Source organism: Staphylococcus saccharolyticus, assembly GCF_900458815.1.
GTDB classification, from domain to species: Bacteria; Bacillota; Bacilli; order Staphylococcales; family Staphylococcaceae; genus Staphylococcus; species Staphylococcus saccharolyticus.
Genome location: NZ_UHDZ01000001.1, coordinates 980,412 through 1,038,082 on the forward strand (window position 1 = coordinate 980,412; position 57,671 = coordinate 1,038,082).

Consider the following 57,671-nt stretch of genomic DNA (forward strand, 5'->3'; position numbering starts at 1 on the left):
TACTTAATAACGAATTAAAACAACTACAAACTCGTCTAAAAGAAAATAATCATATTATTAATGAATTGTTTAATTATATTGATGTAGATAACGAAGAAAGTTTTTACACACATCATCAAAATTATGTAACATATCAAAATAATATGAATCGTTTCAATGATTTATCAAAATATCTTGAAAATCAAAATTATTCATATGAAATGAGTTCTAAATTAAGCGGAAAGACTTCTGCACAGTTAGATAAAGAAGACAGTACTTTAGCAAGACAAGTTGATGATTATAATGATCAATATTTAGAAATGCAAGCTGAAGTTAGTGATTTAAGTGCTAAAATTAGCCATATGGAAACAGATGCGACTTTAGCACAATTAAGACATGAGTACTTTGGCTTGAAGAATAGACTCAATGATATAGCTAAAGATTGGGCTAGTTTAAGTTATTTACAAACATTAGTTGAAGAACATATCAAGCAAATTAAAGATAAGCGTTTACCTCAAGTGATAAATGAAGCGGTATCTATTTTCAAATCTTTAACTAATGATGCATATACAATGATAAATTATTCAGAGGATAATAAGATACGAGTTAAACATTCAAATGGCCAAATATTTGAACCAGTAGAATTAAGTCAATCTACTAAAGAATTATTATATGTTTCGCTTCGTATCAGTTTAATAAAGGTATTAAAACCATACTATCCATTCCCAATTATTGTTGATGATGCATTTGTTCATTTTGATAAAAATAGAAAAGAACGCATGTTAAATTACTTAAGAGAGCTATCTAAAGATTATCAAGTTTTATATTTCACATGTACTAAAGATAACTTGATTCCATCTAAAGAAATGCTCCTTTTAAATAAAATAGAGGAAGGCGGGAAAAAATGAGAAATGTAGAAAATTTAAATCCCGGCGATTCAGTAGATCACTTTTTCTTAATACATCGTGCTACACAAGGTGTTACTGCACAAGGAAAGGATTATATGACGCTTTTCCTTCAAGATAAAAGTGGGGATATTGAAGCAAAACTGTGGACTGTGACAAAAGAAGATATGCAAACGTTAAAACCTGAAGAAATTGTTCACGTTAAAGGTGATGTGATTAATTATCGTGGTCGAAAACAAATGAAAGTGCATCAAGTACGTTTAGCTAAACCTGAAGATAACGTAGCTACGAAAGATTTTGTAGATGGTGCACCTATGACACCTTCTGAAATTCAAGAAGAATTATCTCACTTCATGTTGGAAATCGAAAATGCAAGTTTACAACGCATAACGCGTCATTTAATAAAGAAGTATCAAGAAAGTTTCTTTACTTATCCAGCTGCTAGTTCTCATCATCACAACTTTGCTAGTGGGTTAAGTTATCATGTTCTAACAATGTTGCGCATAGCCAAATCAATTTGTGATATTTATCCATTACTTAATAGAAGTTTGTTATATAGCGCAATTATTTTACATGACTTAGGCAAAGTGAGAGAGTTAAGCGGTACAGTTGCAACGACTTATACGATAGAAGGAAATCTATTAGGGCACATTTCTATTGCAAGTGATGAAGTTGCTGAAACTGCAAAAGAATTAGGCATTGAAGGAGGAGAAGAAGTGATGTTATTAAGGCACATGATTTTAGCACATCACGGTAAGATGGAATATGGTTCACCCAAATTACCACATCTAAAAGAAGCGGAAATCCTGTTCTTTATAGATAATATTGATGCTAAAATGAATATGTTTGAAAAAGCATTCAAAAAAACTGAGAAAGGTCAGTTTACTGACAGAATATTTGGATTAGATAACAGACAGTTTTATAATCCAACAAGTTTAGATTGATAGTATGACATTATACAGAGCCTCTTTAAAAGGAATTATTACTTTGAACGTAATATAATACTTACAAAGAGGTTTTCTATTTTTTATTGTTAACTTTTAATGTAAACAATTTTCAATGTTATAATATTTAAGTCGCCTTACTTTTCTTCTCAGGCGTCATTAGATGAGGAGAAGGGGGTGCATATATGTTATTTGATATCTTTGTACACATCATGACCACAGCAGCAAGTGGTTGTATCGTTGCTTTGTTTACGCATTGGCTACGTTCATCGCAATGATAAAAGTAAATAGGCGACACTCATCACTATAGCCACACCAAAAAATCCCCTTACTACTGCCATAGTAAGGGGATTTGGTGCATATATGTTTGATATCCTTGTTAAGTTAATTATAGCACTTTTAGTTTAAAAAGCAAAATTTTTATTATTTTTACGTTTAAGAGCCAGTACTAGTTAAACCTGATGACCCGCCTTGGGATTGTTGTTGTTTGATCTTATCTGGATCTAGAATAGAATCTTCGATAGCTTTTTTGATATCTCTATCTTTATAATCAACTTTATATTCATCTAATAAGTCTTTATAAGCATCTGTCAGAAGTTTAGGTTTCTTTTGAACTTTTTGTTCTATGATTTTTTGTTTAATACTAAATTTCTCACTATTAAAGTCAGTTTCTTTGTCTGCTTTGATAATATGATAACCATAATCTGTTTTGACAACGTCAGATATTTTTCCTTCTTTAAGTTTAAATAGTGCTTTTTCGAAGCTATCCACCATTTGACCTTTAATAACATAACCTAATGAACCGTCTTTTTTAGCTGAAGAACTATCCATAGATTCTTTCTTCGCTATTTTACCAAATTTGCTTGGATCTTTTTCGACTTCTTTTTGGAGTTTTTCAGCTTTTTCTTTAGCTTTCTTATCTGATAAACCTTCTTTATCTTTATCATTAGATTTAGATTTTACTTTTATTAAGATGTGAGATGCTTTTTTAGAATTATCTTTGATTTCTTTATCTGAAACTTTAACTTTATCAACAAGTAATTGCTTTTGGTAAGCAGAAAGTTTTTTCTGTTCTTTATAGTCATCAAGTGACATACCTTGTTGTTTTAACATTTTTTCAAATTGATCTTTACCACCATATTGCATTTCTTCTTTTTTGATATCTTCATCAATATCTTTAGTATCTATTTTATCTTTATACTTATCGGCTAAAATTTTATTTAATACAATACTAAAAGAAGTATTAGCAACTTGTTCATTACCAATCTTTTTCATTACATCAGCAACTTTAACATCTCCAGCTTTTGATGAAATCAGTGTATTATCTTTTGATTCTGTAGCATTTGAACCACAAGCACTTAGTAAAAGAGCACTAGCAGTTACGGGTACGATGATTTTGTTCATTAATTTCATATTGTTGATAGCTCCTTTATGTATTAATTACCATAAATATAACATATTATTTGAATACTACCAATTAGAACCCCCTTTCCTAAGACTATAGTATGATTGGGAAAGGGGGAAGTTCTATCTTATTTGTTGCTATTTAATATTGCATATTTTATTTATAATTATGAAAAAATCAAGTTAAAGAATTGAAAGTTTTCAAACTTATAGTGATGAACGATTAGCGTTAGGATTGTCTACCTTTTTTAGAATATGAAGGCCAGATTGGTGTTCTTCTACATAATGACCATCATTTGAAAATAAAAGAATCTTTAGATAGAGAATATCCATCATAGAACATCCAATATTTAATGATAATAAGAACATGAAATAATGTCCATATTGAGGTAGATAGATACTTAATAAAACAAAAATACCTGATAAAAAGAAAATTGGTAATATTAAATTAATACAAAAATATATTTTATGAACAGGCGTATTTAGGTAAGTATTAAAATAAGGCACCCATTTCTTATTTGATAGCTTATGCACTTTAAAGGATTTATAATAAGGCAAAAAGAAAAGTAAGTGCACAACTTTATGAATAGGATACATTAATAAGATAAATATTATTAAAATGAAAAAATGTTTATCTGATAAGGGTGTATCTAGAAAATAATACATAACTTCATAACTTACTAAAAAAGTGATAATAGTAGCTACGATACTTAAAAATGCTATTCTTTGTATGCCAAATCTAGCATAAATATCGATTTGCCGAGTACATAAAAACATAATATATGCCTCTTCTCTATGTTAATGTTCGATACGTATTATCTATGTCTTTACAATATTAGTCAATAGGTTTAATGAAGATTAAAAGATGATTTATGCAATTTTAAATAAGATAAAATAACTACCTTTCTGAGTTTATTTAAAAACAAAAAAGCTATGACAATAGCGTCATAACTTTGATAGATTACTTATCTTTAGAAAAGGCGTTGCTCATTTCTTCGCCACGGTTCTGTAAATTTTCAATGTGGGATTGTAATTTTTCAATGTTAGGATTGATATCAGATTTAAAATTACCAATTAATCCTTTAAATTCGTCATCAATTGAACTTCCAAACTCAATACTTTCGTTTTTAATTTGAGAACCATAGTTAAGAATATCATTAAAAGTTTGTTTCATTGTTTCAATTTCACGTTCTAATTCTGATTGAGCGCCAGTAGGTTGGCTTGCATCTATTGTGTTGTGTTTAACGCTATGGTCGTCACGGTTTCTTAAAGCAACTGCAAATCCAGCTGCAGCACCTACACCTAGGCCAAATAAAATTCTTGTGACTTTCATTATTATTCTCCTCACTTCATATGTCGGATAAATGTATTAGTTAACTTATACCCAGTATAACAAGAAATGTGCATGTTTATTTAAATTGTGCTTGAATTTTTTTCGCAATTTCTTTTTTTGTATCATCGTCTAGAGTATCAGTATGTGTTTCCCACTTATATCCAAAGCCATCGATATCGTTTTCATATCTTGGAATTAAATGGAAATGTAAATGAAATACTGATTGATCTGCAAACTCACCATTATTTTGAATAATGTTTAATCCATCTGGGTTAAAGGCAGCTTTAATAGCGTTGGCTACTTTTGGTAAAGCCACGCCCATATGTTTCATTGTTTCTTCATCAGTTTCAAAAATATTTGCTGAAGCTTTTTTTGGTATTAGTAGTGTATGACCTTTTGTAACTTGTGAGATATCAAGAAAAGCATAAACATAGTCATTTTCGTATACTTTAAAGCTTGGGATATCGCCTGAGATAATTTTACTGAAAATAGTTTCTGACATAGCAATGACACTCCTCTTTAAGTTATGTTAGTGAATATTATAGCATTCATTGAATTAAAACAACATTGATGCATGGATTATTTTAGGTCTAAGACATCATTTTTTGATACAATAAGAACGATGGAGGTGCCTTATGACAGTAAAAGTTGAACATCTGACAGGTGGATATGGAAAAAAACCTGTGATTAAAGATATTAATTTTGAATTAAAACAAGGCGAAATTGTTGGTTTAATTGGACTTAACGGTGCAGGAAAAAGCACAACGATTAAACATATGTTAGGACTTATTAATCCTATGGAAGGTTCATTAACCATTTCAGATACAAACATTAATGGTGATATAGAAGTTTATCGAAGAAAGTTATCTTATATACCAGAATCTCCGGTCATTTATGAAGAGCTTACCTTAGAGGAACACATTGAAATGACTGCAATGGCTTTTCAATTAAGTAAAGAAGAAGCCATGTGTCGAGCGGAGCCTTTACTAAAGGTATTTCGTTTAGAGAAAGAACTTCAAGTATTTCCAAGTCACTTCTCAAAAGGTATGAAACAAAAAGTGATGATTATTTGTGCATTTATCGTTGACCCAGAACTATATATTATTGATGAGCCGTTCCTAGGACTCGATCCATTAGGTATTCAATCAATGTTAGATTTAATGGTAGAGAAGAAAAATGAAAATCGTACTGTTCTGATGAGTACACACATCCTAGCAACCGCTGAACGTTACTGTGATAGATTTATCATTCTTGATAAAGGCGAAATTGTTGCCTTTGGTAATTTAGATGAATTACGTGAGCAAACTGGATTAAAAGATAAGACTTTGGATGATATTTATATTCACGTTACACAAGGTGGCAATGCTTATGAATGATGAAGCATTATCTTTATTTAAAAGTAGACAACAGGCGATTCGTAAGGAAAAGAATTACTATAACAAATTTATTTTTAATGGCCATTTCACTGTATTTTTACTCATTTTGTTAGGGGCATTTATCTTTGGTTACGGACAATGGTTACAACACATACCACAACATATTGATTATGCATTATTTGCTAGTCTAGTTGTGGCAATAGTTTCATTATTCCCGATTAGAACATTACTTAAAGATGCAGATAGACTATTTCTGCTTCCATTTGAAAAGCATATGGAACATTATATGAAAGTAAGCTTGATATATAGCTATGGTTCACGAATTGTGTTACAAGTCATATTAATAATTGTTTTTTTTCCTATATTTAATAAATTAAATCATAACCAATTTGGTTTTTATATTGCTTTTGCTGCATGTGCATTAATTTATCCGTACATCGGTTTATTAATAAGATGGGATTGGTTAAAGCTAAATTATAATAAATGGATTATTAATTTATTGTTATTTTTATTTATAGCGTTAACTTACTATTTAATTTTAAAGTTTCACAATTATGTTGCTTTAGTTATCGTACTTTTACTAATAGGTGGAATTATTCTCTTAAAATCGAAAGCTAGACTTCGATTGTTTCCTTGGGAAAAGATGATAGCGATTGAACACCAACACCATACAAATTACTATAAATTTGTAAACATGTTCACGGATGTTAAACATCTTAGAGAATCAGCAGTAAGACGTAGTTATTTAGATTTCCTATTACCTGTGCCTAGAGGGAAAAAATTTAATGAAAATAGAATGTATCTTTTCTTGTTTATACGTAGTTTTGTTAGGGGCAGAGATGTATTTACTATCATATTGAGATTAGTTGTCATAGCTCTAATTTTAATGATTTGGCTCTCAAATCCATTTGTTTCTTTAATTATTGGTTGTTTATTTATGTATATCATATTACTTCAAATGTCTCAGTTTTATACACAACAAGCTTATGGCTTGTGGCCTCAAGTTTGGCCAGTCTCAGATACAAAGGTGATTAAAGGATATGAGCAGTTTTTATATCGTCTTATGCTAATAATAGGAATTATATTTACGTTAGCTTTTACTATAAAGTATCCAACAATGTTCTTTTTTTCATTTTTCTTCTTTTTAGTTGGCTTGCTAACAAAAAGAAGTGCTATTAAAAAATTAAAATATCAAGAAACTCTATTAAGAGACTAATTCAGATTTAATATATTTATTTTTTCAAAATTTGATTTTAAGAGTAACAAAATAGAGGGATAATATGTTTGAAACAATCATCACGTCTGCTGTTCTTTATATTACTATCACAGTAGATTTACTAGTGATTTTATTAATTTACTTTGCTAGAGCTACAAGTTCTAACCATTATAAAGACATTTATGTAGGACAATATTTAGGATCTTATAAGTTTATTTTTTGCTTACGTCTTACATTATGTTCCAGAAAAATGGATTTTAGGTCTCTTAGGTTTTATACCTATTTATCTCGGGCTGAAAGTAGCTATTTACGACGATTGTGAAGATGAAAAGAAAGCTAAAGCAGAATTAGATAAAAAGGGACTTTCACAATTAACGAAAACCGTTGTACTTGTAACGATTGCAAGTTGTGGCGCTGATAATATTGGATTATTTGTTCCTTACTTTACAACTTTAAATGGTTTAGAATTAATTGTGACATTAATTACTTTTATAATCCTTATTTTCATTTTAGTTTTTACAGCTCAGAAACTTGCAAATATACCAGGTGTAGGAGAAGTGATAGAAAAATTTAGTCGCTGGATAATGGCTATCATATATATCGGCTTGGGTCTATTTATAATCATTGAAAATGATACTATTCAGACACTCATTAGCTTTATACATTAATGGTAAAACCCTTCAATGATTGATTTAAGTTCATTGAAGGGTTATTAAATGTAGAACTCATGATTCTTTATGACAATTAATGTTCTTCTATAGGATATAAATATCTTTCAAAATAGCTAGAATGTTGTCCGCTTGATCCAAAATATTGACTTAATGCTTCTTTTGAATAGTTATTCTGAAATATATCTGATGCTTTAAAATCCTCATAGGCTAATCTATTTGCAAATCCAAAATAAATTTTATACGTATTACCTTCTAAAGGTTTTAATAAACGGTAGCTTTTAAATCCACCAAATGAACTAAAAGGGGCACCTAAATGTAATAACTTTTTCTCTAGATGATTGCTATGGTCTTCAGATGATGGAACAAAGACAGCGCTATAGAAATGATTTTCATCAAATTCTCCAATACTATCAATGACTTGATAAGCACTAGGATGTTTTAAAACTGTTTTTTCATCAGTTTCTTCTAATATAACAGATGAATCATCAGCTGAAAATTGAAACAAATGATGCTCTGAATTGTTGCGTTTGATTTGGTTTAAAAAGCCATATGTACCATAAGATGTGTATAGTTTCATGACACATACCTCCTTTATTTTAATTTATTATACGATTATAGAATTTCTTTTGCACAATAAAAGATTAATATATCTAATAAAAAGTGGAAAATAGCATAATAATATGTAATATAATACTAAATGTATCATTTGAAAATAGTTCAATTAATGATTGCTTAATTATAAATCATTTACCCATATCTCTAGAATTTAAAAGTAAAGAATCAATAATAGATAAAAGGAAATTGCTAGTTAGAAGTACTATGTCATTTTTATGACATTTAAGCATATTAAAATACTAAAATATATACAGTATGCTATCATTGATAAGAATGATTTTAATGTGGGAGGACTTAAGGGTGCACAGCAAAAACGATACAATTTTAAAAACAGTTAAAGGTGAAGAAACGTCACACACACCTGTATGGTTTATGCGACAAGCAGGACGTTCGCAACCTGAGTATCGAAAATTAAAAGAAAAATATTCACTTTTTGAAATTACACATCAACCGGAATTGTGTGCTTACGTCACTCATTTACCTGTAGATAATTACCAAACTGACGCAGCTGTTTTGTATAAAGATATCATGACACCATTAAAGCCAATTGGTGTTGATGTAGATATTGAATCTGGAATAGGACCAGTTATCTCAAATCCAATCAAATCGGTACAAGATGTGGAGAAATTATCTCAAATTGATCCTAAAAGAGATGTGCCATATGTGTTAGATACAATTAAACTATTGACACAAGAAAAGTTGAATGTTCCTTTAATAGGGTTTATAGGTGCGCCATTTACTTTAGCTTCTTATATGATAGAAGGTGGGCCTTCTAAAAATTATAATTTTACAAAAGCGATGATGTGTAGAGATGAAGAAACTTGGTTCGCACTTATGAATCATCTTGTTGAAATCTCTATAAATTATGTAGTGGCACAAATAGAAGCTGGCGCGGAATTGATTCAAATTTTCGATTCATGGGTAGGCGCACTTAATATACAAGATTATAATTATTATATTAAGCCAGCTATGAACAAATTAGTCAGTGGGATTAAAGCTCAGTATGATGTGCCTGTCATATTATTTGGTGTAGGTGCAAGTCATTTAATCAATGAGTGGAATGATTTACCTATAGATGTTCTAGGGCTAGATTGGAGAACATCAATTAAACATGCTGATGATCTAGGAGTCAACAAAACGTTACAAGGTAACCTTGATCCTTCGCTATTATTAGCTCCGTGGGACGTCATTGAATCACGGTTAAAATCAATACTAGATCAAGGTATGGAACGCGGTAAACATATTTTCAATTTAGGTCACGGTGTTTTTCCTGAAGTAAAGCCGGAAACATTAAGAAAAGTAACAGAATTTGTTCATCAATATACTTCAAAATAGTTCTTTAAAAGATTTGGTTTTAATCCAAACCTTACTTAAATAACAATAATTAATATTAAAAGGAAGGTATTATTAATGACTAAAACAATCGGATTATTAGTAATGGCATATGGAACACCATACAAAGAGAATGATATCGAGCCTTATTATACTGATATTAGACGAGGTAAAAAACCAACTGAAGAAGAACTACAAGATTTAAAAAACCGCTATGAATTTATAGGAGGTCTTTCTCCTCTAGCAAGTACAACAGATAGACAAGCTGAAGCATTAACTCAAGCATTAAATGAAGCATATAAAGATGTAGAATTTAAATTATATTTAGGCTTAAAACATATTTCACCATATATTGAAGAAGCGGTTGAAAAAATGCATAATGATGGTATTGAAGAGGCAGTAACAGTAGTGCTTGCGCCACATTATTCAAGTTTTTCTGTCGGTTCATATGATGATAGAGCACAAGAAGAAGCAGACAAATATGGTATTAAGTTAACTCATATTAAACATTACTGTCATCAATCTAAATTTATTAAATATTGGGCAAACAAAATTAACGAAACTTTAGAACGAATTCCACGCGAAGAACATAATCAAACAGTTCTAGTCGTTTCTGCACACAGTTTACCTAAAGCTCTATTAGAAAGCAATAATGATTCTTATCCAAAAGAATTACATGAAACCGCTGAGATTTTAAAACAAGATTCAAACATTATTCATGTAGCAGAAGGATGGCAATCAGAGGGGAATACAGGTACACCTTGGTTAGGACCTGATGTCCAAGATCTTACTCGTGACTTATATCATCAACATCAATATAAAAACTTTATATATACACCAGTAGGCTTTGTTTGTGAGCATTTAGAAGTACTTTATGATAATGACTATGAATGTAAAGTAGTTTGTGATGATATTGGTGCTAACTATTATCGTCCTGATATGCCTAATACAGATCCATTATTTATTGGAGCAATTGTTGACGAAGTTAAAGCACATTTTTAAAATGTATAAATAAAGTAAAGTTTTAATTCCTCCATTAAATCGGGGGAATTCCTTTTGTAAAAAATGTCTTTAATTATAAATTTTAAACACGATTTCAGTGTGGATTTGAGCAAATCTGAAAGGAAGCGTGAAAGATTTGAGTAAAAAAGTAGCAATTATTGGAGCTGGAATTACAGGTTTAGCGAGTGCGTATTTTATTAAAAATGAAGATCCATCCATTGAAGTAACCATTTTTGAAGCTTTCAATAGACCTGGAGGGAAAATTCAAACGTATCGTAAAGATGGTTACACCATTGAATTAGGACCAGAATCTTATTTAGTACGCAAAAAAATTATGACTGATGTTGCTAAGGATATTGGTTTAGAGAATGATTTAATTACAAGCACTACAGGACAATCGTATATTTTTGCTAAAAATAAATTGTATCCTATTCCTGGTGGTTCTATTATGGGAATTCCAACAGATATTAAACCTTTTATAACCACTAGACTCATTTCACCAATAGGCAAATTAAGAGCGGGTCTCGATTTATTTAAAAAACCTATAGAGATGAATGGTGATATTTCAGTTGGGGACTTTTTTAGACAACGTTTAGGTAATGAAGTACTTGAGAATTTAATTGAACCTCTAATGGGAGGGATTTACGGTAGTGATATTGATCAATTAAGCTTGATGAGTACATTTCCTAGTTTTAAAGAAAAAGAAGAAAAATTTGGTAGTTTAATTAAAGGTATGAAACATGAAAAAGAGCAACACATAAAAAAACGTCAGCTCTATCCTGGAGCACCAAAAGGACAATTCAAACAATTTAGACATGGATTAAGTTCGTTTATAGAGGCGCTTGAAATAGATGTTCAAAAAAAAGGCGTAAGTATTTGTTACAATACACCTGTTGATGATATTGTTGTATCTCAAAAAGATTATGAAATTATTTTAGAAGATAACAAAGAAAAGTTTGATGGTGTATTAGTTACTACCCCTCATCAAGTATTTATGAAGTGGTTTAGCCATGATCCAGCATTTGATTATTTCAATAAGATGGATTCAACTACTGTTGCGACAGTCGTTATGGCGTTTGATGAAAAGAACATTAAAAACACATATGATGGTACTGGTTTTGTTATTGCTAGAACTAGTCAAACTGATATTACTGCTTGTACTTGGACTTCAAAAAAATGGCCATTTACCACTCCTGAAGGAAAAGTTTTGATTAGAGCTTACATTGGTAAACCAGGAGACACTGTGGTTGATAATCATACAGATGATGAAATTGTTTCGATTGTTAGAAAAGATTTAAGTCAAATGATGACTATAACAGGTGATCCAGATTTTACAATAGTCAATCGTTTGCCGAAAAGTATGCCACAATATCATGTAGGACATATTAATCGTATTAAAGCTATTCAGCACCATATTGAGACAACATATCCTCGTTTAAGAGTAACAGGAGCATCTTTTGAAGCGGTAGGATTACCAGATTGTATTCAACAAGGTAAAAATGCTATTGAAGAAATAATAGCAGAATTATAATGCATATGAACACTTTAATTGGTATGATTTTGTTTAGGTTATATAACAGTCAGTAATGTTTAATTACACAGATGTCATTTCTTTTTAAAGTGTTTTTAATTTAAGATAAACTTAATTTTAAATACAAGAGGTGAGGGTCATGACAGACGTAATAATTGTACATTCAAAATATGGTAACTCTAAAAACCATTGGTATGAGTGGTTAAAACATAATTTAACTTTAGAAGGGTATCGTGTGACACTATTTAATTTAGAAGCTGATGTGCATGCTCAAATTGATGAATGGGTTAATCAAATGAAAGACCAAATTCATATTCGTAAGCATGATACGTATTTTGTTACCCATGGCTTTGGTTCAATTACTGCATTAAAATTTTTGGAAGAGACTGCACATCATATAGAAGGTTTTTTCAGTATTGCCGGATTTAAAGAGGATGCTCAAGATATAGATGAAAATGTTGATTTGAGAGGTGTAACTATCGATTACGATAAAGTAAAATCTCAAGTTGATCATTTTTATGGTTTAACGTCTAAAGATGATAAATATGTATCTTATAAAGAAACCGAAAGATTAATGGACACATTGAACGGTCATATTCGGGTAGTTGAAAATGGAGGACACTTTTTAGAAGATGAGGGATTTGTAACCTTTACTTCACTACAGGCAAGAATGCAAGATTATATGACAAAATAAGATGCAACGGGGTGTCTTATTTTGTTTTTATAAATATATAACTCAAAAGTGACAAATGTGTTAACCATCATTTAGTAATAAATATTATAAAATGATATATGAAGTAATTTTTTACACAAATAAATTGTAAAACGTTATTGACTATCTTTAGCGAAATTAATATACTGAGTAAAGTACTTCTTCGAGACAACAATTACTACAAAGTAATTTAAAGTCTAAATGAATGAAATGTTAAATTTAATTAAAAATGTGTTGACATTGTAAAGGTGATGATGGTATGATTGTCAGGCAGTCAAAAATAATATTATCGCGGGATGGAGCAGTTCGGTAGCTCGTCGGGCTCATAACCCGAAGGTCGGTGGTTCAAATCCGCCTCCCGCAATACATAATTTAGTAGGTCTCGTAGTGTAGCGGTTAACACGCCTGCCTGTCACGCAGGAGATCGCGGGTTCGAGTCCCGTCGAGACCGCCATTACAATTGTGGTTCAGTAGCTCAGTTGGTAGAGCAATGGATTGAAGCTCCATGTGTCGGCAGTTCGATTCTGTCCTGAACCATTCGCTATTTTTGGAGGTTGTGGTGAAGTGGTTAACGCATCGGATTGTGGTTTCGACATTCGAGGATTCGATTCCCATCACCCGCTCCATTTGTTTTTATTATTCCACAGTAGCTCAGTGGTAGAGCTATCGGCTGTTAACCGATCGGTCGTAGGTTCGAATCCTACCTGTGGAGCCATGGCTCCTTGGTCAAGCGGTTAAGACACCGCCCTTTCACGGCGGTAACACGGGTTCGAGTCCCGTAGGAGTCATACAAACAGAAGTGAAATATCGCTTCTGTTTTTTTATATCTTTAATATATGGTTATGGAGAGTTGTCCGAGTTGGCCGAAGGAGCACGCCTGGAAAGTGTGTAGGCGCCATAAGCGTCTCGAGGGTTCGAATCCTTCACTCTCCGTATCGGCGCTTAAAATGGTTTAAATCCGTTTTAAGCGCTATTTTTATGTTTAGTCTTAAATCCTTGATAGATAAAGGTTTAAAACAGGTACGTAGAATTTTAACTTCTTATTCATTAATATCCATCTAAAATTTTTAGTTAAATTGTGATTAGAAGTATGAATAGTTGGATCCATTTTAGTTAAAGTAATTTTTAATACGGTCACAATAATTTCGGATACAACTAAATTAGATTGATAAGAAATTTTAACTTCTTATCAGTCCATACGATAGAATGCAGTGAACATTGTGACGTTTAAGTAGATACATCACAACTAAGCTTAGAATTATATTTCCAATCTTTTTTGAATATAAAGGTAAACATTATGAAATTTAGAGAAATTCATAATAACTAAAAATTTATTTATTATGAAAATACAAAATTATGATAATAATTAAATAGACAAATAAAAATGTTATAATGAATTGAATCATAATCATTTTTTCTCAACAATTATACTTTAAATTTATCTTCTTTAAAACTAAACTACTGATATTTATTAAGTAAGTAGTTATAATTAATATTGTATATAATTTGGAGGAATGTTGTGTGGACTTTTGGTTAAAAGATCAAGCTGAATTAAAAAAAGATAAATTGGCAATTGTGACTGATAAGTCTTCTCTTACATTTAAGGAATTATACGAGAGTGCTTATCACTTGGCGAGACATATTTCAGCACTTAAACAACCTAGGATAGGGCTGTATATAAATAATGATATTGAGTCGGTCATTCTGATTCACGCTTGTTGGCTAGCGAATGTTGAAGTGGCGATGATTAATACACGATTGACAAGCCAAGAAATAATCAATCAGTTAAAGTCAATCAATGTGAATACGATTATTTATACATTACCTATAGAATTAGATGATTTTAAGTTATACTCCTTTAATTCTTTAAAACAGTTGACGCCCCTAGATATTTCAACTAACGAATTTAAATTAGAAAATATCGCGTCAATTATGTTTACGTCAGGTACAACTGGTCCACAGAAAGCTGTACCTCAAACATTTAATAATCATTTAGCAAGTGCTAAAGGATGTGAACAAAGCTTAGGATATGATCAAGAAACGATTTGGCTTTCTGTTTTGCCTATTTATCATATTTCAGGTCTTACCGTGATTTTAAGAGCAGTGATTAAAGGATTTACAGTAAGATTAGTAAAAAAATTTAATTCTAATACTATGTTAGATATTATCAAAACCAATCATGTTACACACGTATCACTTGTTCCCCAGACATTAAAGTGGTTAATGGATGCTGGATTAACACAACCATATACTTTAGAAAAAATTCTACTTGGTGGGGCGAAGTTATCGTCTCATTTAATAGAGCAAGCTTTAAATAATCATTTACCGATTTATAACTCGTTTGGTATGACAGAAACATGCTCACAATTTTTAACAGCTTCACCAGATATGCTTGCAATATGTCATGATACAGTAGGAAAACCAAGTGATAACGTTCAAGTAAAAATTAAAAATCCAAATCATCAAGGACATGGTGAGCTGCTTATTAAAGGAAACAATGTCATGAATGGTTATTTATATCCTGAAAATTTACCAGATACTTTTGAGGATGGCTTTTTTAATACCGGAGATATAGCTGAAGTTGACAATGAAGGTTATGTTATGGTTTATGATCGACGTAAAGATTTAATTATTAGTGGTGGCGAGAACATTTATCCCTATCAAGTTGAGACAATAGCCAAGCGCTATAAAAGTATCTCAGATGCGGTTTGTGTGGGTAGAGATGATGATACATGGGGACAAGTTCCGGTCTTATATTATTTAGCTGAGGAAAAGATTAATCAAAATGATTTAGCTCAATATTTTCAAGAAAATTTGGCAAAATATAAATTGCCAAAAGCATATTATCACGTGACAGACTTACCTTATACATCCACTGGTAAATTACAGCGCAGTAAAGTTATGAATGAAGGTTTGGTATATGAAAATTAAATCAATTAATCTTTATAAATATAAGGAAGCTTTTAAATCCCCAATTATCACTCCCAAAATAGAACTTACTGAACGCGAAAGTTTATTCATAGAAATAGTCACACATGATGATCAAACATTTTATGGTGAATGTAATGCATTTGATACAACTTGGTATGCTGATGAAACAATTTTAACTGTTCAAAGGCAATTAAAAAAATGGATTCCACAAGTGATTGACAAAAATTTTGCTACATTTGAATCTTGGTTACCTTTTCTAAAGCAATTAGAGCCAACACCAGCCACAAGAGCAACTGTAGTCATGGCTATATACCAAATGTACCATCAATTATTTTCATTTGAGGTTGAATATGGAGCGACTGTTAATGGATTAACGCCAATGCAACTAGATACGTTAAAAAAGACTAAACCTAAACGTGTTAAACTCAAATGGTCTCCTAATTTAAATCATAATTTAAATGTTATTCGTGCTCTTAATCTAAATAATCACATCGCTATTGATGCGAATGAATCACTTTCTATTGATAATTTTTCAAAGATTAAGCAGTTAAATACAGGAGATATTATTTACATTGAAGAACCATTTAAATTAATGACAGAATTAGATTTAATTGATTTAACAAATTACCCAGCTATTGCTATTGATGAAAAAGCATCTTCAATTAGAAATATTTTATCAATCATTAATGAATATCCTATCGAAGTCGTTGTATTAAAACCCTTTAGACTTGGTGGAATTGATAAAATGTTAGAAATCATCGAAATATTAAAGAAACGAGGAATTCAATTTGTAGTAGGTGGTATGTATGAATTTGGTTTAAGTAGATATTTTACTGCGATGCTTGCCAAAGAAGGAGATTGTCCAGGTGATGTAACGCCTCAAGGCTACTACTTTTATGAAGATATTGTGAATGATTCTGGTATTTTAAAAGAGGGATTGATTTACTTCAATCCCCCTCAAGTGAATCAGTCAAAACTTAAAAGACTTTAGTGTTTATGTTTAGCAGTAGAATGTTTATCTTTTTTTAATGGTACTGGATCAAATCCACCTTTATGAAATGGATGACATTTAAGAATACGACGTATACCAAGGTAGAGTCCCTTAAATGCGCCGTGGTATTCTATTGCTTCTCTTATATATTCAGAGCATGTAGGGTAAAAACGACATGTAGGTGGTGTGAGTGGTGATATATAACGTTGATAAAACACTACCAATGATAGAAATATCTTTTTCAATATCGCATTTAAACCTCCTACGAAGAATTTAATAATTACATTTTAACACAGGATGAGGGGAAGTGAGGAACGTGAACTTTTGTGATAAAGATGGGAGAGAAGTTGTGCTTAATTATAAGGATGATGTCGACATACCGAACGGTAATCACGTTCTTGCAGTTCCAGTATTTAATGACAAATTATTGTTTACGAAACATAAACATCGAGGTATAGAACTTCCTGGTGGTAAAGTCGAAAAGAATGAAAAAAGTATAGATGCAATTTTAAGAGAACTACATGAGGAAACAGGTGCTATTCCAAAAAAGACACACTATATTGCGCAATATCAAATCAAAACGAAGGATAAATCACTATTTTTAAAAGATGTTTTCTTTATAGAAGTAAGTCACATTGAAAATTCATCTAGCTATTATGAAACAAATGGTCCATGTCTTTATGTCAAAATTGATGATATTCCATACGAACAGCGGAGTTTTTTAATTGAAGACGCTGCAATCTTACATTGTTTGGAAAGGGTGAGGGAACTTGGATTTTATTAAAGTTAAAAAGATGCCAATTGACTCTCATACACATAATTTTGAAGAAGCTACCTATCAAGTTGATGCGTTAAAAGTTAAAGCGCTCATGATGATGCCAAAATTTAAAAAAGATGTTAAAAGAATTGTCGTATATTTACGCGGTGGAAAAGGACAAGTTGGCAAGGATAGAGCAGCAAGACTTATGCAATTTGCAGATGCACATACTTTAGTCATAGGTCCGTACTATAGAGGAAATAACAGATGTGAAGGTAAGGATGAATTTTATCATGGAGACTTAAATGATGTCATTCAATTGATTCGACTGTTACACCACCAATATCCATATGCTTTTATTCATATGGTTGGTTTTTCGCGTGGTGGTTTTCAAGGACTGCTTACTTTTCAAGACTTACCTGTCAATAGTTATATAATATGGGGTGGGGTATCGGACATTTTTTCAATGTATGAAGAACGTGTTGATTTGAGAGGAATGTTGCGTCGTATGGTTGGGCATCCCAAAAAGAATAAATCTGCCTATCAACAACGAGATGCAGTTAGATATATTCATAAAGACAGTCCACCTATACTTATTATTCATGGTGGAAAGGATGTTCAAGTAGGCATTCACCAAGCTTATGATCTAGAGGGAAAGTTAAAACGCAAAAGCGTTGAATATCAAACGTTCTATCAACTTAAAGAAGGACATGTACCTAGACCAAAAGCTATGAAAGAAACTTTAGGTAAGATTCATGAATGGATGAAGATAATAGAAGAAAATCAAAAGATAAAGCCATTTCCATAAATATAAAAATGTAATATAAAAGTAGTAAAGTCCAACAAAGTGAGATACTCGGTTGGGCTCTTTCCAATTTAAAATGATCAAATGAATCAATTATTTATTAAAGGCGCCTTTCTTGGCAATATGTTCTACTTCTGAACCAAACTTTTTAAAGTTTTCTTCAAAACGATTGATTAAGTTTTGTGCTTGTTCACGATATTTATCTTCATCACTCCAAGCATTCACTGGATCTAGGATTGTTTTCGGAACATCTTCAATTTCTATAGGTATACTTAAGTCGAATGTACTGTCTTTTTTATATTCAATATCTTTGAGTTTTCCTGAGATAGCTTGGTTGATCATTTGACGTGTGTAATGCAAGCTAATTCTTCGCCCAACACCATATTTTCCATCAGTCCAACCTGTGTTAACTAAAATAAACATTGATACCATGTTTATCAATTAAATCACCTAATAAATTTGCATAAACTGTAGGATTTAATAGTAAAAATGGAGCACCAAAACAAGTAGAGAATAAAGGTTCGGGTTCAGTCACTCCACGTTCAGTACCTACAAGTTTAGACGTAAATCCGCTTAAGAAATGATACATTGCTTGATCTTTTGTTAATTTTGAAATTGGAGGGATAACACCAAATGCATCAGCTGTTAAGAAAATAATTGTATTTGAATGAGCAGCTTTTGATGGTAAGACAATATTATCAATATGGTTTATAGGATATGCTGCTCTTGTATTTTCAGTAAATTGATTATCTTCGAAATCTGCGGTGCCATCATCTTTTACGACAGTATTTTCTAAGACTGTACCATATTCAATAGCATTATATATTTGAGTCTCTTTTTCTTTAGAGAGATTAATAGCTTTGGCATAACATCCACCTTCAATGGTTAAATACACCTTTTTTATTCCAACCGTGTTCATCATCACCAATGAGTTTACGGTTAGTATCGGTTGAGAGGGTAGTTTTTCCAGTTCCTGATAAACCGAAGAATAGTGCTACATCGCCTTTTTCTCCGACATTTGCTGAACAATGCATACTCATAATGTCTTACATTGGAAGAAGATAATTCATTACTGAAAAAATTCCTTTTTTCATTTCTCCTGCATATTCAATTCCGCCGATTAATATTAAATGAGATGATGACAAAAGTTTCTGAATGTGTACTATCTATTTCTGGTCTGCTTTAAAATGAGGTGCGGAAACAATTGTAAAGTTAGGTTTGATAGTTTTAGCTTCTTCAATTGAATCAGGTCGAATAAACATATTATGAGCAAATAAATTATGCCATGCTAATTCGTTAATAACCGTTAATTTTAAACGTGTATCTTTATCACTACCTGCATAATCATTAAAGACATATAACTCTTCTTTGTTATCCAAATAATCTAAAACTTTGTTGTAGAGTTTTAAGAATGTTTCTTCATTTATAGGTTGATTAATGTCGCCCCAATCGACATTATCTCTATATGAAGGTTCTGTAACTATAAATTTATCTTTAGGTGAACGTCCAGTATATTTTCCTGTATTAGCATTAATTGCTTCAAGTTCCGTAAGTTGACCTTCATTGTTGTTTAAAATCTTGTTGTATAGTTGTGTTGTTGACAGTTGATGATTTCTTTAATAATTGATTTATTTTGGTTGTTTCTGTGTATGTGTCCATTGACATACTCAATCCCTCCAAGCAATAGTAGCAATGTAAGCCTTTACATTTAGATAGTATAACAACAGTTTGATTAATCCACCTTAAAAATGAATAGCTGAGTAAACGAAAATTGACATTAACCTTTGAATTAGGTAGTATTATTTTTAACGGATTCTCTTATCCTGAGTGGTGGAGGGACATGGACCCAATGAAACCCAGCAACCTCTTTTATGTAAAGAAAGGTGCCAAACCGTTTTGCAGACACATAGCGTCTGAACGATAAGAGCGAATGGACGTTTAAGAGCCTTCTCTCTATCTTTATAGTGAAGAAGGCTCTTTTATTTAGCTCATATATTATAGAGAATTTTCGTAATTAATTTTAAAAGGAGCAAAACATGATTTATAATAAACGATTATTTACATCAGAATCAGTAACTGAAGGTCACCCAGATAAGATAGCTGACCAAGTTTCCGATGCTATTTTAGATGAAATTCTAAAAGATGATCCAAACGCGCGAGTGGCTTGTGAAACAACGGTAACAACTGGAATGGCACTTATTTCTGGAGAGATTTCAACTTCAACATATGTAGACATACCAAAGGTTGTTAGAGAAACAATCAAAAATATAGGGTACACAAGAGCTAAATTTGGTTATGATTTCCAAACGATGGCTGTACTTACTGCTATTGATGAACAATCTCCAGATATTGCACAAGGTGTGGATAAAGCGCTTGAATATCGTAATGATATTTCTGAAGAAGAGATAGAAGCTACAGGTGCAGGTGATCAAGGGTTAATGTTTGGATATGCAACGAATGAAACTGACACCTATATGCCTTTACCAATTTATTTATCTCATCAATTAGCAAAACGTTTATCAGATGTACGTAAGGATGAAATTTTAGATTATCTTCGTCCAGATGGTAAAGTACAAGTAACTGTTGAATATGATAAAGATGACCAACCTAAACGTGTTGATACAATTGTTGTTTCTACACAACATGCTGAGGACGTAGAATTAGAACAAATAGAGAAAGACATTAAAGAACAAGTCATTTATCCAACTGTTGATGAAAACTTATTAGATGAACATACAAAATTCTTTATTAATCCTACTGGACGTTTTGTTATCGGAGGACCACAAGGCGATGCTGGTTTAACAGGGCGTAAAATTATTGTAGATACTTATGGTGGTTATGCTCGACACGGTGGTGGTTGTTTCAGTGGAAAAGATCCTACTAAAGTCGATCGTTCAGCAGCATATGCAGCAAGATATGTCGCTAAAAATATTGTTGCTGCAGAATTAGCTAATCAATGTGAAGTTCAGCTTGCGTATGCGATTGGTGTAGCCGAACCTGTTTCAATATCTATTGATACATTTGGTACTGGAAAGGTTTCAGAAGCTCAATTAGTTGAGGCAGTAAGAGATCATTTTGATTTAAGACCTGCAGGTATCATTAAAATGTTAGATTTAAAACATCCTATTTATAAACAAACCGCTGCATATGGTCATTTTGGACGTACAGATGTTTTACTACCATGGGAGAAACTAGATAAAGTGAATTTACTTCAAGATGCTGTCGAATCAAAATAGCTTTTATTATTAGGGTATAAAGAAAATTAGTTTAAATGTCGAAAAACAGTAATTTTTCTATTATAATAAAAGTTATTGAAATGGTTAAAGGAGAGTTGTTGTGATGAGTTTATCTTCACCAATAGTTATAGGCTTAATTGTTGCGATTATTGTAGCTATTTTATTCTTTATACTTTTTTTATTTGCACATAGTAGTAAGAAAAAAGTTAAAGTACGAACAGAAGCATATTATAAAGAAAAAGAGCAACATATGAAAGAATCCCACGAGGAAGCCTTGGAAAAAGAAAGAGTAGAAAACAAAAAGGCTGTCACGAAACAAAAAGAGGATTATGAAGCGACAGTTAGTACAAAAAATCGCGAAATAGATGCGTTAAAACTTTTCTCAAAAAATCAAAGTGAATATGTCACTGATATGAGATTAATTGGAATTCGTGAAAGACTTGTTAAAGAAAAAAGAATTCGTCCAGAAGATATGTACATCATGGCCAATATTTTCTTGCCAAGTAATGAATTCAATAATATAGAACGTGTGAGCCATCTTGTGCTAACAAGAACGGGTCTATATATTATCGATTCTCAATTACTAAAAGGTCACGTTTATAGTGGAATAAGCGCTACTCAATTCAAAGAATTACCAACTATGTCTCAAGTTTTCCAGACACTTGATTTAGATGAATCAACACCTCAAACATTAGTGCTAGATCAAAATGATGATCAACAATCTTTAACATTTGTGAATTATTCTGAAAAGATTAAGTGTATTGAGCAACTTGCTGGTGATTTACAAAATGAATTAAATACCAAATATACGCCAACTTCCATTTTATATTTTAATCCTAAAAATGAAGGTGATGTTACAATATCTCATTATGCGCAATCATCAAATGTTAAAGTATTAGTAGGATCAGAACAATTAGATGAATTCTTTAATAAGTTTGTATTCCATGGTCGTATTCAATATAATGTTGATGATTTACAACATATTATGGACAAGATTGAGTCATTCAATTAAAAATAGAATTAAATCATAAAGATATTTGTAATTATCAATACTATATACTCTCAAACATTTTCTAATACGTTAATGTTTGAGAGTTTTTATTTTATTAAAAAAGGGGTATTGAATAAGAAAACACATGACTATCAGTTTGAAGTATTTAAGGAGTGAATGAGATGAAAATAGTGATGAATGTAAAAATGCAGTTAAACATGCGATTGAGAATGGATACAGAAGGTATAGACACTGCGAAGGTCTATGGGAATGAGGAGATGGTTGGTCAAGGCATCAAAGAGGCATTAGAATCTACAGGTTTAAAACGAGAAGAGTTATTTATCATTTCAAAGTTATGGCTTGAAGATTATGAACGTAATAATGTTGAAGATGCTTATGAAAATTCTATTCAACGATTAGGATTAGATTATTTAGATTTATATCTTATGCATTGGCCTGGTACAAATGAAGCTGTGATGATTGATACTTGGCAAGCTATGGAAGATTTATATAAACAAAATAAAGTAAAAAATATTGGTGTAAGTAACTTTACTCCTGAACATTTTGAAGCGTTACTCGCTCAAGTTTCAATAAAACCAGTCATTAATCAAGTTGAGTTTCGTCCATATTTGACTCAAAACGAATTACGTAAATACTTAGAGGCACAAAGTATCGTTATGGAATCATGGTCTCCACTAATGAATGGTGAGATTCTTAAAGATGATACAGTTAATGAAATAGCTAAAGAAATAGGACAGTCACCAGCTCAGGTAATTATCAGATGGAATATACAACATAATGTAGTGGTTATTCCTAAGTCTGTAACTCCTAGTCGTATTGAAGATAATCTAAATGTCTTTAATTTTGAATTGACCAAAGAACAGATGGAAAGAATCGATCAATAAAGATAAAAGAATAGGCCCTCATCCATTGGAATTTAATGAAAAATAAATGAGTAAAAAGCCCTGGTAGGTAAAACTGATAGGCACACCAAAAGTTAGACTAAAACTCTAGCTTTATGAGTGACTAACAAAATTTTTCTTACCGTGGCTTTAATACATATATTTAAATTTTAAATATATATAAGTGATTTCGGTGAGTTTTGATTATTACTTTTTAAATATGAAAACCAATATAACAAGCGATAAAACCGATAATAAATTGCAAAATTGAGTATCCTATAAAATGTAAAATTCTAAATTTAGGCGTTAACATTTTTACTAATTCAGATGAGAGAGTAGAAAATGTTGTTAAACCGCCAAGTACACCTGTTATAAAGAGAGGGGACAGCCAATGATTTGAAATTGCAGTTCCCATCGTTAAACCAATTGAAAAACTACCTAATATATTTACGATTGGTGTAGTAATTGGTATAGACGAATTAAAATGACGTTGGCACACATTTGTAACGAAAGCTCTTAATACAGCACCAATCCCTCCTCCTCCCATAACTAGGAGTGCAATAATCATGATAATTTACCTCCTATTGTGACACCGACATAACACAAAAGAACACCCAACAAATAACTTGTTAAACCGTATACTAATAGTACAATAAAATGTTGTTGCTCAAATAGAGTTACGAGCTCGAATTGAAAGGTCGAAAAAGTAGTTAATGCACCTAAAAATCCAGTAGTCAATCCTTTTTTAATAATTGGGTACTTCTTAAAATAAGATATTACAAAACTTCCAATAAATCCCATGAAAAAAGCACCTAATAGATTGGCAATAATAGTACCAAAAGGTATGACTGATCCATGATTAAGTATTGATAAAATATAACGAATGAATGCTCCTATAGCTCCACTTATAAATACATATATGTATTGCATGGTTATTTCACCTCAAATAATTGAATTTAAAATATCTTCTTTTTACTTAAAAAATAAATCCGAAAGTATGTAATGAAGAAAAAATATGAATGATAATCACAATTAAAATGATAATGGGTAAAAGTTTGCTTGCAACTTTAATCCAATCGTTACTTTCTTTAGAATATTTGATTGATTTATCCGCAAAAATAATAGCTATAATCAGAATGATAATATTTACTAAGCTAGTAGCAATCATAACTTTCATAAAAGAGCTAAATATATGACTTAATAACGTATTATTAGTATTAAAGAAAAAACTAACAATTAGAGTTATTAAACTTAGATAGAAATATTTTTTTGAACGTGACATATGTTACCTCCATGCTATACATTATTCCAATATATTATCACATTTTTAGAAAATAAGAATAGCGAAAATAAATTTTAAATAGATGTTTCCATTTTAATATAAATGCAAATTATTCGCTTCCATCACGTTGCCATGATATAAATATTTAATTACAAAGCCGTGTTAACCATAATTCTTACCATTATTTGAATATATATACATAATTTTATAATTACATATGAATTATTGTTGTACATGTGAACTTCAGGAGGAGAAATAACATGACAAAATTAAATATTGAAGTTTTTGCAGATGGTGCAGATATTGAAGAAATGAAAGTAGCATATCAAAATAAACTTGTAGATGGTTTTACGACTAATCCAAGTTTAATGGCTAAAGCTGGTGTAACTGATTACAAAGCTTTTGCTGAAGAAGCAGTGAAAGAGATTCCTGATGCTTCGATTTCATTTGAAGTTTTTGCAGATGATTTAACAACAATGGAAAAGGAAGCTGAGATTTTAAAGCAATATGGAGATAACATATTTGTTAAAATTCCAATTGTGACAACTAAAGGTGAGTCAACATTACCTCTTATTAAACGTTTATCTGAAGATAACGTGAGAATAAATATCACTGTCGTTTATACAATTGAACAAGTTAAAGATATAATAGAAGCAGTGAAAGAGGGAGTTCCTACTTATGTTTCAGTCTTTGCAGGACATATTGCAGATACGGGTGTTGATCCACTACCATTGATGAAAGAGTCAGTTAAAGTGACGCACAGTAAAAAGGGAGTCAAATTACTTTGGGCAAGCTGTCGAGAGGTTATTAATGTAATACAAGCTGATGAAATTGGTGCTGATATCATTACGTGCCCATCTGATGTCGTTAAAAAAGTAAACAACAATTTAGGCCGTGATATTGAAGAACTTTCTGTAGACACTGTTAAAGGATTTGCTAAAGATATTCAAAGTTCAGGTTTATCTATTTTATAAACTAATAAAAATCAAAGAGCAATCTAGCAATGATATATAGTCAAGCTAGATTGCTTTTAATGTTTAAAGATATATAAAAGCTACATTGAAAGGTTACTATAATTCATATATGATTTATTAGAGTCTTAAAAATTGAGGAGAGAATCCTATATAATGAATAAAAATTTATTTAATGAAAAAGTAAAGAAACAATTGTGGTTTTTAAATTCTAAGGAAGAAAAGCAATTGAATGAAAGACTGATTCAAAAAAGTGGCAATGAAAATGTTGATTACAACAAACCTATTAAATTCTCTCATCAGTATTTAAAACGATATGTGTTTAAGGAGAAAAGCGTAACCTCATCTAATGTAATATTTGATTGATGCACGTTTTGGTGTAAGTGGAAATAAAATTGTGTCTGAATTAATATAAATTGGTATAAGTTTATTAGTATTTCAGATTTTTTTAGCCAATGCAATTTGATTTTGATAATTTTTTTGATGTAATTTTAGAAGGTAATTAATCGTTTTTCAGTTGAGAAGGTAATGTGATTTGATACAAAGCGTGTTGAATTAGCGTTGTAATTTCTGAAGAAATTGCAGTTTGAACGTAGAGAACATCTTGTGTAGACATACATTTCATGTTATTCATTCCTTTATCATTTTTTCAAGTGGAGTTGTAAATGAAACTTAGTTGCAGATTTAATTTTTTTAATAGTAGACGGAGATAAATTCATTAATTGGGCAATTTCATATTGTTTGTAACCTTGAAGGAAAAGTGATAACCAAAGATGTTCGCGAGGAGATAGGTGTCGAGTTAATTCTTCTAATAGAAGTTTTGAATCATTGATAGTGGTCGTAGGCACTTGGTCAATGTGATTAAGGATGTCGATATTACACGTATCTAATCGAAGACTTTTTTTCTAAATGTATCTATTAAATAAAATTTTAGTCGAATAAATAGGTAACTGTGTAATGAGGAAGATTGTTGTTCATCGAAGTTAAGTATGAGTTGCCACATTTTGATATGTAAACATTCATAAAATTCATCATAATTATAAGTGATTTGGTAGCTTTTTAACAAATAATGTATTATTTTGTTATATTTTTCGTATGCTTCTTTAAATTTCATGTATTGTACTCCTATTTATGCGCATAAACTATATTTCCGGATAAACTAAAATTAACTTATACTTATAAAAATTATCATTTGCGTAATTGACTAATAAGGTGTTAAATAGTAAGCATAGACTTAATAAATGCACAATAATTTAACATAAGTAAGACTTCAAATGATGAATATAACATTATTGATATGAATGATTAAAAGGGGGGGAAGAATGGATTACGCACACTTAAATTTAGAACATTTCTTTGCACGCAATGATGATTTAGATGTGATAAGAGATCGTTCAGATTTCGTTATGATAAATAATTTTACAAATGAAATGAAATATCGAGATGGTGAGATTGAAGGAACTATCGATTTAAATCAATATTATTACAAAAATCGTTCCCAAGCTGTTAGTTTCATTATAATGGACTATCAAAAATCGTAGTAATTTAAGTATAGAATATAAGGTTAATAACCATAATAATTAGGATGTTTACATTTGACGTTATTTTTAATTTTATAATTAAAAATCTTAGCTATAACAATAATTGACATGCATTTAGTTGTGGATATAGTGTGAAGAGTTTATAATGTGCTCCATATAGACAAATTTAAGTGGTACTTTATTTAATATCATCGGCATGGCTCAATTAAGTATAAGAATTCATAGTTTGCTTGCCTTTTTAAATCGAGATAAAAAATATATGCTATGTTGTTATAGAAAAAGCTAAAATATTATTTATGGAAATCGACCTCTTTTTTAAATTTCAATTTTATTACTATTTATTTATGAATTTGTAACAATACAGATATAAAATTGTGAATATCAATTAATAATGCTAAACTTTATTATCGTAATAGAACTGAATAGTTTAACAACATTGACCTAAGAGGTGTGAATATGATTAAGCACAAGAAGGGCTCTATTATAGCTATAGTAGGATTACTTATAGTATTTGTTGTTGCTAGTTTTATCTTCTTTTCAATGATTTCAGATCAAATTTTCTTTAAACATGTTAAGCCAGTTGAGAAAGTGGAAAAGTTGGATAAAACTCTTGATAAGGCAGCTAAGAAGCAAATACATAATTATACGAGCCAACAAGTATCTAATAAGGTGAATACCGCTTGGCGAGATGCGTCAGATACTGAAATTAAAACTGCAATGGATAGTAGTAAATTCATTGATAATAATAAACAAAAATATCAATTCTTAGATTTATCTAAATATCAAGGTATTGATAAAAATAGAATTAAACGTATGTTATTTGATAGACCAATTTTATTAGAACATACTAATGATTTCTTAAAGGCAGCTAAAGCTAAACATGTAAATGAAGTTTATCTTATTTCTCACGCATTATTAGAAACTGGCTCAGCTAAAAGTGAACTTGCGAATGGTGTAGAAATTGATGGTAAAAAGTATTATAATTTTTATGGTGTAGGCGCATTAGATAGTGATCCTGTTAAGACAGGTGCACAATATGCTAAGAAACATGGCTGGGACACACCTCAGAAAGCAATTTATGGTGGTGCAGATTTCATTCATAGACATTTCTTATCTCATGAAGATCAAAACACTTTATATAGTATGAGATGGAATCCAAAAAATCCTGGAGAACATCAATATGCAACAGATATCAAATGGGCTGAAAGTAATGCGAACATTATTGCAGACTTCTATAAAAATATGAAAACTGAAGGAAAATACTTCAAATTATATGTTTATAAAGATGATAAAGAACATCAAAAATAATATGAATCAACATTCTTTGTGAAATTGACGTGCACCTCAAAAGTTGGACTCAAAATCTAACTTTTTGGGGTGCTTTTTTATAGACTTTCAAACATAGATTATTTGGCTTTGTTTTTATTTGATAACCATGCGAACAATATGACAAATGCAATGATAACTTTAGTAATGAATTTCATATTTTTCACCTCATAAAATTGATTTTAGCATATCTTTTTTAGATTAAAAGCAAATAGAAAAGGATATATTAATAGAGTATATAAAATTTAAGTTTTTCATAAATTGATAATATTAATAAATATAGATATATAAAAGGATGATGAGACAATGCGTGTAGCAATAATAGGTATGGGTACTGCAGGCGTAAGTGTGTTACGTCAATTAGTAAAACATGAAAACTTTTCAAAATTAAGAGTTGATGTATATGACGATAAAAAGAATATGGGACAAGGTGTACCATTTCAAAATGATAGCAGTGAATTGCTAATTAATATGCCATCAAGGAAATTGAGTTTAAATCTAGATGATGATGAAGAATTTTGGAAATGGTATCAAGGACAAACAGAGTTTAATTTCAAAAATCCTCAATACTTACCGAGATATGTTTTTGGTCATTATATGAAGTCTTATCTATCTTATTATAATGAACAATATGAAAACTTAACTGTCATCAATAATAAGGTTAAAGAGATTTTTACCCAATCAAATATTGGTAATACAAATTTAAATTATTATGTGTGTACATGTGAAGATGAAAAAGAATGGAGAGAATATGATTATTTATTTTTAACATTTGGTACTTTTAGTTACCATGATCCATATAATTTAAAAGGTAAAAGTGGGTATATTCAAACACCATATCCAACTTATAATACATTGGATGAAGTTAAAGACTTAGATCGAATTGCTATTATTGGAACAGGACTTGCAAGTTTAGATGCAGTTAGATATGTAACTGCCTATCATCCAAATTTACCAATTACTATGACAAGTCGTTCAGCAGCTTTGCCTAGTGTGAGAGGGAAAATGGTTGATGTTCAATTTACACATTTAACTCAAGGGCATTTTAACGGTATAAAGAAAACTTATTATGGTAATGTTCCTCTAGATAAAGCAGTCGCATTGTTTTTAAAAGAATGTGAAGATTATAACATTGATTTTCAAAAATTAATTAGTAGAAGAACTGGAGATCATATTAAAGATTTAGAATATGACTTACAATATGATGAAGAGATGGGTGTTTTTCAAAGTTTAATTGAACACTTAAAAGAGAATCTAAATTGGATATGGAATAGTTTAAGTGTTAAGGATCAGGAAGCTTTTAATAGAAAATATTCAAAAATTATTCAACTCAATTCGAATCCCATGCCTCCAAGAACAGCCAATCTACTTATTAATTTAATACAAGATGGATCACTTGAAATTAAGAAAGGATTACATGATGTCATCTATGATAATGAGCAGTTTGTCTTAAAGTTTAATGATGAGGACCACAGTTTTGATATATTTGACATAGTGATCAATGCGACGGGTCCTAAAACTCATTTATCTCAATTAGATGAAGATGATCGGTTGCTTCTTAATCTTGAAAATCGACGCATTGTACAACCTCATCCAATGGGCGGTATACAAATCATACCTGAGACTAATCAAGTTATTAGTCCGAGATATGGTACATTAACAAATGTAATTGCTATAGGCCAGATGACTAATGGTGTTAATAAACTTCGAAATGGCGTTAAAATGATAGTGGATCAAGTAGTTGATACTGTTTCTCATTTATATTTAACGCAACAAAAATTGGATAAATAATTTAACTGATTTACGTTAGGATTCAATAGTTTGTTCTGAATTAAGCTATTAAATTGTCTTTTTAAAATAATTATAGTAAGATTTTATATGTAGTAATGAACTACAATACTCAATTAACCAATAACAATTTCATATCATTCTTTCGGGGCAGGGTGTAATTCCCAACCGGCAGTAAATCAAGCCTGTGACCTGCTAACGTAATTTTGTGTTAGTGGCTGATCTAGTGAAATTCTAGAGCCGACAGTTAAAGTCTGGATGGGAGAAAGAAGGTAAACTATCGACATGCACAAAAAAGTGTAACGATAAGCAGATTTGTATAGGTGTGTCCAAACATATTTATATGAATAGGCTTATTTAAAGATACATTAATCTCCTTATGCCTTATATTCCAGGTATAAGGACTTTTTTATTGAGGTGATAAATTGAGTAGATTTATGAATTATGCCATTCAACTTGCTCAAATGGTGAATGGACAGACTGGTATTAATCCACCAGTAGGATCAGTTGTAGTTAAAGAAGGTAGAATTGTTGGTTTAGGTGCTCATTTAATGAAGGGTGACAAACATGCAGAGGTTCAAGCGCTTGATATGGCTGGAATTCAAGCAGAAGGAGCTACGATATACGTTTCATTAGAACCTTGTACACATCATGGTTCAACACATCCATGTGTCAATAAAATTATTGAGTTTGGTATTAAAAAGGTAATATATGCTGTTAAGGATACGACTTTAGTAACTAAAGGTGACGATATATTAAAAGAAGCAGGTATAGATGTTGAATTTCAATTTAATGAAGCAGCGGCTGACCTTTATAAGGATTTCTTTACTGCAAAAAGAAATCAAATACCAGAATTAACAGTTAAAGTGTCATCTAGTTTAGATGGAAAACAAGCCACTGACTTTGATGAAAGTAAGTGGATTACGAACAAACAAGTTAAAGAGGATGTCTATAAACTAAGGCATGAACATGATGCAGTATTAACAGGACGAAGAACCGTTGAAGCTGATAATCCACTTTATACTACAAGAGTTCCAGATGGAAAACATCCAATTAGAATCATACTCACCAAATCCGGAGAGCTTGATTTTGAACAACAATTATTTAAAGATACTGCATCTGAGATATGGATTTATACAGAAAATAAAAAATTAAAAAATGATGAAAATCATATTAAAGTTATATATATGAAAGATTGCGATACAACTGAAATATTAAAAGATTTATATCAACGTGGTATCGGTAAGCTGCTAGTCGAGACAGGACCAAGTACAACTTCACAATTTCTCCAATCTCATCATTTAGATGAACTTATTCTCTATTTAGCCCCGAAATTAATAGGTGGTTCAGGTAAACATCAATTCTTTAAAACAGATGAAGTGATTGATTTGCCAGAAGCTACTCAGTTTGAAATTGTTGATTCCAAGTTAATTAACCAAAATATAAAATTGAAATTACGAAAGAAGTGAATGGTTTATGTTTACAGGTATCGTTGAAGAAATTGGTACCGTACAACAAGTTCGCTCCGAGCAATCAGTGAGAACAATTGAAATTAAAGCTAATAAAATTTTAGCCGACATGCACATTGGTGATTCAATTAGTGTGAATGGGGCGTGTTTAACAGTCATTAATTTTAATGACACATGCTTTACTGTCGAAGTTATCAAAGGGACTGAAAGTAAAACTTATCTTGGTGATGTACAACGCAATTCAGAAGTGAATTTAGAAAGAGCTATGAGTGGTAGCGGTAGATTCGGAGGACATTTTGTTTTAGGGCATGTTGACGAACTTGGAACAATTTCTAAAATTAATGAATCAGCTAACTCAAAAATTATTTCAATTAAAACTTCAAAAAATATATTTAATCAAATGGTTAAACAAGGCTCAATCACAGTTGATGGTGTAAGTCTTACTGTATTTGATCTTCATGAGCGCACATTTGATATTCATCTTATTCCTGAAACACGCAGGTCTACGATATTATCTTCTAAAAAAGTAGGCGATTCAGTGCATTTAGAAACAGATGTATTATTTAAATATGTAGAAAACATTATGAAACAAGATAAAACAGAACTTACTGAAAATAAATTGAGAGCATTTGGTTTTTAGGAGGAATTTGTCATGCAATTCGATACAGTTGAGTTGGCTATAAGAGCTTTAAGAAATGGTGAAAGCATTATTGTAGTTGACGATGAAGATAGAGAAAATGAAGGAGACCTAGTGGCAGTTACAGAGTGGATGGCTGATGACACAATAAATTTCATGGCTAAAGAAGGCCGTGGATTGATTTGTGCTCCAGTAGATGAAACCATTGCTAAACGATTAAACTTAAATGCTATGGAAAATAATAATACTGATGTTTTTGGAACACATTTTACGGTAAGTGTAGATTATTATACAACAACCACTGGTATTAGTGCATATGAGCGTACGGTAACAGCAAGAGCTTTAATCGATGAGCAATCGACTGCAAAAGACTTTAATCGTCCAGGACACCTTTTTCCATTGATAGCTAAAAATAATGGTGTCTTAACTCGTAATGGTCATACTGAAGCGGCAGTAGATTTAGCTCGTTTAACAGGTGCCAAACCAGCTGGAGTTATTTGTGAAATTATGAATGATGATGGCAGAATGGCTAAAGGAGAGGATTTACAAGCCTTTAAAGAACGTCATCAATTAAAGATGATTACTATTGAAAGTTTAATTGATTATCGTAAGCAAGTTGAGTCACATGTTAAACTCAATGCTAAAGTAAGAATGCCTACAGATTTTGGTGATTTTGAAATGTATGGCTTTACCATTGATTATAGTGATGAAGAAATTGTGGCAATGGCTAAAGGTAATGTGAATGAAAATCCCAATGTACGTATTCACTCTGCTTGTTTAACTGGTGATATATTTCATAGTCAACGTTGCGACTGTGGTGCACAACTTGAAGCATCTATGAAGTATATAGAAGAAAACGGTGGTATGATTATTTATCTCCCACAAGAAGGTCGTGGTATTGGCTTAATGAACAAATTACGTGCATATGAATTAATTGAAAAAGGTTATGATACGGTAACTGCTAACCTTGCTTTAGGCTTTGATGAAGATTTAAGAGATTATCATATTGCTGCTGAAATATTAAAATATTTTGATATTAGTAAAATAAGATTATTAAGTAATAATCCTAAAAAGTTTGAAGGATTAAATGAATATGGCGTTGATATTGAAGAAAGAATTGAACTTATCGTTCCTGAAACTCAGCATAATCACAGTTATATGGAAACGAAAAAAACTAAAATGGGACATTTAATTTAGGAGGACTTAAATATGAATTTTGAAGGTAAATTAGTCGGTAAGGATTTAAAAATAGCAATAGTAGTAAGCAGATTTAATGATTTTATAACTGGACGCTTATTAGAAGGTGCAAAAGATACTTTAATTCGTCATGAAGTAGATGAAGCACAAATTGATGTTGCTCATGTACCTGGTGCATTTGAAATTCCTCTAGTTGCTAAAAAGTTAGCTAAAAAAGGGAAATATGATGCGGTCATTACATTAGGTTGTGTAATTAGAGGAGCTACCTCTCACTATGATTATGTTTGTAATGAAGTAGCTAAGGGAGTTTCTAAAGTAAATGATGTATCTGAGGTACCGGTTATTTTTGGTATCTTAACTACTGAAAGTATTGAACAAGCTGTTGAAAGAGCAGGTACAAAAGCAGGAAATAAAGGTTTAGAAGCAGCAGTTAGTGCTATCGAAATGGCTAATTTAATTAAACAAATATAGTCAACGCAAAATGGCATAGAGAAGTTATAATGGTAAGTGAATTTCTCTGTGCCATCTTCTGTTGTTACTTTTTAAACAGTTTTGTTGCTAATATAAAGGGTGCACCGATAATTGACATTATACTGATACATAAACCTACTTTTTGAAGAACTTTCGGTTTAGCGAATTCTTGAAAGGCAAGTGTTAAATTCTGAGGTCTTTCGGCAAGTCTTCTCATAAAATATGCAAACCAGTCATCACCATAAGGTACATAAACTGTAAAATGATAGCCCTCGTTTGCAATGCTTTGTGCTAATTCTGAACGAAAACCATAAAGCATTTGAAACTCCATTTGTTCCTTTTCAATATGATTTTCTTTCATAAATTGTTTAATTTGATTGATGATTTTATCATCATGTTTAGCGATTGAAGTAAAGTTATGTGCATTTAACAAGCGTTTTTTTATAATATAAATATAATTGTCATCGATTTGATCTTTGGTTTGATAGGCAATAGATTCATTTTCTTTATAAGTACCTTTGACTATACGTAAGTGTAAATCAGGGTATTTATCTATTAAATTTTCCGCTTCATAAAGATATGGTTGTACCACTGTTCCTACATTATTAAATTCTCCTTTAAGTTTATCAATAACATATTGAATTTTTTGTAAGCTGTCATAATTTTCTGTATCAATATTGATATGCATGTTCCCACATTCATCTGCTTTAAGAAGAATTTCCCTCATGTTTTTATAGGCCAAATCTAAATCGAACTCACTCCCAAGTTGACTTATTTTAACTGACATATGTGCCTTCACATCGTATGAATGAATTGCTTCAATAATTTCTAAAATTTGCGCTTTAGCACTCAGACTTTCCTCTTTTGAATTAACAAATTCTCCCAAACAGTCTACTGTAACTGAAATTTTATTATCATTTAAATACTGAATTGTCTCAATTAATTGAGGAATTGTATTGCCTGCCACAACACGATTTGCACCCATTTGAGGTCCGACTCTTTTAGCAACCTCATTTAAATAAGTATTATTAGATAACATGATAAAGAAATTTCTAAAAAGGGACATATGTTATACCTCCATGACATTAAACTAGTAGATTTTAAAATAGTGTACCATGAAACTTATTTTTGAGAAAGCGTTTACAATATGATGATAGATAGTACTTGAGTATATTTACAAGTTGATTATGTTTAAACGTAAACTTAATCTCAATTAAATGAAGTTACAAATTAAAGCTGAAAATAGCATTTAATAAGGTAGTTTTGTTATAATTATATTGTTGAAGAATAAATAAAAAGGGGCAATCGTAGAATGTGGAAGTGGGAAACGGAAAGCGATGCTAAAGGCGTTGTAGTTATTGCTCATAATATATTAGAACATACTGGTAGATATGCATATGTTATTACAATGTTGAGAAGAAATGGTTATCACGTAATTATGGGCGATTTGCCTGGTCAGGGACAAACTTCGCGTGCCAAAAAAGGTCAAATTGATGACTTTAATACATATCATGAACATTTATTAGAATGGATCAAAATTGCAAATGAATATAAAATACCTACATTCGTTTTTGGAGTTGGATTAGGTGGATTAATTATTTTAAACTTGTTAGAAAAGGTAGATTTACCTGTTGAAGGTATGATACTAATTTCTCCAATGTTAGAACTTAGAAAAACAGGTAAAGGACGTAAGAATAAAATCATATCTAACATAGGAAAAGTGTCAAAAGATACTCGTTTTAAAGTTGGTATTACTTCACAGGATTTAACTCGCAATGAAGAAATTATTGAAGAAATAGATAATGATGGGGTGATGTTAAAAAAGGTAACCTATCGGTGGTATAATCTCATTAATGAGAAAATGAAAGAAACAATGGATCATATTAAAGATATTAAGTCATTACCAACTATGATTATGTATGGTACAAAAGACAAAATATTAGAAACAACAGCGATTTGTGAATTTAAAGATAAATTTAAATCTAATGAATTATACTTTAAAGCTTGGGATGGTTTATACCATGAAATTCAAAATGAACCTGAAAGAGATCAAGTAATGAGATATGTTTTAACGTTCTTAAATAATAGTGTGAATACTATGGGATTTGTAGTAAAAGAAGAAGAAGTCGAAGATATTTAAATTAGACATGAGGACTAACCAATGAGTTAGTCCTTTTTTTAATTTAGTTACAATTAAAATTTAGATTGGTTTTAAAATAAAATACAAATTTAAATTTTAATAGAAAGTTTTCACAAAAACATTGCATTTTAATTGTGAACTTGATATATTTTGTTTATATAAATAATATAAGCGAAATTTCGATTTGAAGATTGGTTATTTTCTTCTAGTCTATTTGTCTTTTACGGACTAAAATTGATTTTAAATTAACACGTTCAATTTAATAATAGGGAATGTTTTGAATGCTTTTAATTTAAACCGAATAATGACAAGCAGAACTCAAAGAAAGAAGATTTATTGAATTTCATTGGTGATTCTATTTCTAATAAATCTCAACCGATGCAAAATAGTTTAAAATCAATTTTAGCAGTATAACTAGTTTTTTATTATATTTAATTATTAAAGAGAGAGCATTCTTATTGTTAGATGCAATGAATGTGCTCTCTTTGATTACCGTCTTTTTTCAATTGCGCAAATAAAAGGCGCATTGTTTTTTTGATTAATAAATTGGTACTGCAAAACATGTGCATCATTTTGATCAAGATGTTTCAAATATGACATTAAAGCTTTTTTTTCTAATTTACCTTCTTCATGACCATGATATATGACTAAAATAATTACACCTTCAACACTTAAAATATCAAAAATATTGTTAATTGCTTCGATAGTTGTATCGGGTTTAGTGACAACAGATTTATCGCTTTTTGGTAAATAACCTAAGTTAAAGATTGCGACATCAATACTTCCATAATCACTTTCAGGAATATACTTTTTTACTTTTTCATGTCCATCATGAATTAATTTTACATTCTGATAATCTTTAACTTTATCTTTAGTGTTTTTTATAGCTTGTTGTTGAATATCAAAACCATAAACATATCCATCTGGTACTTTACTGGCTAAATATAAGGTATCGTTTCCATTTCCACAAGTTGCATCGATAACAAAACTATTTTTATTTACATGCATGTCTATTAAAGTTTTTGAGAAGGAAAGAATGCGTTGTAATTTCATGGTTTTACCTGTTGGTTAAATTTTTTGCCTTGATATGATTCTCTACGAGCTAATTCATCGTCAATGTAATTTAAGACTTCCCATTTATTAACACTCCACATTGGTCCTACCATTAAATCAATAGGTCCGTCGCCTGTTATTCTGTGAACTATCATTTCTGGTGGAAGTTCCTCAAGTTGGTCACACACTAAATTTGTATAGTCATCTTGGCTCATAAATTTAAGCATACCTTTTTCATATTGTTTCACCATGGGAGTTCCTTTTAAAAGATGAAGTAAGTGGATTTTTATTCCTTGTACATCCATTTGAGCAACTTCTTTAGCTGTTTCCAACATCATGTTATAATCTTCACCTGGTAAACCATTGATAATATGGGCACAAACATTAATGTTGTGTTTGCGTAATTTAGCAACACCATCGTAATATACTTGCATATCATGAGCTCTGTTAATTAAATCAGAAGTTGTTTGATGGACGGTTTGTAAACCTAATTCAACCCACAGATATGTACGGTCATTAAGTTCAGCTAAATATTCAGCTACATCATCAGGTAAGCAATCAGGTCTTGTAGCAATTGATAAGCCTACGACACCTTCTTCTTTGAGTACAGGTTCATATTTCTCTTTAAGTACCTCAACAGGAGCATGAGTGTTAGTAAATGCTTGGAAGTATGCAATATATTTTCCTTCACTCCATTTTTCATGCATACGTTCTTTGATTTTTTGGAATTGAACTTCAATAGGGTCAACTCTATTTCCTGCAAAATCCCCACTACCAGCCGCGGAGCAAAATGTACATCCTCCGCGAGCCACAGTGCCATCTCTATTAGGACAGTCAAAGCCACCATCCAATGCAACTTTAAATATTTTTTGACCAAATTTATTTTTTAAATGATAATTCCATGTGTGATATCGTTTATTTTCGAAAGCATACGGGAAATAGTTACCCATAATACATTTTCCTTTCTATATAAGTTCTAAATACAGATTTTAACATATTTTAGTGTTATAGTGTCTAATGTAGATTGAGAAAAACATAAAGAGAGGGACTCAATATATGAATATACCTAAATCAGTATGGTGGCTAGTTATAGGTATGGCGTTAAATATAACTGGTGCCAGTTTTTTGTGGCCTTTAAATACTGTTTATATGAAGGAAGAACTTCATAAAAGCCTTACAATTGCTGGTATCGTCTTAATGATTAACTCGTTTGGTATGGTAGTTGGTAACTTACTAGGCGGCACCTTATTTGATAAACTTGGTGGTTATAAAACCATTTTAATAGGTACAGTTACTTGTTTATGCAGTACCACTTTACTGAATATTTTTCATGGATGGCCATGGTATGCTGTGTGGCTTGTTCTATTAGGATTTGGTGGTGGCATGATCGTTCCAGCTATTTATGCTATGGCTGGGGCTGTGTGGCCGAATGGTGGTCACCAAACATTTAATGCAATCTATTTAGCACAAAATATTGGTGTTGCTTTGGGGGCAGCACTCGGTGGCTTCGTTGCTGAGTTGAGTTTTAACTATATATTTTTAGCAAACTTAATAATGTATGTTCTTTTTGCAATTGTAGCAATTACTCAATTCAATTTAGAAATACATGTGAAATTTAAACATCAAGACGCCATTGATTTAAAAAGTAAAGAGAATAAAAAACGTTTTACAGCAATGATGTTAATTTGTGCGATGTTTGCAATATGTTGGATAGCTTATATTCAGTGGGAAACATCTATTGCTTCATTTACGCAATCAATTAATATCTCAATGTCTCAATACAGTGTGTTGTGGACAATAAATGGTATTATGATATTAGTTGCTCAACCTTTAATTAGACCAATCATTGTAATTTTAAGGGGCAATTTGAAGCGTCAAATGTTAGTAGGTATTTTAGTTTTCATGAGTTCTTTCTTAGTGACTAGTTTTGCAAATCATTTTGCGATTTTCGTTGTGGGCATGGTTATTCTTACATTTGGAGAAATGTTTGTTTGGCCAGCTGTCCCAACCATTGCAAATAAACTTGCACCTGAAGGAAAACAAGGTCAATATCAAGGATTTGTAAATTCAGCATCTACTGTAGGAAAAGCTTTTGGCCCATTTATTGGTGGTGTTCTTGTAGATACCTTTAATATGAGTATGATGTTTATTGGTATGATTGTCTTATTATGTTTTGGACTTATTTTCCTTGGACTTTTTGATAGAGGTTTGCCTAAAGATTATAATGATAATCAGCCTGAAAGAGAACCAAGACGAAAACGTAAGCAACGTCATAACGCTTAATGTAAATGCTTAAATATAATTAACTACTTGCATTCATAGCTTTTATACCATAATATTAAAAGCGTATAATAATAAGTAATTAGAGGCTTTTCTACAGAGAACTGGCAAAGGTGAGAGCTAGTGTTAAGGACTAAATTACTTTTATATCATTAAATAAGACATCTCAACTATTAAAATGAAGTGCGCTCAAATGAGCGAATTAGGGTGGTAACGCGGTATAATGGTCGTCCCTAAACAAAAATATAATAGTGGGGGTGTCTTTTTTATGAATTAGGAGGAAATGTGTTGAATTACAATCACAAAGAAATTGAAAAAAAATGGCAAGATTACTGGGAAGAGAATAAAACATTTAAAACGAGCGATAATTTAGGACAAAAGAAGTTTTACGCATTAGACATGTTTCCTTATCCATCAGGTGCAGGATTACACGTAGGACACCCAGAAGGTTATACTGCAACTGACATTATTTCACGTTATAAACGTATGCAAGGGTACAATGTGCTTCATCCAATGGGGTGGGATGCCTTTGGATTACCAGCAGAACAATATGCTTTAGATACTGGAAATGATCCAAGAAAATTTACTCAAAAAAATGTACAAACGTTCAAACGACAAATTCAAGAATTAGGTTTCAGTTACGATTGGGACAGAGAAGTCAATACAACAGATCCTGAATACTATAAATGGACACAATGGATTTTTATTCAACTTTATAATAAAGATTTGGCATATGTTGATGAAGTTGCTGTTAATTGGTGCCCTGCTTTAGGTACAGTTTTATCTAACGAAGAAGTGGTTGATGGTATGTCAGAACGCGGTGGACACACTGTATATCATAAGCCTATGAAACAATGGGTGCTTAAAATTACTGAATATGCTGATAGATTACTCGAAGATTTAAATGAACTTGATTGGCCCGAATCAATTAAGGATATGCAAAGAAATTGGATTGGACGTTCAGAAGGAGCTAAAGTTACTTTCAATGTAGAAGGATCTGATAATCAAATTGAAGTATTTACGACACGTCCGGATACAATTTATGGTACTTCTTTTATAGTATTAAGTCCCGAACATGCACTAGTACATAAAATTACTACTTCTGATAAGCAAGAAGAAATTAAAGCTTATCAAACTGAAGCTTCTAAGAAATCCGACTTAGAACGTACTGACTTAGCTAAAGGTAAAACTGGCGTATTTACAGGTGCATATGCAATTAATCCACTATCTGGGCAACGTTTACCAATTTGGATTGCTGATTATGTATTATCAACTTATGGCACAGGTGCAGTTATGGCAGTACCTGGTCATGATGAACGAGATCATGAATTTGCTGAAAAGTTCGATTTATCTATTATAGAAGTTATTGAGGGTGGAGATGTTCACTTAGAAGCATACACTGGTGAAGGTAAACATATTAATTCTGGTGAATTGGATGGTCTTGAAAATGAAGATGCAATTAGTAAAGCAATTGAATTATTAGAAGCAAAAGGTGCTGGTAAGAAAAAGATTAATTATAAATTACGTGATTGGTTATTTAGTAGACAACGTTATTGGGGTGAACCAATTCCAATTATTCATTGGGAAGATGGCACGATGACAACTGTGCCAGAAGAAGATCTGCCATTGCTTTTACCAGAAACAGACGAAATTAGGCCATCAGGTACTGGAGAATCACCACTTGCAAACATCGATAACTTTGTGAATGTAACTGATGAAAAAACAGGTATGAAGGGCCGACGCGAAACAAATACTATGCCTCAGTGGGCAGGTAGTTGTTGGTACTATTTACGTTATATTGATCCTCATAATGACAAAATGATTGCCGACCCAGAAAAATTGAAACATTGGTTACCAGTAGATTTATATATTGGCGGGGTAGAACATGCTGTGCTCCATTTACTATACGCTAGATTCTGGCACAAAGTTTTATATGATTTAGGAGTAGTACCTACTAAAGAACCATTCCAAAAATTATATAATCAAGGAATGATTTTAGGTGAAGGTAATGAAAAAATGAGTAAATCTAAAGGAAATGTCATCAATCCAGATGATATTGTATCTTCACACGGCGCTGACACACTTCGTTTATATGAAATGTTTATGGGGCCACTTGATGCAGCTATCGCATGGAGTGAAAATGGCTTAGATGGGTCAAGAAGATTTCTAGATCGTGTATGGAGATTAATAGTTACTGATGATGGATCTATCAATAATAAAATTGTTGATTCTAATAACCAATCATTAGATAAAGTATATAACCAAACTGTTAAAAAAGTGACAGAAGACTTTGATACATTAGGATTTAATACAGCAATTAGTCAATTAATGGTATTTATTAATGATTGCTACAAAGCTAATGAAATTTATAAACCTTATATTGAAGGTTTTGTAAAGATGTTAGCGCCTATAGCACCACATATTTGTGAGGAATTATGGCAGAAATTAGGACATAATGAAACAATTACTTATCAACCTTGGCCAACTTTTGATGAAAGCTTATTAATAGATGATGAGGTTGAAATAGTAGTCCAAGTGAATGGTAAAGTAAGAGCTAAATTAAATATTCCTAAAGATTTATCTAAAGAAGAAATGCAAGATTTAGCGTTAGCAAATGATAATGTTAGAATGAGTATTGAAGGTAAAGAAGTTAAAAAAGTTATTGTTGTACCTCAAAAACTAGTTAATATAGTTGCTAAATAAGTTAAAGGAGAGCTATTAAATGGAGTCAATTTCAGTAGATGAATTAAAGAAAAAAGTATTAGATTCTAATCCAATTCATATTGTAGATGTACGTACAAATGAAGAAACAACAATGGGAGTAATACCAGGAGCTACTACGATTCCTATGGATCAAATTCATGATAATTTAAATCAATTTAACAAAAATGAAACGTACTATATTATTTGTGCTGCGGGTAGACGAAGCGCAAAAGTAGTTGAGTGTTTAGAGGAGCGAGGTATTCATGCCATCAATGTAGAAGGTGGTATGAATGAGTGGGGTGACAAAGGTACAGTTGTAGACAATATATAATTGATTAGTTTAAGTGATACCAGTTCGCATTGAACTGGTGTTTTTTTATGCAGAAAATCAACTTAAAAATAGTAAACGATTTTGAAATTTAAAAAATAAAAATCGATTTAAAAAGCATTAAAATAATTATAAGAAATATTAGATTTTTAATATTATAGATGATAAAATTAAATAGACTTAAAAAGATTGTGTTTAATTAATATGATTGAATGATTAGGATGAGTCATATCACAATCATCTCTTTACAAAATTCATTAAACAAACATCATGAAGAATTAACATCTAGGAGGACAACTTAATGAATCTATTTAGAAAACAGAAATTTAGTATTAGAAAGTTTAATATTGCTATCTTTTCAACGTTGATAGCTACCATCACATTTTTAGCACATCCAGGCCAGGAGTCTGCCTCAGAACTGGATTCTACACAAGAAAATAATAATAATGTAGTTTCTTCCTTTACCGATAATACTCAAAATTTAATAAACGCAGATCAAACTCAAAATGACCCATCCACTAATAGTTCTGATCAAACAAATATTCAATCATCTGAAAACACTCAAAATAATACTCAAGCACAAAATTTAAATGATGAACATCCAGAGGTGCAACCTGCAAATAAGCCAGTTGCTGAAATAACTCAAGAGGATACTCAAAGTACTACAGCACCTACTAATAATGTTGAAGATAACTCAGAAACTAGCGTTGTGCATGTTAATGAACCAGCTAAACATCATATAGATGGATACTAGAAATCAAACTAACCATAACCAACGTTCCTCTGTACCAGAATCTAAAGCAACTACAGAAGAGTCTAACAAGCCTAAAAAACGAAGTAGAAGAGCTGTAGATACAAGTAATGGCAATGATGCTAGTGCAACAACTACCAATACAGACCCTAATATAAGTAACACTGGTCAAAATAGTATCAATACTATAATCACTTTTGATGATTTAGGTATTAGAACGAGCACAAATAGAAGTCGTCCTGAAGTTAAAGTTGTAGATAGTTTAAGTGGCTTTAACTTGATTAATGGAGGGAAAGTAGGTCTTTTAAATAGTGTATTAGAACGTACAAATGTCTTTGACAGTGCTGATCCTAAAAACTATCAAGCTGTTGATAATGTCGTAGCTTTAGGCCGAATTAACGGCAATGATCCTAATGATCACGGTGGTTTTAATGGTATCGAGAAATAATTTTCAGTAAATCCTAATTCTGAAATTGTATTTTCATTTAATACTATGACCTCAAGAAACAGAAAAGGTGGTACTAATTTAGTTTTAAGAAACGCTGAAAATAATCAAGAAATTGCTTCAACGGATATTCAAGGTGGAGGAGTATGGCGTCTATTTAAAATTCCAGAGAATGTTCATAGAATAAAAGTGCAATTTTTACCTATGAACGAAATTCACACTGATTATAAAAGAATCCTACAATTACAAGATGATTATAGATATTATTCTTTTATTGACTCGATTGTTATTCATTTAGGTTCTCATTTATATGTTAAATCAAGACAGGTTAATAAAAATGTAAAAAATGGTAAAGAATTTGAAATCAATACACGTATAGAAAATAATGGTAGTTTTGCAGCAGCCATTGGTCCAAATGAATTAACTTATACTGTTAACTTACCGGAAAATTTTGAATATGTTGAAAATTCAACAGAAGTTTCCTTTGTTAATGGTAACATTCCGAACTCTACAATTAAGCCGTTAACTGTCAATTTTGATAGACAAAATCGAACTTTAACTTTTTCTAGTAATGGTTTGGATTTGGGAAGAAGTGCACAAGATGTTGCAAGATTTTTACCTAATAAAATTTTAAATATTAGATGTAAGCTTAGACCAGTTAACATCTTAACACCACGTGAAGTGACGTTAAATGAAGCAATAAAGTATAAAATATATTCGGAATATTATTTCAACACAACTGACAGTACCGTTACAGGCCAACAAACACCATTTAATGTAAATGTCATCATGAATAAAGATGATTTATCTGAACAAGTAAATAATGATATTATTCCATCAAACTATACACTTGCTTCTTATAATAAGTTAAAAGAACGAGCACAGACTATTCTTGATGGAGAAGCAAACAATGTTCCATTTAATCAAAGATACTCTCAAACTCAAATTGATGGTTTATTACATGAATTACAAACAACATTAATAAGCCGTGTGAGTGCTTCGAGAGAACTTAATGATACAGCACAAGAAATGACTGATGGTGCATATGACAGTAAAGAGTTAACAACTGAGGAAAAAGATGCATTAGTTGAACAAATTAAAAATCATAAAAATGAAATTTTAAATGATATTGATGATGAATTAACCAATGAAGGAGTAGAAAGAGTTAAAGATACAGGTTTAACTACTCTTGAAGGTGATACACCACAGCCAATTACTAAATCGAATGCACGTACTGCAGTAAATAACAAAGTCAATGAACAAAAAGCTTTAATTCAAGGAAATTCTGAGACTACAACTGAAGAAAAAAACGAAGTGATCAGACAAGTAGAAGCACATTCATCAGATGCTATAACAAAAATAGGGGAGGCAGAGACGGACACAACTGTCAATGAAACTAGGGATAACGGTACTAATTTAATTAGTTCAGATGTTCCACATTCTAATACTCAAGCGACGTTAGATGAAAGGAATGAAGCAATAACAAATGTAAATAGAGAAAAAGATCAAGCACTTCAAAATATTAACGACGCTCAGACAAATGATAATGTGAGTGAAGCGGAATCTAATGGTAATCGTGCCATTCAACAAGTGGCTTTAAATGTTAGAAAGAAACAAGAGGCCATTGAAGCAATTAACACACACGCACAACAGCAAAAGCAACAAATCCAGGCAAATAAAATTTTACTACGGAAGAAAAAGCACAAGCCGAGCAAAATGTTGATGAAGCTGTCGCAACTGCAATACAAAATATTAATCGTTCAAATACGAATGCGAATGTAGATAATGCACAAAGAAATGGCGATAATACAATTACAGCTATTACTTCTTCAACAAAAGTTAGAGATGATGCACGAGTTGCAATTGAAGCTAAAATGACTGGTCAACTACAACAAATCAACTCTAATAATATAGTAACAACAGAAGAGAAAGAAGCAGCTATTAATAATGTAAATACTCATAAATAAGAGGTTTTAGATGATATTAATAGTGCAAGCTCAACTCAAGATGTACGTACTGCTCAACAAAATGGCATTAATACTATTAATCAGGATCAACTTGGACAAACAGCGGAAGCTACAATTGAAGAGAGAGAAATAGCAACTAATGAAGCTGATCAAGCATTAGCAAGCGGTAACAATACAATTAATCAGGCACAATCTAACGATAATGTAAATCAAGCATTAAATAATGCAAATCAAATTATTAGTAATACTAATGTCAACGTACTGAAAAAACCACAAGCTAGACAAGTGATTAGTGCTAAAGCAGAAGAGAAACTAAATGATATTAAAAATAATAATGAAGGTACTACAGAAGAAAAACAAATTGCTATTCAGAATATTAGAGATGCCAAGAATAGTGCTGATAACCAAATAACTCAAGATATTACTAATCAAAATGTTGAAAGTGCACAAAGTAATGGTTTAACCACAATTTCAAGAATTCAACCGAACTTTACAAAAAACAGGAAGCACGAAATCAAATCAATCAAAAGTTTCAAGACAAAGAGACGCAAATTAACAATACGCCAAATGCGACTCAAGAAGAAAAACAAGAAGCAATTCAAAGGTTGATAAATAAGAGAGATGAAATTAATAATCAAATTAACCAAGCTTCTCGCAATAATGAAGTGGAACAACAAAAAAATGATGGATTGCACGTGTTAGAGGCGATTCATACGAATTCTATTAAAAAAGATACAGCACTTGAGGAGTTACAAACTAAATTTAACTCTCAAAATGAACTTATTTCGAATAATAAAGATGCAACAACTGAAGAAAAAGCTGCCGCTAATCAAAAACTAAGTCGAGTCGCAGAAACCACTCATCACGCGATTGAGGATGCAGTTGAAACTAGTCAAGTGAACGTAGAAATGAATAAAGGGATTGACTCAATTAGAGATATTCAACCTTTAGCCGTTAAAAAACCTTCTACTAAAAGTGAATTTGAAAAGGCAGTACAAAGCAAGAAGGCAGAGATTAATCAAATACAGGATGCTACTCAAGATGAATTACGATATGCTTTAAATCAATTAGATCAATTACATGAAACAGCTAAGAATAGTGTTAACCAAGATGTACAAGTTAAACCTCAAGCGCTTGAAGAAATACACAATCATGCAGAAAGTCAAAAAGAGAGAATCAATGTTATTGCTGAAGCTACGAAAGAAGAAAAAGATGTTGCATTACAAAAAGTAGATGCATTGTTAAAACAAGCACAAAACATTATTAATACTGTAAGTAAAAACCATCAAGTTAACGACGCTAAAGCATCATCAATAGAAGAGATTCATAAAGTTAATCCGATTGCACTTGTAAAACCACAAGCACTGACAGATATTGCTAATCAATTAGATGCTCAAAGAATTATAATTAAAAATAATCAAGAGGCAACTATTGAAGAAAAACGGCTGCAATAGATAAACTTATTAAAGCTTCCGCAAAAATTGCAGAAGCCATCGATAATGCAAAACTAATCAAGATGCTGATAATACTAAAACACAAAGTATTGAAGAAATACCTTTAATTGTATCAATTGTTGATAAAAAGCCAGTTGCACGACAAGAGGTACAACATAAAGCAAAAGAAATTCGCGCATTGATTAATAAGAATAAGGATGCAACTCAAGAGGAGAAAAATATAGCAATTAACCATTTAGATGATATTGTAAATAAAGCAAATATGTCTATTACACAAGCATCTACAAATGATGTTGTGGATAGAGCAAAGGAATTAGCTTTACCTGAAATTCAAAAGGTTTCTGTAATTGCTATTAAAAAGTCAGAAGCAAAAGCTCAAACTCAAATCATTGCTATTCATAAACAAAGTAAGCTTGAACAAAATAAAGAAGCTACACAAGAAGAAAAACAAGTATTTGCTAGTAGTGCTAAAGTACTATTAAATCGTGTTCAATCACAAATTTCTGATGTATACACAAATGAATAAGTAGATACGATTGTTAAAAACTTTAAACTTGAAATCGAAAAATTAGATTTAAAAGCATATAAAAAAGCCACAGCTCGAAAAGAGGTTAAACGTGTTGCTAAAATAATTGTAGAAAATATCGATACAAATCAAAATGCAACTACTCAAGCGAAGCGAAGAGCGCAAACATTAGTTGAAGAGATTGTTAATTTAGCACTAAACAATATTAATCTTGCAAATCTAAACGCTCAAGTTGATGAAATAGTAAAACAAGCTATTGACCAACTTAATGCAATTAAAGTAGAAGAAGAGATTATAAAACCAAGTAAAGATTCAATTCAGTGTCCAGAACAAGTTGTACAAGATTCTCATAATAACATAACGAAAGAAACTAAAAAAGATACAGTAAATGTTTTACCTGATACTGGTCAAACAGATGAAAATTCTCCATTAGCTGGCGCTGCACTCATATCTGGATTAGCGTTAATCGCTGCACGTAAATCTAAAAAAGATAAACAATCAAATGATTAAATTTATTTTTGAAAGTGTTATTTATTTAGTTTCAATATCCTTAAAAGCTCCTGCATTTATTCCAGCGACACGACCAGTAACTAAAGCGCTTGTAATATTATAACCTCCTGTATAACCATGAATATCTAATACTTCCCCGCATAGAAATAAACCAGGAACTTGTTTTGACATCATCGTTTTAGGTTGAATCTCTTTTAAAGAAATCCCTCCACCTGTCACAAATGCTTTGTCTATTGATAGTGTACCATTGACTGTAAATGTAAAACTTTTTAAATTTGTTATAAACTCATGCAGTTGTTGATTAGATAAGTGATGCGCAGTTGTCTCATCGGAAATCTTAGATTGTTCTAACATAAACAATAAATAGCGTTCTTCGATTAGTCCACGTAGGCTATTTTTTAAATATCTATCTGGCTCGCCAGCTAATAAAGATTTTACCTTTTGCGTTAATTGGTCATGATTAAGTTCTGGTAAGACATCTAGCTGCATTGATATTTCTTTTTTCTTTTGATTTTTTTGCTCTTTATATACAAATTGACTGCAACGTAAAGCTGCAGGTCCACTAATTCCAAAATGGGTAAATATCATATCCATCTGATGACTGATTCTCTTCTTACCATTTTTCTTTAAAACAGATAATTCTACATTTTTTAAACTTAAACCTTTTAATTGTTTTGACTTAATAAAATGTTCACTAGAAGTAATTGGTACTTCAGTTGGAAACAAGTCAGTAATGGTGTGCCCAAGAGATTCAGCAAATTTATAGCCATCACCTGTAGAACCAGTTTGAGGTACAGAAGTTCCACCTGTAGCAATGATTAAACTTTTACTCTCAAATTCACCTTTTTGTGTTTTAACTTTAAAATTATGGTCGAATTCTATGCTTACAACTGGAGTTTCTTCAATAATATTGACTTGATTCAATTTAAGTTGATTAATCAGAACATCTACGACATCTTGCGCTTTGTTAGAAACTGGAAACATTCTTCCGTGATCTTCTTCTTTAAGTTTAACGCCACGCGATTCAAAAAAGTTAATAATAGATTCATTATCAAAAACTGAAAAAGGACTATACAAAAATTTACCATTACCAGGAATATTTTTAATTATTTCAGCATAGGGGAGTTTGTTTGTTACATTGCAACGTCCACCGCCTGAAATTTTCAATTTACGTCCTAAACCTTTTTTCTTCTCAATTAGCAACACGCTATCACTAACATCACTTGCTGCTACGGTTGCCATTAATCCACTTGGACCGCCACCAATTACAATAGTTTGATACATTGGGGTTTAACCTCCAGACATTTCTTAACATTATTTTATATGACTATTAGGGGATATTCTAATAAAATTAATGTTATAAGATGACAAAGTAAACAAAAATAATTATAATGTGAAACTTGGAATGTTATTCGAACATCTTACGTTTAAACGTTTTTATTTCTAAAATGCTCTTCAAATGTTTAACTTTAAAAAGTTATTAATAAACGACAAACATGTATAATTTTGTGATATATTTTAAAGTAATGCAAGATAAAGCGTTTAAAGTAAATAAAGAAACTAACGAGCATTAATAATTTTTAGATAGGAAGATACGTAATGAGTGAAAGTAAAGAAATGGTTCGTGGGACCTTTTTGATTACAATAAGTATTTTAATTACTAAAGTATTAGGAGTTTTATTTATTATTCCATTCACTTCCTTAATAGGTGGACAGGAGAACATGGCTCCTTTTACTTATGCTTATGCTCCTTATAATATAGCTATTGCTGTAGCAACGGCAGGTGTGCCTCTAGCTGCATCAAAATATGTTGCTAAATATAATGCAATAGGTGCGTATAGGGTCAGCCAGAAATTTTATAAATCTAGTTTTATTGTAATGAGTATTACAGGTATACTAGGATTTCTTGTTTTATATTTTTTAGCTCCATACATTGCAGAATTAACTTTATCACGTAATTCTCATGATAAAAATGGTTGGTCTGTAGCTGATATCACGTGGATTATAAGAATTATCAGTATGGTCGTTATATTTATTCCTGTACTAGCTACTTGGAGAGGCATCTTCCAGGGATATAAATCTATGGGGCCTACAGCTGTATCAGAAGTGACAGAACAAATTGCACGGATCATTTTCATTTTAGTAGGTAGTTACTTAGTATTAAATGTATTTGTTGGAACTGTTTTACAAGCAAATGGTATTGCTACGTTTGCAGCAGCTGTAGGTGCAATCGCGGGTATACTCACTTTATGGTACTATTGGATTAAACGTAAGAAAAATATTAATCAAATGGTTGCATCAGATACTGCTAATTTACAAGTGCCATATGGCAAGATGTACAAAGAAATTATTGCCTATAGTATCCCGTTTGTTATTGTGAGTCTTAATTTCCCATTATTTAATTTAGTAGATCAATTTACGCATAACGGTGCGTTGAGTTTAGTTGGTGTTGCACCTCCTTTACAAGATATATTCTTCAATATGTTGAATATGTCGACAAATAAAATTGTAATGATTCCTACTTCTTTAAGTGCAGGGTTTGCGGTGAGTTTGATTCCATATATTACCAAAACTTATGAAGAGGGACATTTGTTAGAAATGCATAGACAAATTAGAACCTCTATTGGTGTATTAATGTTTATAACTGTTCCTGCTAGTATAGGAATTATGGCTCTAGCACAACCATTGTTCACAGTGTTCTATGGCCATGATCCTATCGTACACGATCACGATCCTAACTTTGATGGTAGTAGATTACTTTTTTACTACGCACCAGTAGCGATTCTTATTTCTTTACTCAGTGTAACGGCATCAATGTTACAAGGTATTGATAAACAAAAATTAACAGTTTATGTAATTTTAGGTTCAGTTGTCATTAAATTAGCTTTAAACTATCCACTAATTATGATGTTACACACACCAGGTGCAGTATTAAGTACTGCGATAGCGCTGTTGTTTGCTATTAGTTGTAATTTCTTTATTCTTAGAAAATATGCTCAATTTAAATTTAGTTATAGCTGGGTTCATATGGGTAAAATATTCCTTATATCATTTATTATGATGATTGGAGTTGAACTTGTATTCTTTATTTTAAAACTTTTCTTAGAACCTACAAGAGTTGGCTATTTAATTATTGTGGCAATTGGTGTTATAGTAGGTGCACTTATCTATGGTGGCATCACAATTAAAACAAAATTAGCCGATGAATTTTTAGGAGAAATACCAGCAAAAATTAGACGAAAAGTGAAGATTTTACAAGGTTAAAACACCTAATTTGCATATTAATGTTGATAAAGATACTGAGGGCTTACTTTTAGTTACAAATAATGGTCAGTTTAATCATGAATTAATGAGTCTACATAAACATGCTTCTAAAACATATGAAGTTATATTAAAATATCCTATTGATGAATCAGATATTGAAGTGTTTAAAGAAGGTGTTAAACTTTCTGATGGAAAGGTTAAACCAGCGATTCTTGAAAAAGTAAATGATACTTTATCTTATGTCACAATTTATGAGGAAAGTATCATCAAGTAAAAAGAATGTTTCATAGCATTGAAAATGAGGTATTAGGATTGAAACGTGTTAAAATTGTTAATTTAGAACTTGACTCGTTTCTAAAGTCTGGCGATTATCGTTTGTTAACAGAAGAAGATTTTAATCATCTTAAAAACTAACAAAGGAGAAGGTGTTCAACATGGGTAAAAGTACAAATTTATTTAGAATTGTGTTAGGTATCGGTAGCGCAGTAGCTGCAGTTGCACTAACTCGTAAAGATAGTAGAGAAAAATTAAAAAAAGAATATAATAAATATAAAGAAAATCCTGAATCATATAAAGCAAACGCTAAAGATTTCGCAGGACAACTGGGTGCTAAAGCAAATGAAACAATTCAAAATGTGAAAAATAACCCAAAAGGTTATGTAGAACGTATTAAAAATGACCCAAAAGCTTTCTTTGAAGACGAAAAGTCTAAATTTACTGGTTCAGACGATAAGAAAAGAGATTATCTTGAAGAAAGTAAATTTGACGATGAGGGTGGTGCCACCATCAACAATAATCTAAGAGTTGTAACAGAAGAAGATTTAAAAAATAATAAAAATGCTTTGCAAGATAAATAGTATTGAAAGAATCTTAACAGGCTAGGATTTAAGTCCTAGTCTGTTTTTTCTGTAACAAGAGTTATATATGAATCTACATATAAAGACATTATTAATTGTTCAGTAAATAAATATGACATTTTTAGATGAAAGTGAAAAAATTAAGTCATTTTTCTGACATCTTACTGTAGTTTCTCTTTAACATCATGTAAAATGGAGTTTAACTTATATAAAAAAGGAAGTTGATCTCGAATGTGGAAAGAAAAGGTTCTAGAATATGAAAATCAAATGATTGATGATCTAAAAGGTTTATTATCTATCGAAAGTGTGAGAGATGATTCTAAAGCCTCTAAAGAAGCACCAGTTGGACCAGGACCGAGAGAAGCTCTAGATTACATGTATAAAATTGCTCATAGAGACGGCTTTTCAACACATGATGTTGATCACATTGCCGGTAGAATTGAAGCGGGTAAGGGAGAAGATGTATTAGGTATTTTATGTCATGTAGACGTTGTACCTGCTGGAGATGGATGGGATTCAAATCCTTTTAATCCTGTTGTAACTGATGATGCTATTATTGCTAGAGGTACGCTAGATGACAAAGGACCTACAATTGCTGCATATTATGCAATCAAGATACTAAATGAAATGAACGTTGATTGGAAGAAACGTATTCATATGATTATAGGAACTGATGAAGAATCAGATTGGAAATGTACAGATAGATATTTTAAAATGGAAGAAATGCCAACATTAGGTTTTGCACCAGATGCGGAGTTCCCTGTAATTCATGGAGAAAAAGGCATTACGACATTTGATTTAGTACAAAATAAAGTTGCCGAAGATACAGACGAGCCGGATTATGAACTTTTACATTTTGAGTCCGGACAAAGATATAATATGGTGCCAGACCATGCAGAAGCTAAAGTACTAGTTAAAGAGAATATGACTGATGTCATTCAAAACTTTGAGTACTTTTTAGAAAATCGTCATTTACAAGGTGACAGCACTGTAGATAGTGGTATTTTAATTTTAAGTGTCGAAGGAAAAGCAGTTCATGGTATGGATCCTTCACTAGGTGTCAATGCTGGTTTATACTTACTGAAATTCTTATCTACACTTAACTTAAATAAAAGTGCTAAAGACTTTGTAGAATTTAACCAACGTTACTTGTTCGATTCTCATTTTGGAGAAAAAATGGGAATGAAATTCCATACTGATGTTATGGGTGATGTAACTACAAATATAGGTGTGATTAAGTATGATAAAGACAATGCAGGTTGTTATGGTGTGAATTTAAGATATCCGGAAGGTTTTGAATTCGAAGAAGCTATTAATCGATTTAGTGATGAAATTAAGGAGCTAGGATTTGACCTTGAGTTAGGTAAAGTTCAAAAACCTCACTATGTGGATAAGAATGATCCATTTGTAGAAACACTTGTTAAAGCATATAGAAACCAAACAGGTGACATAACAGAACCTTATACTATTGGGGGTGGAACTTACGCTCGTAATTTGGACAAAGGTGTCGCTTTTGGGGCAATGTTTGAAGATACAGAAGATTTAATGCATCAGAAAAATGAATATATGACTAGAAAACAATTAATTAATGCAACAAGTATCTATTTAGAAGCGATTTATGCTTTATGTGTGGAGGAATAAACAATGACAAAAGTTTTTATTAATGGTGAATTTTTAGACGAAAAAGATGCTAAAGTTTCATATGAGGATCGCGGTTATGTATTTGGGGATGGTATTTATGAATACATCCGCGTATATGAAGGTAAGTTATTTACAGTTAAAGAACATTTCGAAAGATTTCTAAGAAGTGCAGATGAAATAGGTCTAGACTTAGGCTATACCGTAGATGAACTCATCGATTTAGTTCGTCAACTTTTACATCAAAATAATGTTAAGAATGGTGGTATTTATATTCAAGCTACTAGAGGTGTAGCCCCACGTAATCATTCGTTTCCAATTCCTTCTGTTAAACCTGTGATTATGGCATTCACAAAAAGTTATGATAGACCTTATGAAGACTTAGACAAAGGTGTTTTTGGAGTAACTACAGAAGATATTAGATGGCTTCGTTGTGATATTAAAAGTTTAAATTTATTAGGTAACGTCTTAGCTAAAGAATACGCTGTCAAATACAATGCAACAGAAGCAATTCAACATCGTGGAGAAACTGTAACAGAAGGTGCTTCAAGTAATGTGTATGCTATTAAAGACGGTGTTATTTACACACATCCAATTAACAATTATATCCTCAATGGTATTACACGTCGTGTGATTAAGTGGGTAACTGATGATTACAATATTCCTTTTATAGAAGAAACGTTTACGGTTGATTTCTTGAAAAATGCTGATGAAGTTATTATTTCAAGTACATCAGCTGAAGTGATGCCCATCATTAAGTTAGACGGCGAAAATATTAACAAAGGTAAAGTTGGTCCTATTACGCGTCAACTACAAGAAGGATTTAAAAAATATATTGAATCGCACAGTATTTAATTATCTTTGAAATTAATTTTTCAAAAGGATAAATTTTAATATAATTGTCTTATTTTTTCAAAAACCACTGCATATATTATGTTATAATTTAAGACAAAGCGATTTGATAATAATAAGGTTCGCAGATTAGTAAAATGTGTCATTTTGTTTCTCATTTTTAGTTGAAATGTACCCTTAAAAATTATAAAATTTTCTATGAGTGATAAATTAGGAACGTGCTAATTTAATAATAAATATTCAGGGACTTTTATACTATATTAAGCCAACTCACATAAACTGTTATCGAAAAATATCAATTAAGCGTAAAAGACAAAAAGAGTATGCGCTTTTCTAAAAATTAGAATATATGGCTCTTGAAAATATATTTCTAGAGCCATTTTCTAATTGAAAGTGAGGTGAACGTGTTGGAGCAGTTTTATCAGTTAGGGTGGACACTTGATTCAGCTGGCGGTGCTTCGGGTGAAGCTTATATGGCTGAGCAGGATGGTCAAAAGTTATTTTTGAAACGAAATTCAAATCCTTTTATAGCTGCATTGTCTGCAGAAGGAATAGTACCAAAACTTGTATGGACTAAACGTATTGAAACAGGAGAAGTTGTTACCGCACAACATTGGAAAAATGGTCGTGAACTCAAATCAGATGAAATGGATCAAACGAGAGTTGCACAACTGTTGAATACAATCCACAGTTCTAAGCCATTATTAAGTATGCTTAAAAGAATGGAAATGGAACCGATTACTCCTGAAATTATGTTAAATAAAATTAATGCTTCTTTATCTAGAGAAGTATTAACTCATCATGTGGTTAGAAAGGCATTAACATATTTAGAAGAACATATTCCAAATCTAGATTCACGCTTTTTTACTGTTGTACATGGTGATGTCAACCACAATAACTGGTTATTATCTGATAGAGATGAATTATATCTTGTAGATTGGGAAGGCGCCATGATTGCTGATCCCGCAATCGATATTGGTATGCTGCTTTATAACTACGTTCATCAACAAAATTGGTCGAAATGGTTCAAAACTTATGGTGTTGAAGAAAGTTTGAACTTAAATAAACGTATGAAATGGTATACGGTGATTCAAGCTATTGGATTAATTCAGTGGTATGAAGAACAAAAACGCTATAAAGATATGAATATATGGCTTAAATTTTTAAATGAAGTAATGAATAGTAACTTATTTATATAAGGAGAAATATATTATGAGGGTTCGTTACAAACCGTGGGCAGAGGACTATCTAAAAAAACATCCTGACTTGGTTGATATGGATGGAGCCCATGCAGGAAAGATGTATGAATGGTTTGACAAAGAACAACCTATTTATATCGAAATTGGCTCAGGTATGGGTCAATTTATCACAACTTTAGCATCACAACATCCCGAAATTAACTTTGTTTCTATGGAACGCGAAAAAAGTGTCATGTATAAAGTGCTTGATAAAACTAAAGAACTTGGTCTCACAAATTTGAAGATGATTTGCAATGATGCCATAGAACTCAATGAATATTTTAAAGAAAATGAAATTTCTAGAGTATATCTTAACTTTTCTGATCCTTGGCCTAAAAAACGTCATACAAAACGACGTCTGACGTATCATACATACCTTGCTTTGTATAAGCAAATTTTAAAAGCTGATGGTGAAATTCATTTCAAGACAGACAATCGTGGGTTGTTTGCTTATAGTTTAGAAAGTATGTCTCAATTTGGTATGTATTTTACTAAAATGAACTTAAACTTACATGAAGAAGACGATGAAGATAATATTCTTACTGAATATGAAAAGAAATTTTCTGAAAAAGGCTCACGAATTTATCGTATGGAAGCGAAATTTCATAAAAATTTCGAATAAATTAAGGCAATAAGCTAATCAATTTTGTAGTTACTACAGTTATATTGATTAGCTTTTTTGTATTAAATAGCCCTTACGTAGTATCATTTAGTACGAATTGATTATATTTATCTTTAATATTTATGATATTCATTTGATTTTCTAATTCATTTGTAATAGTTTGGATTAAAAGAAGTATATTACATTTAAACTTTCATGGAATTTTATCAAATCAAAATAAGGGGGGAAGATCATTGATGAAACTAGGGAATTTTACAATTCATTATTTACCAGGCGGTAATACATATATTGATGGAGGGGATATGTTTGGTGTAGTTCTTAAATCATTATGGACTAAAAAGTATGAAGTTAATGCTAAGAATCAAATTCATACGCCTACGCATCCAATTTTAATACAAATAGGTGATTCTAACATTTTGATTGATGCAGGAATAGGGAATGAAAAGCTATCAGACAAGCAATGTCGTAATTATGGTGTAGAATATGAGAGTTTGATAAATGAGGATCTACAAGATTTAGGTTTAACAACTACTGACATTGATATGGTTCTAATGACTCATCTTCATTATGATCATGCATGCGGTTTAACTGATAAAGAAGGTAATGCCATTTTTAGTCAAGCAACTCATTTTATACAACAAGATGAATGGCATGAATTTTTATCCCCCAATATAAGAAGTCAAGCAACCTATTGAAAGGATAATCAAGGTGATTATTTGCAAAGACTG

General features: G+C 31.3%; 51 protein-coding genes, 6 tRNA genes, 10 pseudogenes and 2 riboswitches (2 of these 69 cut by a window edge). Of the genes and pseudogenes, 49 read left to right on the forward strand and 18 right to left on the reverse strand.

Translation table 11 applies throughout. The features are described from left to right. From DYE57_RS04835 to DYE57_RS04845, 3 genes and pseudogenes are all read left to right on the forward strand, one after another. A protein-coding gene (locus DYE57_RS04835) for an ATP-binding protein (RefSeq protein WP_115313063.1) crosses the window boundary here: on the forward strand, nucleotides 1–887 show its 3' end. The gene continues 2,053 nt to the left of window position 1, outside the view; only the last 887 of its 2,940 coding nucleotides appear in the window; the start codon falls outside the window, past its left edge; its stop codon occupies nucleotides 885–887. Then, a complete protein-coding gene (gene yhaM / locus DYE57_RS04840; RefSeq protein WP_115313064.1) occupies nucleotides 884–1,828 on the forward strand; it encodes a 3'-5' exoribonuclease YhaM in 945 nt (314 codons plus the stop codon). The genes DYE57_RS04835 and yhaM overlap by 4 nt, the downstream gene beginning before the upstream one ends. 185 nt (nucleotides 1,829–2,013) lie before the next feature. After that, a pseudogene (locus tag DYE57_RS04845) lies at nucleotides 2,014–2,119 on the forward strand (type I toxin-antitoxin system Fst family toxin). Between the two features lie 144 nt (nucleotides 2,120–2,263). Here the strand turns inward: DYE57_RS04845 and prsA are convergent. The 4 genes from prsA to DYE57_RS04865 form a co-directional block, all read right to left on the reverse strand. Continuing rightward, entirely contained in the window at nucleotides 2,264–3,241 is a 978-nt protein-coding gene (gene prsA / locus DYE57_RS04850; RefSeq protein ID WP_115313066.1) for a peptidylprolyl isomerase PrsA, read from the reverse strand. Between the two features lie 198 nt (nucleotides 3,242–3,439). After that, nucleotides 3,440–4,009, reverse strand: a complete 570-nt coding sequence (locus DYE57_RS04855) for a DUF3267 domain-containing protein (protein WP_115313067.1) — start codon at nucleotides 4,007–4,009, stop codon at nucleotides 3,440–3,442. 184 nt (nucleotides 4,010–4,193) lie between these two features. Further along, nucleotides 4,194–4,565: a YtxH domain-containing protein gene (locus DYE57_RS04860; protein ID WP_115313068.1), complete on the reverse strand. Its 372-nt coding sequence runs from the start codon at nucleotides 4,563–4,565 to the stop codon at nucleotides 4,194–4,196. Nucleotides 4,566–4,641: 76 nt separating this feature from the next. Continuing rightward, the gene (locus DYE57_RS04865) at nucleotides 4,642–5,067 is read right to left on the reverse strand and encodes an HIT family protein (RefSeq protein WP_115313069.1); all 426 of its coding nucleotides are present in this window, start codon (nucleotides 5,065–5,067) and stop codon (nucleotides 4,642–4,644) included. A gap of 133 nt (nucleotides 5,068–5,200) precedes the next feature. Between DYE57_RS04865 and ecsA the strand changes: the two genes are divergently transcribed. From ecsA to DYE57_RS04880, 3 genes and pseudogenes are all read left to right on the forward strand, one after another. Next, nucleotides 5,201–5,941, forward strand: coding sequence for an ABC transporter ATP-binding protein EcsA (ecsA, locus tag DYE57_RS04870; protein WP_115313070.1), 741 nt, complete (start codon nucleotides 5,201–5,203; stop codon nucleotides 5,939–5,941). Continuing rightward, nucleotides 5,934–7,157, forward strand: coding sequence for an ABC transporter permease EcsB (ecsB, locus tag DYE57_RS04875; protein ID WP_115313071.1), 1,224 nt, complete (start codon nucleotides 5,934–5,936; stop codon nucleotides 7,155–7,157). Before ecsA ends, ecsB begins: the two co-directional genes overlap by 8 nt. A 64-nt stretch (nucleotides 7,158–7,221) precedes the next feature. After that, nucleotides 7,222–7,825: pseudogene (locus tag DYE57_RS04880) on the forward strand (CadD family cadmium resistance transporter). Nucleotides 7,826–7,901: 76 nt separating this feature from the next. On the opposite strand, the gene traP reads toward DYE57_RS04880, so the two are convergent. Further along, on the reverse strand, nucleotides 7,902–8,405 hold the full coding sequence (traP, locus tag DYE57_RS04885; protein WP_115313072.1) for a signal transduction protein TRAP: 504 nt from the start codon (nucleotides 8,403–8,405) through the stop codon (nucleotides 7,902–7,904). Nucleotides 8,406–8,725: 320 nt separating this feature from the next. Between traP and hemE the strand changes: the two genes are divergently transcribed. The 12 genes from hemE to menC all read left to right on the forward strand — a co-directional run bounded on the left by hemE (nucleotide 8,726) and on the right by menC (nucleotide 16,942). Then, nucleotides 8,726–9,778, forward strand: a complete 1,053-nt coding sequence (gene hemE / locus DYE57_RS04890; protein ID WP_165417886.1) for a uroporphyrinogen decarboxylase — start codon at nucleotides 8,726–8,728, stop codon at nucleotides 9,776–9,778. Nucleotides 9,779–9,853: 75 nt separating this feature from the next. Beyond that, entirely contained in the window at nucleotides 9,854–10,777 is a 924-nt protein-coding gene (hemH, locus tag DYE57_RS04895; protein ID WP_115313074.1) for a ferrochelatase, read from the forward strand. 136 nt (nucleotides 10,778–10,913) lie between these two features. Beyond that, the gene (hemY, locus tag DYE57_RS04900; RefSeq protein ID WP_115314123.1) at nucleotides 10,914–12,308 is read left to right on the forward strand and encodes a protoporphyrinogen oxidase; all 1,395 of its coding nucleotides are present in this window, start codon (nucleotides 10,914–10,916) and stop codon (nucleotides 12,306–12,308) included. A 139-nt stretch (nucleotides 12,309–12,447) separates the two neighbouring features. Continuing rightward, nucleotides 12,448–13,002: an RBBP9/YdeN family alpha/beta hydrolase gene (locus tag DYE57_RS04905; protein ID WP_115313075.1), complete on the forward strand. Its 555-nt coding sequence runs from the start codon at nucleotides 12,448–12,450 to the stop codon at nucleotides 13,000–13,002. A 308-nt stretch (nucleotides 13,003–13,310) separates the two neighbouring features. Beyond that, nucleotides 13,311–13,384, forward strand: a tRNA-Met gene (locus tag DYE57_RS04910). A 14-nt stretch (nucleotides 13,385–13,398) separates the two neighbouring features. Then, nucleotides 13,399–13,474: transfer RNA gene (locus DYE57_RS04915), tRNA-Asp, on the forward strand. Between the two features lie 10 nt (nucleotides 13,475–13,484). After that, nucleotides 13,485–13,557: transfer RNA gene (locus tag DYE57_RS04920), tRNA-Phe, on the forward strand. A gap of 103 nt (nucleotides 13,558–13,660) precedes the next feature. Continuing rightward, nucleotides 13,661–13,735, forward strand: a tRNA-Asn gene (locus tag DYE57_RS04925). A 1-nt stretch (nucleotide 13,736) separates the two neighbouring features. Then, nucleotides 13,737–13,808 (forward strand) — tRNA-Glu (locus DYE57_RS04930). 56 nt (nucleotides 13,809–13,864) lie between these two features. Continuing rightward, a tRNA-Ser gene (locus DYE57_RS04935) sits at nucleotides 13,865–13,953 on the forward strand. A gap of 588 nt (nucleotides 13,954–14,541) precedes the next feature. Then, nucleotides 14,542–15,951 carry an o-succinylbenzoate--CoA ligase gene (menE, locus tag DYE57_RS04940; RefSeq protein WP_115313076.1) on the forward strand — a complete coding sequence of 470 codons (1,410 nt, stop codon included), beginning with the start codon at nucleotides 14,542–14,544 and terminating at the stop codon, nucleotides 15,949–15,951. Then, nucleotides 15,941–16,942: an o-succinylbenzoate synthase gene (gene menC / locus DYE57_RS04945; protein ID WP_115313077.1), complete on the forward strand. Its 1,002-nt coding sequence runs from the start codon at nucleotides 15,941–15,943 to the stop codon at nucleotides 16,940–16,942. Before menE ends, menC begins: the two co-directional genes overlap by 11 nt. On the opposite strand, the gene yidD is transcribed toward menC, so the two are convergent. Further along, complete coding sequence (gene yidD / locus DYE57_RS04950; protein WP_165417885.1) at nucleotides 16,939–17,187, reverse strand: membrane protein insertion efficiency factor YidD; 249 nt, start codon at nucleotides 17,185–17,187, stop codon at nucleotides 16,939–16,941. The two genes, menC and yidD, sit on opposite strands and share 4 nt — an antisense overlap. 71 nt (nucleotides 17,188–17,258) lie before the next feature. On the opposite strand from yidD, the gene ytkD reads away from it, so the two are divergent. Continuing rightward, complete coding sequence (gene ytkD / locus DYE57_RS04955; protein WP_165417884.1) at nucleotides 17,259–17,726, forward strand: RNA deprotection pyrophosphohydrolase; 468 nt, start codon at nucleotides 17,259–17,261, stop codon at nucleotides 17,724–17,726. Beyond that, a complete protein-coding gene (locus DYE57_RS04960) occupies nucleotides 17,713–18,507 on the forward strand; it encodes an alpha/beta hydrolase family protein (protein WP_115313080.1) in 795 nt (264 codons plus the stop codon). Before ytkD ends, DYE57_RS04960 begins: the two co-directional genes overlap by 14 nt. A 90-nt stretch (nucleotides 18,508–18,597) precedes the next feature. On the opposite strand, the gene DYE57_RS12805 is transcribed toward DYE57_RS04960, so the two are convergent. The 3 genes and pseudogenes from DYE57_RS12805 to DYE57_RS12815 all read right to left on the reverse strand — a co-directional run bounded on the left by DYE57_RS12805 (nucleotide 18,598) and on the right by DYE57_RS12815 (nucleotide 20,108). Then, complete coding sequence (locus DYE57_RS12805) at nucleotides 18,598–18,927, reverse strand: phosphoenolpyruvate carboxykinase (ATP) (RefSeq protein WP_425262406.1); 330 nt, start codon at nucleotides 18,925–18,927, stop codon at nucleotides 18,598–18,600. Further along, nucleotides 18,911–19,399 (reverse strand): phosphoenolpyruvate carboxykinase (ATP), encoded by a 489-nt coding sequence (locus DYE57_RS12810; protein WP_269780151.1) that lies wholly within the window; start codon nucleotides 19,397–19,399, stop codon nucleotides 18,911–18,913. The genes DYE57_RS12805 and DYE57_RS12810 overlap by 17 nt, the downstream gene beginning before the upstream one ends. Then, nucleotides 19,383–20,108 (reverse strand): annotated as a pseudogene (locus DYE57_RS12815) (phosphoenolpyruvate carboxykinase (ATP)). Before DYE57_RS12815 ends, DYE57_RS12810 begins: the two are co-directional and overlap by 17 nt. A 211-nt stretch (nucleotides 20,109–20,319) precedes the next feature. Continuing rightward, a riboswitch (SAM riboswitch) is annotated at nucleotides 20,320–20,431 on the forward strand. A gap of 109 nt (nucleotides 20,432–20,540) precedes the next feature. Here DYE57_RS12815 and metK point away from each other — a divergent pair. From metK to DYE57_RS04980, 3 genes and pseudogenes are all read left to right on the forward strand, one after another. Further along, a complete protein-coding gene (gene metK, locus DYE57_RS04970) occupies nucleotides 20,541–21,740 on the forward strand; it encodes a methionine adenosyltransferase (RefSeq protein ID WP_115313081.1) in 1,200 nt (399 codons plus the stop codon). 103 nt (nucleotides 21,741–21,843) lie between these two features. After that, nucleotides 21,844–22,752, forward strand: a complete 909-nt coding sequence (locus DYE57_RS04975; protein WP_115313082.1) for a hypothetical protein — start codon at nucleotides 21,844–21,846, stop codon at nucleotides 22,750–22,752. 163 nt (nucleotides 22,753–22,915) lie between these two features. Then, nucleotides 22,916–23,682 (forward strand): annotated as a pseudogene (locus DYE57_RS04980) (aldo/keto reductase); the annotation flags it as partial. Between the two features lie 165 nt (nucleotides 23,683–23,847). Here the strand turns inward: DYE57_RS04980 and DYE57_RS04985 are convergent. The 3 genes from DYE57_RS04985 to DYE57_RS04995 are packed head-to-tail and all read right to left on the reverse strand — an operon-like array spanning nucleotide 23,848 to nucleotide 24,915. Further along, nucleotides 23,848–24,201, reverse strand: a complete 354-nt coding sequence (locus DYE57_RS04985; protein ID WP_115313083.1) for a fluoride efflux transporter FluC — start codon at nucleotides 24,199–24,201, stop codon at nucleotides 23,848–23,850. Then, nucleotides 24,198–24,563, reverse strand: a complete 366-nt coding sequence (gene crcB / locus DYE57_RS04990; protein WP_115313084.1) for a fluoride efflux transporter CrcB — start codon at nucleotides 24,561–24,563, stop codon at nucleotides 24,198–24,200. The genes DYE57_RS04985 and crcB overlap by 4 nt, the downstream gene beginning before the upstream one ends. A gap of 46 nt (nucleotides 24,564–24,609) precedes the next feature. Further along, nucleotides 24,610–24,915, reverse strand: coding sequence for a hypothetical protein (locus DYE57_RS04995; RefSeq protein ID WP_115313085.1), 306 nt, complete (start codon nucleotides 24,913–24,915; stop codon nucleotides 24,610–24,612). Nucleotides 24,916–25,175: 260 nt separating this feature from the next. Between DYE57_RS04995 and DYE57_RS05000 the strand changes: the two genes are divergently transcribed. Next, on the forward strand, nucleotides 25,176–25,889 hold the full coding sequence (locus DYE57_RS05000; protein ID WP_115313086.1) for a transaldolase: 714 nt from the start codon (nucleotides 25,176–25,178) through the stop codon (nucleotides 25,887–25,889). 153 nt (nucleotides 25,890–26,042) lie between these two features. Beyond that, the gene (locus tag DYE57_RS05005) at nucleotides 26,043–26,252 is read left to right on the forward strand and encodes a hypothetical protein (protein ID WP_115313087.1); all 210 of its coding nucleotides are present in this window, start codon (nucleotides 26,043–26,045) and stop codon (nucleotides 26,250–26,252) included. A gap of 136 nt (nucleotides 26,253–26,388) precedes the next feature. Here the strand turns inward: DYE57_RS05005 and DYE57_RS12595 are convergent, their stop codons facing one another. Then, nucleotides 26,389–26,520, reverse strand: a complete 132-nt coding sequence (locus tag DYE57_RS12595) for a hypothetical protein (RefSeq protein ID WP_256728378.1) — start codon at nucleotides 26,518–26,520, stop codon at nucleotides 26,389–26,391. Nucleotides 26,521–26,527: 7 nt separating this feature from the next. Next, nucleotides 26,528–27,000, reverse strand: a pseudogene (locus DYE57_RS05010) (sigma-70 family RNA polymerase sigma factor). Nucleotides 27,001–27,208: 208 nt separating this feature from the next. Between DYE57_RS05010 and DYE57_RS05015 the strand changes: the two are divergent. From DYE57_RS05015 to ribH, 7 genes are all read left to right on the forward strand, one after another. Then, the gene (locus DYE57_RS05015; protein WP_115313088.1) at nucleotides 27,209–27,427 is read left to right on the forward strand and encodes a hypothetical protein; all 219 of its coding nucleotides are present in this window, start codon (nucleotides 27,209–27,211) and stop codon (nucleotides 27,425–27,427) included. A 456-nt stretch (nucleotides 27,428–27,883) separates the two neighbouring features. After that, the gene (gene sagB, locus DYE57_RS05020) at nucleotides 27,884–28,735 is read left to right on the forward strand and encodes a peptidoglycan release complex glucosaminidase SagB (protein WP_115313089.1); all 852 of its coding nucleotides are present in this window, start codon (nucleotides 27,884–27,886) and stop codon (nucleotides 28,733–28,735) included. A 324-nt stretch (nucleotides 28,736–29,059) separates the two neighbouring features. Next, entirely contained in the window at nucleotides 29,060–30,544 is a 1,485-nt protein-coding gene (locus DYE57_RS05025; protein WP_115313090.1) for an FAD/NAD(P)-binding protein, read from the forward strand. Between the two features lie 134 nt (nucleotides 30,545–30,678). Then, a riboswitch (FMN riboswitch) is annotated at nucleotides 30,679–30,815 on the forward strand. Between the two features lie 151 nt (nucleotides 30,816–30,966). After that, a complete protein-coding gene (gene ribD / locus DYE57_RS05030) occupies nucleotides 30,967–32,010 on the forward strand; it encodes a bifunctional diaminohydroxyphosphoribosylaminopyrimidine deaminase/5-amino-6-(5-phosphoribosylamino)uracil reductase RibD (RefSeq protein WP_115313091.1) in 1,044 nt (347 codons plus the stop codon). Nucleotides 32,011–32,017: 7 nt separating this feature from the next. Further along, entirely contained in the window at nucleotides 32,018–32,650 is a 633-nt protein-coding gene (ribE, locus tag DYE57_RS05035) for a riboflavin synthase (RefSeq protein WP_115313092.1), read from the forward strand. Between the two features lie 12 nt (nucleotides 32,651–32,662). Further along, nucleotides 32,663–33,844 carry a GTP cyclohydrolase II gene (gene ribA, locus DYE57_RS05040; protein ID WP_115313093.1) on the forward strand — a complete coding sequence of 394 codons (1,182 nt, stop codon included), beginning with the start codon at nucleotides 32,663–32,665 and terminating at the stop codon, nucleotides 33,842–33,844. A 12-nt stretch (nucleotides 33,845–33,856) separates the two neighbouring features. Next, nucleotides 33,857–34,315, forward strand: coding sequence for a 6,7-dimethyl-8-ribityllumazine synthase (gene ribH, locus DYE57_RS05045; RefSeq protein ID WP_115313094.1), 459 nt, complete (start codon nucleotides 33,857–33,859; stop codon nucleotides 34,313–34,315). A 64-nt stretch (nucleotides 34,316–34,379) separates the two neighbouring features. Here the strand turns inward: ribH and DYE57_RS05050 are convergent, their stop codons facing one another. After that, on the reverse strand, nucleotides 34,380–35,381 hold the full coding sequence (locus DYE57_RS05050; protein ID WP_115313095.1) for a proline dehydrogenase family protein: 1,002 nt from the start codon (nucleotides 35,379–35,381) through the stop codon (nucleotides 34,380–34,382). 246 nt (nucleotides 35,382–35,627) lie between these two features. Between DYE57_RS05050 and DYE57_RS05055 the strand changes: the two genes are divergently transcribed. Together DYE57_RS05055 and DYE57_RS05060 are read left to right on the forward strand one after the other, a co-directional pair. Then, nucleotides 35,628–36,455: an alpha/beta fold hydrolase gene (locus DYE57_RS05055; protein WP_115313096.1), complete on the forward strand. Its 828-nt coding sequence runs from the start codon at nucleotides 35,628–35,630 to the stop codon at nucleotides 36,453–36,455. Nucleotides 36,456–36,758: 303 nt separating this feature from the next. Further along, nucleotides 36,759–36,869 (forward strand): annotated as a pseudogene (locus tag DYE57_RS05060) (transcriptional regulator); the annotation flags it as partial. Nucleotides 36,870–36,944: 75 nt separating this feature from the next. Here the strand turns inward: DYE57_RS05060 and mnmM are convergent. Both mnmM and mnmL read right to left on the reverse strand, forming a co-directional pair. Beyond that, complete coding sequence (mnmM, locus tag DYE57_RS05065; protein WP_115313097.1) at nucleotides 36,945–37,508, reverse strand: tRNA 5-(aminomethyl)-2-thiouridylate-methyltransferase MnmM; 564 nt, start codon at nucleotides 37,506–37,508, stop codon at nucleotides 36,945–36,947. Next, nucleotides 37,505–38,458, reverse strand: coding sequence for a tRNA modification radical SAM protein MnmL/YtqA (mnmL, locus tag DYE57_RS05070; RefSeq protein WP_115313098.1), 954 nt, complete (start codon nucleotides 38,456–38,458; stop codon nucleotides 37,505–37,507). The genes mnmM and mnmL overlap by 4 nt, the downstream gene beginning before the upstream one ends. 106 nt (nucleotides 38,459–38,564) lie before the next feature. Between mnmL and DYE57_RS05075 the strand changes: the two genes are divergently transcribed. From DYE57_RS05075 to DYE57_RS12825, 7 genes and pseudogenes are all read left to right on the forward strand, one after another. Then, nucleotides 38,565–39,791 (forward strand): MDR family MFS transporter, encoded by a 1,227-nt coding sequence (locus DYE57_RS05075; RefSeq protein ID WP_115313099.1) that lies wholly within the window; start codon nucleotides 38,565–38,567, stop codon nucleotides 39,789–39,791. Between the two features lie 282 nt (nucleotides 39,792–40,073). After that, nucleotides 40,074–42,491, forward strand: a complete 2,418-nt coding sequence (gene leuS, locus DYE57_RS05080) for a leucine--tRNA ligase (RefSeq protein ID WP_185802526.1) — start codon at nucleotides 40,074–40,076, stop codon at nucleotides 42,489–42,491. 19 nt (nucleotides 42,492–42,510) lie between these two features. Beyond that, complete coding sequence (locus DYE57_RS05085; protein ID WP_115313101.1) at nucleotides 42,511–42,822, forward strand: rhodanese-like domain-containing protein; 312 nt, start codon at nucleotides 42,511–42,513, stop codon at nucleotides 42,820–42,822. A gap of 298 nt (nucleotides 42,823–43,120) precedes the next feature. After that, nucleotides 43,121–46,884, forward strand: a pseudogene (locus tag DYE57_RS12820) (SasC/FmtB family protein); the annotation flags it as partial. Nucleotides 46,885–46,950: 66 nt separating this feature from the next. Further along, a pseudogene (locus DYE57_RS12960) lies at nucleotides 46,951–47,436 on the forward strand (DUF1542 domain-containing protein); the annotation flags it as partial. A gap of 115 nt (nucleotides 47,437–47,551) precedes the next feature. Then, nucleotides 47,552–47,962: a DUF1542 domain-containing protein gene (locus DYE57_RS05105; RefSeq protein ID WP_256728381.1), complete on the forward strand. Its 411-nt coding sequence runs from the start codon at nucleotides 47,552–47,554 to the stop codon at nucleotides 47,960–47,962. A 33-nt stretch (nucleotides 47,963–47,995) separates the two neighbouring features. After that, nucleotides 47,996–48,472 (forward strand): LPXTG cell wall anchor domain-containing protein, encoded by a 477-nt coding sequence (locus tag DYE57_RS12825; RefSeq protein ID WP_420802095.1) that lies wholly within the window; start codon nucleotides 47,996–47,998, stop codon nucleotides 48,470–48,472. A 21-nt stretch (nucleotides 48,473–48,493) separates the two neighbouring features. Here the strand turns inward: DYE57_RS12825 and DYE57_RS05115 are convergent, their stop codons facing one another. Continuing rightward, nucleotides 48,494–49,756: a BaiN/RdsA family NAD(P)/FAD-dependent oxidoreductase gene (locus DYE57_RS05115; RefSeq protein WP_115313104.1), complete on the reverse strand. Its 1,263-nt coding sequence runs from the start codon at nucleotides 49,754–49,756 to the stop codon at nucleotides 48,494–48,496. A gap of 315 nt (nucleotides 49,757–50,071) precedes the next feature. On the opposite strand from DYE57_RS05115, the gene DYE57_RS05120 reads away from it, so the two are divergent. From DYE57_RS05120 to DYE57_RS05155, 8 genes and pseudogenes are all read left to right on the forward strand, one after another. Next, nucleotides 50,072–51,736, forward strand: a complete 1,665-nt coding sequence (locus tag DYE57_RS05120; RefSeq protein ID WP_115313105.1) for a putative polysaccharide biosynthesis protein — start codon at nucleotides 50,072–50,074, stop codon at nucleotides 51,734–51,736. A gap of 13 nt (nucleotides 51,737–51,749) precedes the next feature. Next, nucleotides 51,750–52,150 (forward strand): annotated as a pseudogene (locus DYE57_RS05125) (pseudouridine synthase); the annotation flags it as partial. 20 nt (nucleotides 52,151–52,170) lie between these two features. Further along, entirely contained in the window at nucleotides 52,171–52,593 is a 423-nt protein-coding gene (locus DYE57_RS05130) for a YtxH domain-containing protein (RefSeq protein ID WP_115313106.1), read from the forward strand. Nucleotides 52,594–52,824: 231 nt separating this feature from the next. Then, nucleotides 52,825–54,234: a dipeptidase PepV gene (gene pepV, locus DYE57_RS05135; protein ID WP_115313107.1), complete on the forward strand. Its 1,410-nt coding sequence runs from the start codon at nucleotides 52,825–52,827 to the stop codon at nucleotides 54,232–54,234. Between the two features lie 3 nt (nucleotides 54,235–54,237). Then, a complete protein-coding gene (gene dat / locus DYE57_RS05140; protein WP_115313108.1) occupies nucleotides 54,238–55,086 on the forward strand; it encodes a D-amino-acid transaminase in 849 nt (282 codons plus the stop codon). 404 nt (nucleotides 55,087–55,490) lie between these two features. Next, the gene (locus DYE57_RS05145) at nucleotides 55,491–56,282 is read left to right on the forward strand and encodes a phosphotransferase family protein (protein WP_115313109.1); all 792 of its coding nucleotides are present in this window, start codon (nucleotides 55,491–55,493) and stop codon (nucleotides 56,280–56,282) included. Nucleotides 56,283–56,295: 13 nt separating this feature from the next. Continuing rightward, complete coding sequence (trmB, locus tag DYE57_RS05150; RefSeq protein WP_115313110.1) at nucleotides 56,296–56,943, forward strand: tRNA (guanosine(46)-N7)-methyltransferase TrmB; 648 nt, start codon at nucleotides 56,296–56,298, stop codon at nucleotides 56,941–56,943. Between the two features lie 236 nt (nucleotides 56,944–57,179). Further along, nucleotides 57,180–57,671, forward strand: a pseudogene (locus tag DYE57_RS05155) (MBL fold metallo-hydrolase); it runs 291 nt beyond the window's last position.

Bases quoted from the DNA above. Each gene is read 5' to 3' on its own strand.
- yhaM (WP_115313064.1), top strand. From the start codon at position 884: ATGAGAAATGTAGAAAATTTAAATCCCGGCGATTCAGTAGATCACTTT.
- prsA (WP_115313066.1), bottom strand. From the start codon at position 3,241: ATGAAATTAATGAACAAAATCATCGTACCCGTAACTGCTAGTGCTCTT.
- DYE57_RS04855 (WP_115313067.1), bottom strand. From the start codon at position 4,009: ATGTTTTTATGTACTCGGCAAATCGATATTTATGCTAGATTTGGCATA.
- DYE57_RS04860 (WP_115313068.1), bottom strand. From the start codon at position 4,565: ATGAAAGTCACAAGAATTTTATTTGGCCTAGGTGTAGGTGCTGCAGCT.
- DYE57_RS04865 (WP_115313069.1), bottom strand. From the start codon at position 5,067: ATGTCAGAAACTATTTTCAGTAAAATTATCTCAGGCGATATCCCAAGC.
- ecsA (WP_115313070.1), top strand. From the start codon at position 5,201: ATGACAGTAAAAGTTGAACATCTGACAGGTGGATATGGAAAAAAACCT.
- ecsB (WP_115313071.1), top strand. From the start codon at position 5,934: ATGAATGATGAAGCATTATCTTTATTTAAAAGTAGACAACAGGCGATT.
- traP (WP_115313072.1), bottom strand. From the start codon at position 8,405: ATGAAACTATACACATCTTATGGTACATATGGCTTTTTAAACCAAATC.
- hemE (WP_165417886.1), top strand. From the start codon at position 8,726: ATGTGGGAGGACTTAAGGGTGCACAGCAAAAACGATACAATTTTAAAA.
- hemH (WP_115313074.1), top strand. From the start codon at position 9,854: ATGACTAAAACAATCGGATTATTAGTAATGGCATATGGAACACCATAC.
- DYE57_RS04905 (WP_115313075.1), top strand. From the start codon at position 12,448: ATGACAGACGTAATAATTGTACATTCAAAATATGGTAACTCTAAAAAC.
- menC (WP_115313077.1), top strand. From the start codon at position 15,941: ATGAAAATTAAATCAATTAATCTTTATAAATATAAGGAAGCTTTTAAA.
- DYE57_RS12805 (WP_425262406.1), bottom strand. From the start codon at position 18,927: ATGTTTATTTTAGTTAACACAGGTTGGACTGATGGAAAATATGGTGTT.
- metK (WP_115313081.1), top strand. From the start codon at position 20,541: ATGATTTATAATAAACGATTATTTACATCAGAATCAGTAACTGAAGGT.
- DYE57_RS04975 (WP_115313082.1), top strand. From the start codon at position 21,844: ATGAGTTTATCTTCACCAATAGTTATAGGCTTAATTGTTGCGATTATT.
- DYE57_RS04985 (WP_115313083.1), bottom strand. From the start codon at position 24,201: ATGATTATTGCACTCCTAGTTATGGGAGGAGGAGGGATTGGTGCTGTA.
- crcB (WP_115313084.1), bottom strand. From the start codon at position 24,563: ATGCAATACATATATGTATTTATAAGTGGAGCTATAGGAGCATTCATT.
- DYE57_RS04995 (WP_115313085.1), bottom strand. From the start codon at position 24,915: ATGTCACGTTCAAAAAAATATTTCTATCTAAGTTTAATAACTCTAATT.
- DYE57_RS05000 (WP_115313086.1), top strand. From the start codon at position 25,176: ATGACAAAATTAAATATTGAAGTTTTTGCAGATGGTGCAGATATTGAA.
- DYE57_RS05005 (WP_115313087.1), top strand. From the start codon at position 26,043: ATGAATAAAAATTTATTTAATGAAAAAGTAAAGAAACAATTGTGGTTT.
- DYE57_RS12595 (WP_256728378.1), bottom strand. From the start codon at position 26,520: ATGAATAACATGAAATGTATGTCTACACAAGATGTTCTCTACGTTCAA.
- DYE57_RS05015 (WP_115313088.1), top strand. From the start codon at position 27,209: ATGGATTACGCACACTTAAATTTAGAACATTTCTTTGCACGCAATGAT.
- sagB (WP_115313089.1), top strand. From the start codon at position 27,884: ATGATTAAGCACAAGAAGGGCTCTATTATAGCTATAGTAGGATTACTT.
- DYE57_RS05025 (WP_115313090.1), top strand. From the start codon at position 29,060: ATGCGTGTAGCAATAATAGGTATGGGTACTGCAGGCGTAAGTGTGTTA.
- ribE (WP_115313092.1), top strand. From the start codon at position 32,018: ATGTTTACAGGTATCGTTGAAGAAATTGGTACCGTACAACAAGTTCGC.
- ribA (WP_115313093.1), top strand. From the start codon at position 32,663: ATGCAATTCGATACAGTTGAGTTGGCTATAAGAGCTTTAAGAAATGGT.
- ribH (WP_115313094.1), top strand. From the start codon at position 33,857: ATGAATTTTGAAGGTAAATTAGTCGGTAAGGATTTAAAAATAGCAATA.
- DYE57_RS05050 (WP_115313095.1), bottom strand. From the start codon at position 35,381: ATGTCCCTTTTTAGAAATTTCTTTATCATGTTATCTAATAATACTTAT.
- DYE57_RS05055 (WP_115313096.1), top strand. From the start codon at position 35,628: ATGTGGAAGTGGGAAACGGAAAGCGATGCTAAAGGCGTTGTAGTTATT.
- mnmM (WP_115313097.1), bottom strand. From the start codon at position 37,508: ATGAAATTACAACGCATTCTTTCCTTCTCAAAAACTTTAATAGACATG.
- mnmL (WP_115313098.1), bottom strand. From the start codon at position 38,458: ATGGGTAACTATTTCCCGTATGCTTTCGAAAATAAACGATATCACACA.
- DYE57_RS05075 (WP_115313099.1), top strand. From the start codon at position 38,565: ATGAATATACCTAAATCAGTATGGTGGCTAGTTATAGGTATGGCGTTA.
- DYE57_RS05085 (WP_115313101.1), top strand. From the start codon at position 42,511: ATGGAGTCAATTTCAGTAGATGAATTAAAGAAAAAAGTATTAGATTCT.
- DYE57_RS05115 (WP_115313104.1), bottom strand. From the start codon at position 49,756: ATGTATCAAACTATTGTAATTGGTGGCGGTCCAAGTGGATTAATGGCA.
- DYE57_RS05120 (WP_115313105.1), top strand. From the start codon at position 50,072: ATGAGTGAAAGTAAAGAAATGGTTCGTGGGACCTTTTTGATTACAATA.
- DYE57_RS05130 (WP_115313106.1), top strand. From the start codon at position 52,171: ATGGGTAAAAGTACAAATTTATTTAGAATTGTGTTAGGTATCGGTAGC.
- pepV (WP_115313107.1), top strand. From the start codon at position 52,825: ATGTGGAAAGAAAAGGTTCTAGAATATGAAAATCAAATGATTGATGAT.
- dat (WP_115313108.1), top strand. From the start codon at position 54,238: ATGACAAAAGTTTTTATTAATGGTGAATTTTTAGACGAAAAAGATGCT.
- trmB (WP_115313110.1), top strand. From the start codon at position 56,296: ATGAGGGTTCGTTACAAACCGTGGGCAGAGGACTATCTAAAAAAACAT.